Here is a 56,069-nt window from a genome sequence, read left to right as displayed (position 1 = left end):
CGGTGGTCGTCTTCGCGCCGGACTGGGAGGAGTACCGGCGCGAGCGCGGCGTGTACTTCGACCTGTTCGAGGAGCCGCCCGGCGCGGTCACGGTGGACGTGGAAGGGCTGGCGAGGGCGCTGCGGGCGGGCGATCCGGAGCCGGCGGCGCGGGCGCGGTTCCGGACCAAGTTCTGCGTCTGGGACGACGGCGGCGCGGCGGAGCGGGTGGTGCGCCGGGTGTTCCCGGTCAAGGACTGACCGGTGGGGAGCCGGCCCGTCAGGGGCTTACCTGCGGGGAGCCGGCCCGTCATAGGCTGATCCGGGCTGCTCCCCGAGGAGCCGGCCCGGCAAGGCCGGCGGAGCTCCGGGCGGGGCCGGTGCCGCCGGTACGACGACCGGCCCCGCCGGTGCGACTTCAGCGCCGGCGGGCGGCCAGGAACTCCTCGAAGTCCAGGTAGCCCTGGTGCCGGGTGTCCATCGCGTGGACCAGCGCCTCCGCCATCGAGAGCGTGACGCTGTGGTCGCCCATCTCGTTGGCGGCCAGCGCGTACTCGGCCGGGGTGATCTTGCCGTCGCCGTTCTGGTCGATACGGTCGAACATCTCCTTGATGGCCTCGATGCTCTCCATCGTTTCCTCCTGGGTACTGCGGGGTTGTGCTCGGTTCGGACGGCCGTACACTACCCGGCCGTGGTGGCCGCCACGGTGGCCGGGAGTGGACGCGCGCGGGGGTGGGTGTCGTAGTCTGCGGGTCTGATTGCTGGCCCGGGCTCCTCCCGGGCGGTCGTTCGTCCAGGGAGGGAACATGCTCGATCTCGTCACCAGGCTGGTGCTGAAACCCGTGTCACGGGGGATCTGGCGCCCGGTCATCGAGGGTGCCGAGAACGTGCCGCGCAAGGGCGGGGTGATCCTGGCCAGCAACCACCTGTCCTTCATCGACAGCGTGGTGATCCCGCTGACCGCCCCGCGCCGGGTGCACTTCCTCGCCAAGGCCGAGTACTGGAACGCACCGGGACTCAAGGGCCGCATCTCCAAGGGCTTCTTCGAGTCGATCGGCGCGGTGCCGGTCGAGCGCGGCACCTACCGCTCCGCTCAGGCCTCGCTGGAGTCGGCGCTGGAGATCCTGGAGGACGGCAAGGCCTTCGGCATCTACCCCGAGGGCACCCGGTCGCTGGACGGCCGGCTCTACCGGGGCAAGACGGGCGTCGCCTGGCTCGCGCTGACCGCGGGCGTGCCGGTCGTGCCGGTGGCCCTGGAGGGCCCGGAGCAGATCCTGCCGGTGGGCAAGCGGGTCCCGCGGATCAAGAAGGTGACGGTCCGCTTCGGCGAGCCGCTGCACTTCGACGAGTTGCACGGGCAGGCCCGCTCGCTGAAGGCCCGTCGGCAGGTGACCGACGAGGTGATGGCGGCGATCCAGCGGCTGTCCGGCCAGGAGGTCGTGGAGAGCTACAACGAGGTACCGAAGGCGGCCTGACCGCCACCTACTCGCCTCACGCGTGCCCGAGGGCGGCGTCCGACAGGGCCGCCGCCTCCGGCGCCTCCCGGCGCAGCAGCGCCGCGTACCGGCCGTCCAGTTCCACCAGCTCCTCGTGGCTGCCGAGTTCGACCACCTCGCCGTGGTCGAGCACGGCGATCTGGTCGGCGGAGCGGACGGTGGAGAGCCGGTGCGCGATGGTGATGGTGGTGCGACCGGCGGCCAGGGTGTCGACGGCCTGCTGGACGGCGCGTTCGGTGCGGTTGTCGAGCGCGCTGGTGGCCTCGTCCAGGATCAGCACCGGCGGGTTGCGCAGGATGGTGCGGGCGAGCGCGAGGCGCTGCTTCTCCCCGCCGGAGAAGCGGTAGCCGCGCTCGCCGACCAGGGTGTCGTAGCCGTCCGGGAGGGCGGCGATGGTCTCGTGGATCTGCGCGGCCCGGGCGGCCTCGACCAGTTCGGCGTCGCTGGCCCCGGGCTTGGCGAAGCGCAGGTTCTCGGCGACCGAGGCGTGGAAGAGGTAGGTCTCCTGGGAGACCACGCCGACCGCGCGGGCCAGGGTGTCAAAGGACAGCTCGCGCACGTCCACGCCGTCCAGGGTGACCCGGCCGCCGGTGACGTCGTAGAGCCGCGGCACGAGGTAGCTGAGGGTGGTCTTGCCCGAGCCGGTCTCACCGACCACGGCCAATGAGCTTCCGGCCGGGACCTTGAGCTCGACGCCGGCCAGGGTCGGGCGTTCCTGCCCGGGGTCGTAGCGGAAGTCGACGGCCTCGAAGCGGACCTCGCCGCGGATGTCGGTCAGGGTGACCGGGTGCGCCGGATCGTCGATCTCCACCGGCAGGTCGAGGTACTCGAAGATGCGCTGGAAGAGCGCGAGCGAGGTCTGCACGTCCACGCCGGTGGAGAGCAGGCTGACGGTCGGGCGGAACAGGCCCTGCTGGAGGGTGACGAAGGCGACCAGGGTGCCGACCGAGACGATCGGCGCACCGGCGGCGGAGGTCAGTCCGGCCGCCCAGTAGATCAGCGCGGGCATCGCGGCCATCACGATCTGGATGGTGTTCATCCGCCAGCGCCCGGCCATGCTGGCCCGCACCTCCAGGTCGGCGAGCTGGTCGGACTGCCCGGTGAACTCCCGGGCGAGCGAGTCGGAGCGGCCCATGGTGCGGCCGAGCAGGATGCCGCTGACCGACAGCGACTCCTGGACCGCCGAGCTCATCGCGGCCAGCTGCTTCTGCCGCTCGGTGGTGATCTTCTTGCGCTCCTGGCCGACCCGTCGGCTGATCCAGACGAACAGCGGGAGCAGCAGCAGCGAGACGACGGTCAGCCGCCAGTCCAGGGCGACCATGGCGGCGATCGAGGCGATCACCGCGGTGAGGTTGGAGACCAGGCTGGTCGCGGTGGAGGTCACCGTGGACTGCATGCCGCCGATGTCGTTGGCGATCCGGGACTGCACCTCGCCGGTGCGGGTGCGGGTGAAGAAGGCGAGCGACTGCCGCTGCAGGTGGCCGTAGACGGAGGTGCGCAGGTCGTGCATGACGCGTTGGCCGACGGTGGTGGAGATCAGGGTCTGCAGCACGTTGAAGACGCTGTTCACCACGGCCGTGAGGATCATCCCGAGCGCGAGCAGGCTGAGCAGCCCGGTGCGGCCCTGCGGGATGGCGGTGTCCAGGACGGCCCTGAGCAGGAACGGCGAGACGACGGAGACCACGGCGGAGGCGGCCACCAGCAGCCCGACGGCGGCGAGGCGGCCGCGGTACGGGCGGAACAGCGCGAGGATCCGCCGCCACTCGGCGGGCGGGCGGGACTCGCCCTCGGCGCGCTCGGGCGGGGTCCAGTCGATGGCGGCGGGCCTCAAGGACGGGTCTCCCTGGGTCGGACGCGCGGCGGGCGCGGCGGCGGGCATGGCTGCGGGCATGGCGGTCGGGTGGATGCCAGCATAGCGAGAGTAGCTCATAGTTAGGCAAGCTAATAGTGAGCGTAACTCTATTCCCGGCCCGCCGACCCGCTGGCCCGCCGCCGTACCCCGCCCGACCGCCGCGCGCCTCAGTTCGTCCGGTAGGTGCGCGCCGCCTTCGAGGACAGGCCGCCGAGCTTGCCGGAGGGCAGCATCCGGGCGATGGCCACCGCCACCTTGTAGCGCTTGCCCGGCACGGACAACGACTTGCCGCGCGCCAGGTCGCGCATCGCCTCCGCCACCACCCGCTCGGCCGAGAGCCAGGACCAGGACGGGATGTTGCCGGTGCCCATGCCGGCCCGCTCGTGGAACTCCGTCCGGGTGAAGCCCGGGCACAGCGCCATCATCCGCACGCCCGTACCGCCGAGGTCGCGCAGCACGCCCTGGGTGAAGCTCACCACCCACGCCTTGCTCGCCCCGTACGTGCCGCGCGGCAGGAAGGCCGCCACCGAGGCGACGTTGACGATCGCGCCCCGGCCGCGCTCGCGCATCCCCGGCAGGGCCGCCGTGGTCAGCCGCAGGATCGCCTCGATGTGCACCTTCACCATGTCCAGCTCGGCCTGGAGCGGGACGGCCCCGAAGGCGCCCTTGTTGCCGAATCCGGCGTTGTTGATCAGCAGGTCCACCGGACGCTCGGCATCGCCGAGCCGGGCCTCGACGGCGGCGATGCCCTCGTCGGTCGCGAGGTCGGCGCGCAGCACCTCCGCCTCGATGCCGTACTCGGCGTGCAGGTCGGAGCTCGCGCGCTCCAGGCGCTCGGCGTCCCGGGCCACCAGGACGAGCCGGTAGCCGCTGCGGGCGAGCCGGCGGGCGAAGGCGGCTCCGATGCCGGCGGTAGCGCCGGTGATCAAGGCTGTTGTCATACCCCCGACCGTACCGACTCGCCGCAGCCGCGCCCACACCCAGGGCAACGGCCCTGCTCGACGGGCCGCGGCTGCAGGCGGGAGGCCCTCCCCCTCAACGGTCGGGACGTGCCCACGTTCCTCACCCTGATCCGCAACACGTCCCCCGCCGCCACCGCGGGCCTGCCGTCGGTGACGCTCCCCCTCCCGGTCACCGGGTCGGCGCCCGTCGGCGTCCAGCTCATCGGAGCGCGGATGGCCGACCGGGACCTGCTGGCCGTGGCCGTGCGGGTCGACGCCCTGCTGCGCCCAGAGGAGGTGGGTCAGGCCGCGACGGCCTTGGCACGGTCGGCGGCGATGTGGACGGCGAGGCCGCCGAGGACGGTGCCCATGGCGTAGCGCTGGACCCGCAGCCAGGTCGGACGGCGGTTGAGGAAGTTGGCGATGCTGCCCGCGCTCATCGCGATCAGGCCGTTGACGGTGATGGCGATCGCGATCTGGATCAGGCCCAGCACCAGGCTCTGCAGCGCCACGTGGCCGCGCTCGGGCACCACGAACTGGGGCAGCAGCGAGATGTACACGATGGCGATCTTGGGGTTGAGCAGGCAGGTCAGGAAGCCCATCGCGAACAGGCGGCGCGGCGGGTCCGGGGGCAGCTGCTGCGGGGCGAAGACCGCCGTGCCACCCGGCTTGACCGCCTTCCAGGCCAGCCAGAGCAGGTAGCCGGCGCCGGCCAGCTTGATCGCGGTGTACAGCGCGGGCACCACCGAGAAGACGGCGGCCACCCCGGCCGTCACCGCGACCAGGTAGACCAGGAAGCCGGTCGCGACGCCGGCCAGCGACACCAGCCCGGCGCGGCGGCCCTGCGCGATCGAGCGCGAGACCAGGTAGATCATGTTCGGCCCCGGCGACAGCACCATGCCCAGTGCCACGGCGGCGATCCCGAGCACGGCGTGGCCGTCCACGGCGGATATCAACGCGTCCAACTCGCTCATGGGGGGAGGCTAAAACGTGGAGCGACCTCGATGCAATGATGTCTTTGCGCTCGGTGCAATGTGCCGCGCCCCGGGACGAAGGGCTGGACGCCGATGGACGACTACCGCCTGATCGCGGACGGGATCGCCGCCGAGATCGCGGACGGACGGCTGCGGCCCGGCCAGCAACTGCCCACCCAGCGCGCCTTCGCCCGCGCCCACGGCATCGCCAACTCGACGGCGACCCGGGTCTACCGCGAGCTGGTCCGGCGCGGGCTGACCGTCGGGGAGGTCGGCCGGGGCACCTTCGTACGGGCCGGACGGGGTGCGGACGACGGACGGGTCGCGCTCGCCGAACCCGCCGCCGCGCCCGTCGACCTGGAACTCAACTACCCCACCGCGCCCGGGCATGCCGAGCTGCTGGCCGAGGGGCTGGCACCGCTGCTGCGGGTGGACGCGCTGGGCGAGGCGCTGCGGCCGGTCGGCGCGGCCGGGACGGGCGCGGCGCGGCGGGCCTTCGCGGGGCTGCTGACGTCGGGCACCTGGGAGGTCGACCCGGAGCAGCTGCTGTTCGCGGGCAACGGGCGGCAGGTCATGGCGGGGGCACTGTCCGCCCTGGTGCCGCCGGGGCAGCGGCTGGGCGTGGAGGCGCTGACCTATCCGGTGGTCAAGGCGGTGGCGGAGCGGCTGGGCATCCGGCTGGTGCCGCTGGCGGTGGACGAGCACGGGCTGCTGCCCGACGCCGTGGCAGCCGCCCACCGTACGACGCCGCTTCGCGCGGTGTACGTCCAGCCGCGGCTGCAGAACCCGACCGGGGCGAGCCTGCCGCACGAGCGGGCGGTCACGCTGGCCGGGGAGCTGCGCCGGCTGGACCTGCCGGTGGTGGAGGACTCGATCTGGTCCTTCCTGCGGCCCGAGCTGGCGCCGCTCGCCGCGCTGGCTCCGGAGCGGACCGTCCTGGTCGACAGCCTGTCGAAGCGGCTCGCCCCGGGACTGACCAGCGGGTTCGCGGTCGTCCCGGACGGGCTGCGCGAGCGGGTGGCGGGCGCGTTGCGGGCGGGCGGTTGGGCACCGAGCGGCTTCGCGCTGGAGGCGGCCGTGCGGTGGATCGGGGACGGGACGCTGGCGGCGGTCGAGGCGGCGAAGCGCGCGGACGCGGCCGCGCGGCAGGAGCGTGCGCGGGAGGTGCTCGCGGGGCAGCGGCTGCGGGCGGACCCGTGCTCGTACTACCTGTGGTGGGAGCTACCCGGGGCCTGGCGGGCGGAGACCTTCGTCGCGGCGGCGGCGCGGGCGGGGATCTCGGTGACGCCCGCGGCCGCGTTCGCGGTCGACCCGCGGAGCACGCCGTCGGCGGTCCGGGTCGGGCTGGCCTCGCCGCCGCTGCCGGTGCTGGCGCGGGCGTTGGGGGTGCTGGCGGGGATTGCGGCCGACGGATGACAGATGACGGATAGCAGGTAACAACTAACAGATGACGGATTTTGAAATCTGTCATCTGTTAGTTGTCAGCAGTCGCCTGTCAGCCGCCGGCCGCCACCGGTCAGCCGTTCGCCCCCGCCCGGTCCCCTCGCGCCGCCGTGTCCGCGGCGCCGCCGGCCCCGACGGCGCGCAGGCGGGAGGCGGCGGTGGCGGCGAGCTGCGGGGCGAGCTTGGCCACGTCGCGGGAGCCGACCACCGCGATCAGGCTCGGCAGCAGCCAGCGCACCGGCTGCATGCCGCGCAGCCAGGCCTGGGCGTAGACGTGGGCGGAGCGGCGGGCGATCCCGGCGACGATCCGGTCCACCGCGGGCTCCAGCGGGTACGTCTTGTTGGCCGGCCACGGCAGTTGGCCGCGCATCTGCTTCAGCACGGCGTCCTGGTCGGCGCCGCGCACCATGTCGGTGTCGGTCCAACTCAGGTACCCCACGCCGACCTTGACGCCACGATGGGCGACCTCGGCGCGGAGCGAGTGGGCGAAGGCCTCCACCCCGGACTTGCTGGCACAGTACGCACTCATCAGTGGCGCGGGCGTCAGCGCGGCGAGCGAGGCGATCTGCAGCAGGTAGCCGCGGCTCTCGGTCAGCGCCGGCAGGAAGGCCCGCGCGGTGGCGACGCTGCCGAGCAGGTTGACCTCGATGACCCGGCTGAAGGCCCGGTGGTCGCTGTCGGCCAGCGGTCCGCCGATGGCGATGCCGGCGTTGGCCACCACGGTGTCGATCCGCCCGTAGTGCTCCTTGATCCGGCGGGCGGTGTCGTTGAGCGCCTCCAGGTCGGTGACGTCCACCTCCCACGAGGTGGCGGCCGCGCCGCACTGCGCCGCGACGGCCTTCAGCTCCTCCGGCTCCAGCCCGAGCAGCGCGACCTTGGCGCCGCGCCGGGCGAGCTTGCGGGCCAGCGAGGCGCCGACCCCGCGGGCGGCCCCGGTGACCACCACGACCTGCGCGGACAACGGCGGGATGGCGTTCATGCGACGGTGGTCCTCTCGGCAGTGGAAGCAGCCGAAGCGTCGGTGGCAACGGCAGCGGGGGCCTCGGCGGCCAGGTGTGTGGCGGCCATCCGGTGGATCTCGGCAGCGACCTCCACCGGCCGCTCCAGCGGCGACATGTGCCCGACCCCGGGAAGCAGCAACAGCCCCTGTGGGTCGGCGAGTTCGGCGACCATCCGGTGGGCGTGCACCGGCGGGGTCAGTCGGTCCGCGGTGCCGACCACCACGGCGGTGGGCGCGGTGATCCGGCCGAGTCCGGCTCGCACGTCCAGCCGGCCGAGCACCCCGGCCCAGTTGGCGCGGACCGCGGTCGGGCAGGCGTGCACGATCCGGGCCGTCGCCTCGACCTGCCCCGCCGGCGAACCCGGCCCCATGGTGGCGTACTTGAGCGCGGCGCGGCTGACCGGCGTGACCGGCCCGAGCGGCATCCGGGAGAGCAGCAGCCGCCGGTGCAGGATGCGCCGCAGGCCCGGGGAACGTACGGCCCCCGGCAGGACGGTGAGTTCGGCGACCAGTTCGGCCGGGCCGGTGGAGATCAGCACGTTGGCGGCGGTGCGCTCGGCGACGTCGGGCCGACCGCCGGCGGCCATGATGGTCATCCCGCCCATGCTGTGCCCTGCCACCACCGCCCGCTCCCCCGCCGGAACGGTCCGCGCGAGCACGGCGGCGAGGTCCTCGGCGAGCGCCCGGGTCGAGTAGCGGACCCGGCTCGGCGGGATCTCGCTGTGCCCGTGGCCACGCTGGTCGTAGGCCACCACCCGGTAGCGGTCGGAGAGTTCGCGGATCACCGGGGCCCAGAAGGCGGTCGAGCAGGTCCAGCCGTGGGAGAGCACCACGGTGGGCGCGCCCGGCTGGCCGTGCACCTCGACGTGCAGCCGGATGCCGTCGGCCGAGCGGACACTCAGCTCCTCGACGGGCACGGGCGGCACGTACTCGGCGGGCAACTCGACGGAACTCATGCGCCCACCTCGCATCGCTCGACAGGTGCTTCGCACAACGCGCACCTCTTCATGATTCTCCCCCAGCCTTCGGCCGGGGGGACCCCCATGCTTCGCTCGCTCATGCGGAAACCTCCTGGGCGGTGGCGGTACGGGCGTTGGCTGGCGCGGCGCGCATGATCAGCTCGTACTCGCCGAGGTCGACCTTGCGGGTGGCCCGACGGAAGGACGTCGTGGAGCCGGGCCAGAGCACAGTGTTCTTGCCGCTCGGGTCCAGGTACCAGCTGCGGCAGCCGCCGGTGGTCCAGACCGTGCGGTCCATCCGGTGCTGCAGTTCGAGGTTCCACTGTCGCTGGGCCCGGACGGTGGGCTGCATCGCGGTGGCACCGACCGACTTGAGCGTGGTCAACGCATCGATCAGGTAGTTCAGTTGGGACTCGATCATGAGGATCATCGAGCTGTTGCCGAGACCGGTGTTGGGGCCGATCACGAAGAACAGGTTGGGGAAGCCGCGCACGGTGGAGCCGCGCAGCGCCTCCATGCCGCCCTTCCACTCCTCCGCGAGGCTGGTCCCGTTCACGCCGAACACCCGGGAGCCGATGGGCATGTCGGTGACGTGGAAGCCGGTACCGAAGACGATCGCGTCCACCTCGTGCTCGCTGCCGTCGGCGGCCACCAGGGTGGAGCCGCGCACTTCGCGCAGGCCGGAGGAGACGACCTCGGTGTTGGCGGCGGCGAGCGCCGGGTAGTAGGTGTTGCTCAGCAGGATGCGCTTGCAGCCGATCCGGTAGTCCGGGGTGAGCTTGGCGCGCAGTGCCGGGTCGGCGACGCCCTGGGCGATGTGGCGTTCGGCGAGCCGCTGGACCGCGCGCAGCAGTCCGGGGCGGCGCACGAAGGCGTCCACCTGGAGCTCGCGCAGGGCGAAGAGCGCGCCCCGGCGGATCTTGGCGGTGACCGGAAGGCGGCCGTGCAGCCACTTCTCCAGTTGGCTGATCTCCCGGTCGCGGCGCGGCAGCACCCAGGCCGGGGTGCGCTGGAAGACGGTGAGTTTGCCGACCTCGGGCTGGATCGACGGGATGATCTGGGCGGCCGAGGCGCCGGTGCCGACCACCGCGACGCGCTTGCCGGTCAGGTCGTAGTCGTGGTCCCAGCGGGAGGAGTGGAACACCTTGCCGGGGAAGCCGCTGAGGCCGGGCAGGTCGGGGATCTGCGGGTCGGCGAGTGGTCCGGCGGCGGAGACGACGGCGTCGGCGGTCCACTGGCCGGCCGAGGTGGTGATCCGCCAGCGGGTCTGCTCGCTCTCCCAACGCGCCTCCAGCACCTCGGTGTTGAAGCGCAGGTGCGGGCGGAGACCGAAGACGGTGGCGACCTTCTCCAGGTAGGCGCGGATGTCCGGCTGGCCGGAGAAGCTGCGCGGCCATTCGGGGTTGGGCGCGAAGGAGAAGGAGTAGAGGTGCGAGGGCACGTCGCAGGCGCAGCCGGGGTAGCTGTTGTCGCGCCAGGTACCACCGACGGAGTCCGCGCGCTCCAGGACGACGAAGTCGGTGATCCCGGCGCGGCGCAGCCGGACCGCGGCGCCCAGGCCGCCGAATCCGGAGCCGATCACCGCCACCTGGACGTGCGGGACGGTCTCCCGCGCAGCAGTGGTGTCGGTCGATGCGGACGCGCCGGAGCGGGGGCGCTTGCTGCTGGATGCCATGCGGCAACCTCCTGGGGGTGGGGCGGTGATCGTCGCGCTTTCCCGGGGCCGTCCGCCCCGGAACCTCCCGGGGGCTCACCTCCGGGATCCTGCCAATAACGCCAGTAATCACTGGCATGATTGGCAGGGTAATCCCTGCTGACACCGGATGGAAGAAGCACGACGGCCCCGATTCACCGGAAGTTCCCGAAGGCACCCCAGCCGACGTCACGGACCTATGCTGATCGCCGTGGACAAGGTCAGAGCTGCTGCGGACGACAAAAAGCGCGAGTACCGGGTGGAGGAACTGGCCGAGGCGGCCGGGATCACCACCCGCACCCTGCGCTTCTACCGCGAGCGCAAACTGCTCCAACCGCCCCGCAAGGAGGGCCGGATCGCCTGGTACGGCGAGGAGCACCTGGCCCGGCTGCGGATGATCGGCGAACTGCTCGACCGCGGCCACACCCTGGGCGGGATCGCCGAACTGATCGGCGCCGGGGAGAGCGGGCAGGACGTCGCGGAGCTGATCGGGCTGGAGGCGGCGATCGTCGCGCCCTGGTCGGACGAGACCCCGGTGCGACTGGACTGGGACGAGCTGAAGACCGCCTTCGGGGACCAGCTCACCGAGGAGAACACCGCCGAGTCCATCGCCCAGGGCTACATCACGGTCGAGGAGGACGGGATCACCCACGTCAGCCGTCGCCTGATGGACGCCACCACCGAACTGGTCGCCGAGGGCGTGCCGCTCTCGGCGGTACTGGACGCCAGCCGGCGCACCCAGGAGCACATCGACGCCATCGCCGAGATCTTCATCGAGGTGGTCAGCGACCACCTGCTCAGCGCGCTCTCCGACGAGACGCCGCTGGCGCCCGGCGAGGCGGCCCGGCTCACCGAGCGCATCCTGCGGGTCCGGCCGCTCGCCCGCACCGTCGCCGACGCGCAGTTCACGCTCGCGATGGACCGCCGGGTGCGGGCCGAGTACGCCGAACTACTGCGCCAGCGACGGGAGTACGGCTCTGAGGCGTAGCGGGCCTGCCGGGCGGGCAGGGATTCCCGCGCTTCGTCCGCCCGTCGGCCGGGGCGCAGTGGAGCAGCCCGTCCGTCGGAGGAGCCGCCGATGACCCGTCCCCTCAGCCGCCGCGCCGCACTCGGCCTCGCCGTCGGACTCGCCCCGGGCCTGGCGCTCGTCGCCTGCGGGTCCGGCTCCCCCGCGCCGGGCGGCGGCTCGTCCGCCTCGGGCGGCACCCGGACCGTCAAGCACGCACGCGGGGAGAGCACCGTACCGGCCCGGGCGAGCCGGGTGGTGGCGCTGGACACCGACGCGCTGGACTCGCTGGTCACCCTCGGACTCAGCCCGGTCGGCGCCACCACGGTCAGCGAGGGCGCGCCGTTCCCGGCTTACCTGCCCACCGAACGGCTGGCCGGCACAAAGGCGGTCGGCACGATCGGCCAGCCCAACCTGGAGGCGATCGCCGCGCTGCGGCCGGACCTCATCCTCAGCAACCAGGTCCGCGACGACAAGCGGTACGAGCAACTGTCCAAGATCGCGCCGACCGTACTGACCAAGACCACCGGGCCGACCTGGAAGGAGAACGCCAGGCTGCACGCCGAAGCGACGGGCCGGCAAACGGAGGCCGAGGCGGCGGACGTCGCCTACCGGACCAAGCTGCGAGACCTGGTCACCGCGCTCGGCGGACCGGCCAAGGCGGCGGCCATCCGGGTCGAGATGGCCCGCTTCCTGGCCGGTGCACCCACCCGGCTCTACCTCAACGACACCTTCGTCGGCTCACTGTTCAAGGATCTCGGGCTGGGCCGCCCGGCCAACCAGGACAAGTCCGGCTTCTCCCTGGAGATCAGCCCCGAGCAGGTGGACCAGGCGGCGGCCGACGTCATCTTCTACTCGGTGTACGGGGACGCGGCCAGGTCCGACCAGGCCAAGATCACCGAGGGGGCGCTGTGGAAGAACCTGGACGCCGTGCGCAACGGCCGGGTGCTCCGGGTGGACGACAACCTGTGGATGCTCGGAATCGGGTACACGGGGGCGGGGCTGATCCTGGACCAGATGCGGGGGGATCTGGCGTGACCGCGGACAGATGACAGCTGACAGCTGACAGCTGATGAAATCTGTCATCCGTTAGCTGTTCGCTGTCATCTGTTAGCCGTTAGCTGTCGATTGCTCGCCGCCAACCGCGAGCTGCCGCCCGCCTGCCCGCCCCTACTCGACATCGTCCTGCGCCCCCGGCGCCAGGGCCGGCGACGGGAAGACGTGCCGCGCCTCGCCGCCGGACCACCAGACGCCGACCGCGAACACGGCCGCCGCCTCCAGCAGTCCGGCCCGGTCCAACCCGCCGCAGTCCACCGGCGTACACCCCATCGAGGCCACCAGCCCGGCCACCACCGCACCGGCCTCCGGACCGTCCGCGCAGTACGGAACGCCGAGCGGCGCACCCTCGAAGTCCGGCCGCGGCATCGACCAGATGCTCTCGTGACAGATCCCGAACACCTTGGCCACCCGGGCGTCCGGCGCCACCGCGGCCAGCCGCCGGGCCACCGAGTCGCCGGCCCCCGCCGTGGTCAGCACCGGCCCGTGCGCTCCGGGGGCCATCGGCACCGTGCAGTCCAGCAGGGTCCGTCCGGCCAGTTCGCCCGCCAGCGGCGCGACCAACGACAGCGCCGCCTCCGCCGGCACCGCGACCAGTACGGCCTGCCCGAACCGCGCCGCCCCCGTCGGCCCGCCACCGCCCGACGCCCCGATCGACGCGGCGACCTGCCGAGCCGCGGCCTCGTCCCGCCCGCCCACCAGAACCTCGTGTCCGGCCCGCACAAAGGCCCCGCCGAGCGCCGTCGCCATGGCGCCCGTACCGAGAATGCCGATCCGCATGGTCCACTCCTCGCGTCGTCCTGCCCGTCACCGGCGGCCGCCCTCCGCGTACCGCCGTGCCCCGGACGCTAGCCGGGCCGATGCACACCGCCCGGTACGCAACGGGTCGGGCAGGATGAGCACATGAGGAGCGAAGGGGACACCGGGGGCGAGACGGTCGACGACCTCGGCGGCGGCGTGTTCGCCGCGGACTGCCGAGCCCGGCTGGCCTTCGAGGTGATCGCCAATCGCTGGGACAGCGTGGTGGTGTACGTCCTCGGTGAGCGCGGGCCGATGCGCCCCCGGGCCCTGCTCGACCGGATCGGCGGAATCAGCCCCAAGGTGCTCAACGAGACGCTGCGCCGCTTGGAGTACAACGGGCTGGTGGAGCACTGCCGTTACGCGGAGGCCCCACCCCGAGTCGACTACTCGCTCACCGAGGCGGGCGTCGCCCTGATCGGCCCGATCCGCGCCCTCGGCGCCTGGGCCGCCGACCATGGCGACGCCGTCCTCGCCGCCCAGGAGCGGCACACCAGCCCAACGAGCCGGCGCACTGACTGACTGTCAGCCACGCGTGCCACCCTCGTCGCACGCGCACGACGATCCGGAGGGTGGCCATGGACACGGAACTGGACCAACTGGAAGTCATCACGCTCTTCGTGACGGACGTCCCCGCCGCGAAGGCCTTCTACCGGGAGGTCTTCGGCCTCCCGGTGGTCTACGAGGACGACGCCTCGGCGGTCGTCCGGCTGCGGAACCTGCTGGTGAACCTGCTGGCGGCGGAGCAGGCGCCGGAGCTGGTCAAGCCCGCGCCGGTGGCGGCGCCCGCCACGGGGGTGCGGGCGCTGCTCACCGTCCGGGTCCCGGACGTGGACGCGGTCTGCGCCCAACTGGCCGAGCGTGGCGTCGCGTTGCTGAACGGTCCGGTGGACCGGCCGTGGGGCCGACGGACGGCGGCCTTCGCCGACCCGGCCGGCCACGTGTGGGAGGCGGCCCAGGACCTCGCCTGAGCCGTGCGAACCGGAGCACCACGACACGGACCACCTGCAGACGCGACGACGGGGACGACGCTGGTCCGCACACCGTCGTCCCCGTCGTCAACCCGGTCGGCGGGCACCCACCCGCGGCCGGGCCACTCGGACGTGCCCCGGGCCGGTCCTGCCCAACTCAGGCCCGACCCGGCTCAAGCCCGAGCTAGTTGACGTTGACCGCGGTCCAGGTGGCCGCGACCGCGTTGTACTCCGTGCTGTTCGCGCCGTACAGGTCCGAGGCCGCGCTGAGGGTCGCCGCACGCGCGCCCGCGTAGTCCGTGGTGGACGTGAAGTACGTGGTCAGTGCGCGGTACCAGATCTGCGCGGCCTTGTCCCGGCCGATGCCCGCGAGCGTCGAACCGTCCGCCGTCGGGCTGTTGTAGTTGAACCCGTTGATCGTCTTCGCGCCGCTGCCCTCGGACAGCAGGTAGAAGAAGTGGTTCGCCACACCGGACGAGTAGTGCACGTCCAGGTTGCCGACGTTCGGGTCCCAGCTGTCGGCGGACTGGCCGTCCTTGCTCGGCTGGTCCATGTAGCGCAGCGGGCTGCCGTCGCCGCGCAGGTTGATCAGCTCGCCGATCCAGTAGTTCGGCGGGTTCGAGGGCAGGTTGGCGTACCACTCGACCATGGTGCCCATGATGTCCGAGGTGGCCTCGTTGAGGCCGCCGGACTCACCCGAGTAGTTGAGCGCGGCCGTGGCGGCGGTGACGCCGTGGGTCATCTCGTGGCCGGCCACGTCGATCTCGGTCAGCGGGGCGGCGTCGCCGTTGCCGTCACCGTACGACATGCAGAAGCAGTCGTCGCTCCAGAACGCGTTCACGTAGTTGGAGCCGTAGTGCACCCGGCTGAGGGCGCCGACGCCGTCGTTGCGGATGCCGTTGCGGCTGAAGGTGTTCTTGTAGAAGTCCCAAGTGGTGGCGGCACCGAACTGGGCGTCCACGGCGGCGGATTCACGGTTGGCCGCGGTGCCGTCACCGAAGCTGTTGCTGGTGTTGGCGAACAACGAACCGCTGCCCGTGGTCCCGTTGCTCATGTCGGTGGTGGACTGGCCGCCGCGGCCGGCGTCCTTGAGCTCGAACTGCGAGCCGTTCTGGTTGGTGTTGAGCTGGACCTGGCCGACGAAGACGCCGTTGCCGGTGCCGGCCGCGGTCTCGATCTTCTCGTGCGTGGAGAGGACCTGACCGCTGGCGGCGTCGGTGATCAGGATCTGGCTGCTCGGGGTGCCGTCGGAGCGCATGCCCTCGACCGTGGTCCGGTACGCCAGGCGCGGGTTGCCGTCGGTGGCCCAGACGACCAGCTCGGGCTTGCCGGTCTGGTGGACGTCGGAGATCGGGGCCTCGTCGGAGTCGACGGTGACGCCGACGGTGGCCTTGACCGCGCCGGTCGCCTGGTCGGCGGCCTTGTCCGCGGGGATCTGCGGGGTCAGGCTCGGCAGCGCGATCTGGGCGGAGACCGCCTTGTTCACCGACTTCACGGCGCCGTCGGCCTTCTGGTGGACGACCAGGTCGCCGCCGATCACCGGCAGGCCGGCGTAGGTGCGCTCGAAGCGCAGGTGCCGGGTGCCGTCCTTGTCGACGATGGCGTCCTTCGCGACCAGCTTCTCCTGGTCGCCGAGCGCGAGCGCCTTGGCGATCGGGCCGGACTGGCCGTTCGCCACCGCGAGGACGGCGGCGTGCTGCTGGGCAGCCTGGGCCTGGAGCGACGGGGCGGCCGGCGACGCCTCGGCGACGGAGGTGCTCACCTGGATCACACCGGTCAACATGGCCGTGGCCGACAGAACGGCGACAGCTGCGAGCTTTCGCTTCACGTACGAGTCCTTCCGGGAAACCGCGTGTGGGCGCGGTCGCACCGCGTCCCGGGGGCCGGGGTCGGCACCTGTGGGGCGGAACGGGCGCTGACGTGCTGAAACCCCGTGCGGTCGAGCGGCTCGCCACCGAGGGGTGGGGGTGGGGGCTACCGCTGGGGGATGACCAGAAGCATGACAATCCAGCAGGTGAAATGACAGGTCTGCCTCAGTTATTGGCCAGGTCCCGCCAGTTGGTAAAGCAGATCAAGTGGCGGTCATACCGGGGCAATCCACCGATCCTTGCAGGGGGTTCTCACCCGAACGACAAGCGACAGCCTGCGTTGACACCCAAGTGGTCGTCAGACCGAAACATGGCGATCACTTTGGATCATCAATCGATCGACTTTTACAAGTGTGTAGAGGTTTCCATACATATCCTTGACACTCGGGTGGCGAGGTCCCGCCACCACTTCCCCTTGTCCCCTGAGCGGGCGCCTGCTAGTGCACCGGCAACATCAGGGCGTGCCCTGCACACCCTGAGCCTGCGTCACTGGAGCCGCCACTCCTGCGCCGTGTTGCCGGGCGTGCAGGTGACCATGGTGATCTCGTTGCCCGGGCCGTTGTTGGTCATGCAGGACTGGTTCATGTAGTCGCCCAGGGTGTACGAGCCCGCTGAACTGCCGTTGCGGACCGTCCACCTGGTGAGGAAGCTGTACCCGTTGTTCAGCACCACCTTGCCGTCCATGGTCTGGACGAGCATCGGGCCACCGTTGTTGCAGGCGTTGAACAGGATCCAGGCGCCGGGGTCGGTGGAGCGCACCCAGCCGTACTGCGCGGCGCCGCCGAGCACGACCGGGTTGTCGCCGCTCAGGTTGTCGTTGCGCAGCCCGATCGTGCGGCCGTCCTTGGCGCTGACGATGGTGCTCCAGTCACTGCCGCCGCAGGACGCGGGCCGGGTCGGGGCCTGCGGGGCCGGCGGATTGCCGCCGCTGGTGGTCTGGCTCGGCGGTTGCGGCTTGGGATCGACGGGCGGGTTGGCCGGGCCTCCCCCGCTGCCTCCTCCACTGCCGGAGCCGGCGGGCGGGTTGGCCTGGCCGCCCGAGGAGCCGCCGGACGTCGAACCGCCGCCGGAACCGGAGTTGGAGCCGCCGGCAGCGGAGTTGACGCCCCCGCCACCGCTCCGGCCCGACTGGACGCCCCCTCCCCCGCTCGCCGCGCCGCCGTTCCCGCCCTGGGCCTGGGCCGGGACGGGAACGTTCGGCTGTCCGCCGGGCGGCGGCTGGTCGGCGGCCGGGGCGGCCGACGGGGTGTCGGTCGGCTGCGGGGTGGCGGGCGCGGTGGTGGCGGCCGCGGGAGACGTGGTGGTGGTCTCGGCCGCCGGGACGGTCACCACCACGGTCGGCTGGGCGGCGGGTGGCACGGCCGTGTCGGAGGCGCCGGGGCTGCGGTCGATCAGCAGCGCGGTCGCCGTACCCATCGAGATGACGATCGGGATGATGATCGGCACCAGCAGGGTGCGCCGCGAGCGGCGCTTGCCCGGTTCGGTCTCCGCCTGCGGATCGACCTTCACCACCTGGTCCGCCCCGACGGCCCCGGCCACCGCAGCCCCGGCCCGCGCCGCCCGCAGGTCGATCGTCCCGCTGTCCGCCGCCTTCCACGGCGCCTCGGGCGCTCCGATCGCCGCCCGGGCCGCGGCCGCCATCTCGGCGGCGCTCGCGTACCGGCCCTCGGGGTTCTTGGCCAGCGCGGTGGCGACCAGCTCCCGCACGGCCGGCAGGAAGGTCTCCGGCAGCTCGGGCACCGGCTGGTTGACGTGCTTGAGCGCGACCTGCAGCGGCCCCTCGCCCAGGTAGGGCACCTGACCGACCAGCAGCTCGTAGCAGACCACGCCGATCGAGTAGAGGTCCGAGGCCGGCCCGGTGCTGGCCGACGCCGCCTGTTCGGGGGACATGTAGGCCGCCGTGCCGATGATCGCGTACGGGGCGGTGAGCTTGGTGCTGGCGATCGCGCGGGCGATGCCGAAGTCGGTGATCACCACCCGGTCGTCGTCGCGCAGCATCAGGTTGGAGGGCTTGATGTCCCGGTGCACGATCCCCCGCCGGTGGGCGGCGTGCAACGCGTCCAGGGCGTCGGCGAGCAGGCCGAGGGTGCGCTCGGCGCTCATCGGCCCGCTCTCCGCGAGCGCCTGGTTGAGCGGACGGCCCTCGATCAGGTCCATCACGATGTAGGCGCAGCGCTCGTCGCCGTCCCCGTCGCTCTCCCCGTAGTCGTGGACGTCCACGATGCCCGGGTGGTCGATCGCGGCGACCAGCTGGGCCTCCCGGCGGAAGCGTTGGACGGCGGTGCCGTCCTCGAACAGCTCGGCGCGCAGGATCTTGATCGCGACCTGCCGTGCGAGTACCTGGTCGTCGGCCCGCCAGACCGCGCCCATGCCCCCGCCGCCGAGCTTTTCGACCAGCGTGTACCGACCGCCGAGCACGGTGCCCGCGCTAATCATCGGCCCTGTCCCCCCAGGTGTCGTGACCCGCCCCGACGGGTCGTCGGCACACAGTGTGCCAGAGTGTGCCGCGAGCCCAGCAGGCGCTGCACGTACGAAGATTGGGCACTTCCCTCAGGCGTACCGGACGTTTCGGGCGTGGTCGGACACCTCCAGGACGGCCGCGGTGACGGCATGCGGCTTGTCGGCGTGGACGGCGTGCCCGGCGCCGCGCACCACGATGTGGTTGCCCCGGACGGCATCGGCCGCGATCCGGGACTGCATGGCGGTCCAGCGGGCGCGCAGGGCGCGCGGCAGTCCCTCGGTCGCACTCAGCACGGCCACCGGCACCTCCGGCAGCCGTCCGGCGGAGCGCCGTCGGCGCAGCTCGGGGACGGCGACGCCGGTCAGCCGGTTCTCGGCGAGGACGGTGCGCCGCTGGTGCGGGTGGGCGACGACGGCCGCCTCGGCCCGGGCGAGCGCGTCCTCGCCACCCGGGCCGGCGGGGGTGAGCGCCGCCCGGAGCAGCCAGAGCCGGTTCAGCACCGCTTCGGCGGCGCAGATGGCCGGCGGCCGGAACTCCTCGTGGGCCGGATCCACCAGCACCAGGCCCGCCACCAGCTCCGGCCGCTGCCAGGCGAGGAGTTGGGCCAGCTGACCGCCCCAGCTGTGCCCGACCAGCACGGCCGGCCCGGCGTCCAGGTGCCGCACCAGGGCGGCCAGGTCCCCGGTCTGCGCCTCCAGGGTCAGGCCGTGGGCGCGGTCGGGCTCGCTGGCGCCGAGCCCGGGCCGGTCGTACGCCACGACCCGGACGTGCTCGGCGAGTTCGGGCAGCACCGGGGCCCAGGTGAGCGAGGAGGTGCCGCAGCCGGCGATCAGTACCACCGGCGCGCCGGCGCCCGTTCCGACCTCCACCCAGCGCAACGCCCTCCCGTCGCGGTCGAGTTCGCCCGGCCGCAGCTCGACCGGGGTGCGCTCGGCCATGGCCCGGACGATGGCTTCCTGGACGTCCCGCAGGCCCCCCGGCCCGGCTGGCGCTTGCCACTTGGTCTGCACGTTCGGTCCCCCCTGGATCCGTCGGTGTCGCTCCCGCCGTCGCATGGCGGGAACCCGACGCTGGTTGCCCGACGGTACCGGCGCTCAAACCTCGTCTGGACGTCGGGCGAACGGAGGACCAACAAACCGGCGGACGTCAGGCGGGCAGGGTGCGCTTCAGCAGGGCGAGCAACGCCTTCCAGTGCCGGGCGTCGGCGGCCGCGTCGTAGCGGGTGGTGTCGGCCTGGGTGTAGCCGTGCGGGGCGCCCGCGTAGACCTCCGTCGTGTGGCGCACCCCGGCCGCGGTGAGGGCCTGGTCGAGCCGGGAGATCTGCTCGGGCGGCAGCGACTCGTCCTGGTCGGCGTGGCCGAAGTACAGCTCGGCCGTGATCCGGTGGGCGCCCAGGTGGGGGCTGTCCGGGCGCTCGGTGGCGAGGTTGCCGCCGTGGAAGCCGGCCGCGACGGCGATCCGGTCCGGGTGGCTGGCGGCCGTGCGCAGCGCCAGCAGGGCGCCCCGGCAGTAGCCGGTGAGGCCGATCGGGCCGTCCTGGACCAGCGGGGACTCGGCGAACCAGCGCAGGAAGGCGTCGGCGTCGCGGGCGGTCGCCTCCGGGGTGAGGGTGCCCAGCAGCGGGACGATCTGGTCGAAGATCTCGTCGCACTTCTCGATGTCGATCAGCTCCGGCAGCTCGACCAGTGGCGCGCGGCCGTTGCGGTAGAAGGCGTTGGGGACGAGCACGGTGTACCCGGCCGCGGCGAGCCGGTCGGCCATGCCCTTCAGGTGCGGGCGGAGCCCGAAGGCATCCATGTAGAGCAGGACTCCGGGGTGGGGCCGGTCGTCGTCGGGGTGGGCGAGGTAGGCGTCGGCGGTGCCGTCCGCCGTCGGGATGTCCACGAGGGTTCCGCGCACGGTCATGGTGAGGGCTCTCTCTCCTGAGGTTTCGCGGGCAGCGTATCCGGTGCGCCCTTCGGGAGGCCGACGTCGCCCGGCCGGCCGCCCGGGAACGCCCGTACGGCGGTGCGGCGTTGACCGGGCATGGGGTGGATCGTGAGCGTGGCGTGCGTGGTGGCCGTGGCGGTCGGGCTGGTGGTGCTCTCGGCCTGTCAGATGCGGGGCGAGTCCTCGCGACGCCGTCGGCCGCGCGCGCCCGGGGTGGGAGTGGGCGGCGGCGGTGGCCTGGAGGAGCTGCACGCGCTGTTCAGCCCGGGCAAGCGGATACAGATCGAGCAGCGGCGGGAGCAGCTGGCACTCCGGGACGACGCGGAGGCGGGGGCGCCGCCGCACTTCGGGGTGGACCTGGAGCGGGGTGTGGCGGTGCTGCCTCGCGCCAAGGGCGACGAAGGGGACGGGCGGTAGGACCGCACACCTGGCGGCGGGCCCGCGGACGGGCCGTCAGAGTCGGCGCAGCCGCTCCTCGTCGCTGGTGCGCGGGCAGGTCAGGCAGGCGACGGCCTCGGGCTTGACCGCGTAGTAGAGGCAGCAGCCGAGCCGGGTGCGGGTGTGGTGTTCGCGGCCGTCGGGGGTGCGCAGCCGACGGAAGTCGGCGGCGCCCGGGAGCGGCAGGGTGCCGCCGGGCAGCAGGGCCCCGGCGGCGGCGACGGCGTCGTCCTCCGCGGTCGCGTACGGGGCGGTCGCATTGCGGGCGATGGCGTCCCGGGCGGTCGCATCGCCGGTGGCGTCCCGGGCGGTCGCGTCGCGGGCGCCGAGCATCCGGCCGAGGTACCAGACCGCCGAGGCGAGGTCGTCGGTGACCATGCCCCAGAGGGCGCGGTCGCGGCGCCGGGTCGGTCGGGCGAAGGCGGCGAGCACCGGTTCGAGGTGGGCGACCACGGCGGCCCGCAGTTCGGCGCGCAGTTCATCGTCGCCGGGGAGGTCTCCGCGGAGGTCTCCGCGGAGGTCTCCGTGGACGTCGCCGGGGAGGTCTCCGACGAGGCCTCCGGCGAGGGCGACATGTCCGCCCGGGCGCAGTGCGAGCCGGCCGGTGGGGGCGTGCAGCCAGAGGTCGGCGGGGTCGACAGCGGGGACCCGCCGGGCGAGGTGCCAGGGGCCGGCGATGAGCAGGCAGACCGACCAGACGTAGTGGTGGAGCAGCCGGGAGGCGGTGACGTGCGGGCGGGGGGCGCGGCCGTGCTCGGCGGCGATGCGGTCCTCCGCTCCGGCCAGGACGGCGGCCAGCGCCCTTTCGTCGATGCCGAGCTGGGCCCCGGAGTACCAGCCGTCGGCGGCCGAGGGGTCGGGCTCGACGGGGTCGAGCAGGCGCAGCTCCAGCACCGGGCAGAGCTCGCGCAGCCGCTCGTAGTCGCCGACCAGGGCGGACGGCCGCGCCTGGGCGAGTACGGGCAGGGGTGTTCCGGGGACCATCGGCACTCCCGAGATCGACTTCGAAAGATCGATTAAGGTGAGCCTCACCTTACAATGCCTCAGTGGACCCACCCGACCACCTCACGTCACGGTCGAGCGGTCCACCTGAGCGGGCGACTCGACCTTGACGAAGCTAGGTAAACCTAACCTAAGATGTCGACTCGTGTTGAGAACCGACCCGCCGGCCACCCCGGCCCCGGCGACGCCACGTTCCTCGGCGGCACAGCGACCGTTGCTGCTGCTCGTCGGCGTGTGCGCGCTCGTGCTGTGCACGGCCCTGAGCCTCGCGCTGGGCTCCCGATCCATCCCGCTGTCGACCGTCGTCGATGCCCTCACCGGCGCCGCCCACGGCGGTGACGCCGATGTGGTGACGGGCCTTCGCGTCCCGCGCACGCTCATCGGGCTGGCCGTGGGGGCCGCGCTCGGCGTCGCCGGGGCGGTCGCCCAAGGCGTCACCCGCAACCCGCTGGCCTCGCCGATCACCCTCGGCATCAACGCCGGCGCGAGCCTCGCCGTGGTCGCCGCGATCTACACGCTGGACCTCTCCCGCCCGGTCGAGTACGTCTGGTTCGCCTTCGCGGGGGCGGCGGTCGCCGCCGTCGCCGCGTACACGATGTCCCGGCGCGGCGGGGACCTCGACCCGGTTCGGCTCGCACTCGGCGGCACCGTGCTCACCGTGGTGCTCACCTCCTGGACCTCCGCGCTGATGCTGGCCAGTCACCGCACCCTGGACGAAGCCCGGTTCTGGCTGGCCGGCTCGATCGCCGGGCGGCACCTGGACACCCTCACCCCCGTGCTGCCGTTCCTGGCACTCGGACTGCTGGGCGCCTTCGCCGTCTCGCCCGCGCTCAACGCGCTGGCCCTGGGCGACGAGACCGCGCAGTCGCTGGGCGTGCCGGTGGCCCGGATCCGAGTGGTGGGCGGACTGGCCGTCGTGCTGCTCGCGGGCAGCGCGGTCGCCGTCGCCGGGCCGGTGGCGTTCATCGGACTGGCCGCGCCGCACCTGGTTCGCCCGCTCCTCGGCAACGACCACCGCTGGCTGCTGCCCGGCTGTCTGATCGCCGGTCCGCTGCTGCTGCTCAGCGCCGATGTGCTCGGCCGGCTCGTGGTGCGGCCCTCCGAGATCGAGGTCGGCATCGTGACCGCCTTCCTCGGCGCTCCGCTGCTCGCGGTGCTGGCCCGGAAGGTGGCCAAGTGACGACGCTCGCCGTTCCGATGGGCGCCATCGCGCGCCGTCGGGCCCGCACCGCCGCCTGGTCGCTGGTGGCCGTCGCCCTGCTGGTGCTGCTCACCGGCATCGCGCTCGGCACCGGTCAGGTGAGCATCTCCGTCTGGGACGCGCTGCGCGCCCTGGTCGGGCAGGGCGAGCCCGGGAACGTCCTGGTGGTGCAGCAGTTCCGGGCGCCACGCGTGGTGTCCGCGCTGATCGCGGGCGCCGGCCTGGCGATGGCCGGCTCGATGCTGCAGCGGCTGTTCCGCAACCCGCTGGCCGCCCCCGACACCATCGGCATCACCGGCGGCGCCTCCTTCGGCGCGGTGCTGATGCTCGCCACTGGCGCCTCGCAGCAGCTGATCCCGCTGGCCGCCGTCGGCGGCGGACTGCTCGCCGCGCTGCTGCTCGGCGGCTTCGCCTGGCGCTCGAAGATGGCCGTCACCCGGCTGGTGCTGGTCGGCCTGGCGGTCCAGCAGGGCCTGGCCGCCGCCGTGAACCTGATGATCGTACGGTTCCCGGCCGAGCTGGCCTCCTCCGCGATGCAGTGGACCACCGGCTCGCTGTACGGACGCAACTGGACCGAGGTGTGGATCGGCGGCACCGCCATCGCGCTGACCGCCGGAGCCGTCCTGCTCTGCCAGCGGCGGGTCTCCGTCCTCGACCTCGGCGACGACTCGGCCGGCGGTCTCGGCCTCAACCCTGCCCGGGACCGGCTCTGGCTGCTGCTGCTCACCATCACGCTCGCCTCGCTGGCCGCCGCCCTCACCGGACCGGTCGCCTTCGTCGCACTCGCCGTCCCGCACCTGGTGCGGCTGCTCGCCGGACCGCCCACCCTCGGCACGCTCGGCCTCACCGCGCTCACCGGCGCCGTGCTGCTGCTCTCGGCCGACCTCCTCGTGCTGCACGTGATCCCCGTCCACGGCCTGCCGGTCGGTGCCGTCACCGCCACCCTCGGCGCGCCCTGGCTCCTGGTGCTGATGATCCGCCAGAGCCGGCTTCCCCAGAGGAGCAGCTGATGACCAGCTCGGCCACCGACCAGGCCGCCACCGACCAGGCCGCCACCACCAGCCAGGTCAGCGCCACCCGGGTCAGCGCCAACCGGCTCGCCGCCCACGGCCTCGGGCTGCGCTACGGCGATCGGACCATCGTCGACGGGCTCGACCTCGAACTGCCCGGCGGCGCCGTCACCGCGATCGTCGGACCGAACGCCTGCGGCAAGTCCACCCTGCTGCGCGGACTGGTCCGGCTGCTCGACCCGGCCGCCGGCACCGTCACCCTGGACGGCGCCGACATCCACCGCATGCCCGCACGGACCCTCGCCAAGCGGATGGGCATGCTGCCGCAGCAGCCGGTCACACCCGAGGCGGTCACCGTCGAGGCGCTGGTGCGGCTCGGGCGCTACCCGCACCAGCGGATGCTCAGCCCGTGGTCCACGGCCGACCAGGCGGCGGTCGAGGACGCACTGGAGCGCACCGGCACCGCCGAACTGCGCGACCGGCAGGTCGACCGGCTCTCCGGCGGGCAGCGCCAGCGGGTGTGGATCGCGCTGGCGCTCGCCCAGGAGACCGACCTGCTGCTGCTCGACGAGCCGACCACCTTCCTCGACCTGCGGCACCAGCTCGACGTGCTCGACCTGGTCGCCGACCTCCACGCCGAGGCCGGGCGCACCGTGGTCATGGTGCTGCACGACCTCGGGCAGGCCGCCCGGTACGCCGACCACCTGGTGGTGCTCAAGGACGGGCGGCTCGCCGCCGCCGGTCCGCCCGCCGAGGTGCTGACGGCCGAGCTGGTGGAGGCGGTGTTCGGGGTGCCGTGCCTGGTCGTGCCCGACCCGGAGACCGGCACTCCGCTGGTCGTGCCACGGGCCCGGAGGCGGGCCGTCGCCGCCTCCGCCTGAACTTCCCGCCCCTGAACTTCCCGCCCCTGCACTTCCCACTCCCGAACTCCCAGCCCCGAACTCCCGTCCCCGTCCCCCTGCTCGACCCGATCCAAGGAATCCCCGATGAACCGCCGACTCCCCGTCGCCGTCCTCGCCGTCACGCTGTCCGCCACGCTCCTCGCCGCCTGCGGCAGCAACGGGGACGCCACCAAGTCCGGCGACTCCGCGTCCTCCGCCTCGGCCGGCACCGCCGCCGGGTTCCCGCGTAGCGTCAAGCACGCCGCCGGGACCGCCGAGATCAAGTCGCAGCCCAAGCGCGTCGTGGTGCTGGACAGTGGCGAGCTGGACGACGTCACGCTGCTCGGCATCACGCCGGTCGGCGCGGTGTCCCCGCACATGAAGACCGAGGGCGGGTTCCCGAACTACCTCAAGGACAAGATCAAGGACACCAAGGACGTCGGCCCGATGAACGAGCCGAACCTCGAACTGATCGCCTCCCTCAAGCCCGACCTGATCCTGTCCTCCAAGGTCCGCCACGCCAAGGTGTACGACCAGCTGAACGCGATCGCGCCGACCGTGCTGGCCGAGACCACCGGGTTCCCGTGGAAGGAGAACCTGGCGCTGTACGCCCAGGCGCTCGGCAAGGAGGACGAGGCGAAGAAGGCGCTGGCCGACTACGAGGAGCGGGCGCACAAGCTGGGCGAGGCGATCAAGGCGAAGTACAACGGGACGATGCCGACCGCCTCGGTGGTCCGCTTCGTGGCCGGCCCGACCCGCCTGTACGCCAAGGCCTCGTACAGCGGTGTGGTGCTCAAGGACGTGGGCCTGGCCCGCCCGGCCTCGCAGGACGTGGACAAGAACATCATCGAGGTCAGCGCCGAGCAGATCAGCCAGGCCGACGCCGACCTGGTGTTCGTCACCACCGCGGACGACCCGACCAAGACCAAGGAGAGCGAGGTCCAGCAGACCCCGGTCTGGCAGGGCCTGAACGCCGTCAAGAACGGCAAGGTCTTCAACGTTCCGGACGAGACCTGGATGTCCGGCATCGGTGTCCAGGCCGCGGACGCGATGCTCGTGGACATCGCCAAGGCGGCGGGCGTGGACGCACCCAAGTAACCGCCGACAGATCACTGATGACAGATGACAGATGACGGCGAACAGATAACAGATTTCAACATCTGTCATCCGTTACCCGTTCGCCGTCCTCCGTCCTCCGTCCGTCACCACGCCCCCAAGGACAACCCCATGCGGCTCTACCTGCTCGCCCTCAACCCCACCGACTCGGTCACCCACGGCTTCCTGCCCGCCGCCGCCCGGCTCGGCCTCGACGTCACCGTCCTCACCGACCACGTCGAGGACCACCAACGCGCCTACGCCGACGCCGGGTTCCCGTGCGAGTTGCTGGAGTGCGACGTCCAGGACTTCCGCGAGGTGATCGGGGCGATATCCCAACACCACGCGCCCGATGTGGTGTTCAGCAACAGCGACCACCTGCAGACCCAGACCGCCCTGGTCGCCGACTACTTCGGCCTGCCCGCCAAGGACTGGAAGGCCGCGCTGCGGGCCAAGAACAAGGGCGAGCTGCGCCGCCACCTCGCCGAGACCGGCCTGGACCGGGTCTGGTCCGCCGAGCTGGCGCCCGGCCAGGACCCGGCCGGGCTCACCCCGCCGTTCCCCTGCATCCTCAAGCCCCGCGAGGGCGTCGCCAGCGAGGACGTCACGCTGGTCGCCGACACCGACGAACTCGCCCTGCGGGTCAAGGAGATCCAGCGGCGCCGCCCGGGCGCCACGCTGGTGGTCGAGGAGTTCCTGGCCGGCGAGCTGTGCACCCTGGAGACCCTCGGCGACGGCCGCGCCCGCCACGTCCTCGGCGGCTTCCGCACCCGGCTCTCCCCGCCGCCGGACTTCATCGAGGAGGTGCTGACCTTCACCCCGGCGCACCCCCGAGCCGTGGTCGATCAGGTGCTCGCCCAGCTCGACGCCCTCGGCGTCGGACTCGGCGCCTGCCATACCGAGTTCGTCCTCCAGCCGGACGGCCGCGCCCGCCTCGTCGAGGTCAACTACCGTGCCATCGGCGACCAGTGCGACCTGATGCTCGCCGAGATCCTCGACCTCCCGTACTTCGAGCTGGTGCTGCGCGCCCACCTCGGCGAGGACCTGCCCACCGACCTCGGCGCGCGCACCGGCCGGCGGGCCCGCCACGAACGTGTCTGCGCGGACCGGGCCGGCACCCTGACCGTCGCCCCGGAGCCGCTGTTCGAGCGGCGGGCCGACGGGGTCACACTCTCCTACCGCCCGGTGCGCGAGCTCGGTGCCCGGCACGAGCTCTACCGCACCAACCGCGACTACCTGGGGATCGTCTGGGCGGTCGGTCCGGACCAGGACGCGGTGGACACCGCCGTGGCGGAGTTCATCACCGCCAACCGCTGGGAGATCGCCTCATGACTCCAGCCGACAGGACGCCCGCCCGCCCAGCGCCCGCCCACAGCACGCCCGCCCACACCGCACCCGCCCACACCGCGCCCGCCGGCCGCACACCCGCCGACACCAGCACGCCCCTCGGCGGGACCTCCGCCGACCGGCTGACCCTGCGCGTGCTGTCCGCCCTGCTGCGCGAGGACGTGCTCGGCCTGCGCTCGGACGGCGTCCTGGAACAGCGGGCCGACGGGCCCTGGCTGCGCAACGCGACGCTCGCCCTGCCGGTCGCCCCCGAGGGCTTCCAGGGCGACCACGCGGCCCGGCTGCCGGAGTTGGAGGCGGACGGCGTCCGGCTCACCGAGCTGCCCGCCATCCTCGCCCACCTGGCCGACCGCGCCGATCCGCTGGACCGGCCCGGCCACCTGGCCTTCGCCGAGGAGTGCCGCCAGACCCTGGCCACCATGCGGCTGCACGACCGGGTCCACCCCGGGGTGCACGCCGCACTCGCCGAGCGCTACGGCAAGGACACGGCCGACTGGACGGGCCCGCGCGCCTCGCTCGGCTTCGAGGCCCTCGCCGCCTTCCTCGACCACCCGGTCTACCCGACCGCCCGCGGCCGCTCCGGTCTGACCGAGTCGCAACTGCGCTCCTACGCACCGGAGTTCCACCCGAGCTTCGAACTTCGCTGGCTCGCCGTCCCGGCCGAGCGGCTGACCGTACGCGGCGACGGGCCGCTGCCCGCCTGGTGGCCGAGCGCCGAACAGCTGGGCGTCCCGGGCAAGTTCCTCACCGTACCGGTCCACCCGCTCACCGCGGGCGAGGACTTCGAGCGGATCGCGCCTGGCGCGGTGCTCGCCCCGGACCCGTACCTCACCGTGCTGCCGACGCTGTCCATGCGCACCGTCGCTGTCGCCCAGGACCCGACCTGCCACCTCAAACTCCCGCTGGCCACGGCGACCCTGGGCCTGCGCAACCGGCGCACCATCAAGCCGGTCACCCTCGTCAACGGGGCGGTCGGACAGCGCCTGGTGGAGGCCGTGATCGCCCGCGAGCCGCGCTTCGCCGGGCGGGTGCTGCACGTCGACGAGCAGTGCTACGCGCACGCCGACGACGAACTGCTGGCCGTACTGCTGCGCCGCTACCCGGGCGGCCTCGACGACGCCGTCACCGTGCCGCTGGCCGCCCTGCTCGCCGAGGCCCCCGACGGACGGCTGGTCGTCGACCACCTGGCCGACCGCTTCCACGGCGGCTCCGTCCCCGCCCTGTACGAGGAGCTGCTGCGGCTGCTGGTCGACTGGCAGACCGCCCTGTTCGGCCACGGCATCGCCCTGGAGTCGCACCAGCAGAACACCTCGCTCGTCCTGGACGACACCGGCCTGCGACTGCTCTACAAGGACAACGACGGGCCCCGGATCAACACCGCCAGGATCGGCGAACTCGCTCCGCTGGCCACCGAGTTCCGTGACCCGAGGATCATCGGCGAGCAGGACCGCGCGCTCACCGACCTGTTCACCACGATCACCGGCCACCTGTGCGCCGCCTCGCTCGCGTTCGGCCTCGCCGCGCACGACCGGGTACCGCTGGAGCTGAGCCTGCAGCTCCTGCGCGACCTCCTCGGCGAGGCGGTCGACCGCCTCGGCCCCGCCGGGCGACCGCTGCGCACCGAGCTGCTGGACGCCGAACGGCTGCCCGTCAAGGCCATGGTGAGCGCCGGCACCCTGCTCAGCAAGGAGCGCAGCGGCGCCGCCGACATCAACAAGCACTACACGGACGGCCCCAACTACCTGCTGCCGAGGGACGGTTCACGATGACCGTCGAACCGCTGGCACGGCCGGCCGGGGCGGTCGGACTGGACCGGCGCCAGGTTCACGCCGTCGCGGCCTGCTACTTCGTCGCCTCCTTCGCCGCCCTCGGCCTGCCGCCCTTCCTCGCCGAGATCCTCCCGGGCCTCGGCGACCAGGACGGCCGGTGGGCGGGCCTGCTCTACATCGTGCCGACCGTCTTCACCGCCCTCGGCGCGCCGCTGTGGGGCCGACTGGCCGACCGCTTCGGCCAGAAGCGGCTGCTGCTGCGCGCCCAACTCGGCCTCACCGTCTCCTTCCTGCTCGCGGGGGCGGCCGACAGTCTGCCCGCGTTCACCATCGCGCTGGTGCTCCAGGGATTCCTCGGCGGCACCTTCTCCGCCACCAACGGCTACCTCGCCTCGGCCCTGGACGGTTCCCAGCTGTCCAAGGCGCTGACCCTGATGCAGGGCAGCGCCCGGGCCGCCCTGGTCGCGGCGCCGATCCTGGTCGGCGCGCTCTCGCCGTGGATCGACCCGCACCGGCAGTACCTGCTGATGGCACTGCTGCCGATGACCGCCGCCGTCCTGCTCGGCTTCCTGCCCGAGCCGGCCCGCCCCCGCGCCGTCCGGGCGGTCGGGGACGCGACCCAGGCCGCCCCGCCGGGCTCGCTCAAGCTGCTCTACACCTTCGAGTTCGCCTTCGTCTTCGCCACCATCATCTCCTTCCCCTACCTGATCACCCTGGTGCAGCAGCGGCTGCCGGGCGTCAACGGCACGGTCGCGGGCTTCCTGTTCGCGCTGCCGCACCTGGTCTACCTGGTCGCCGCCCGACGGGTGCACGCCGCCGTCGAGGCGCGACCCCGTACCGGGCTGGCGGTGGGCTTCGCCCTGGTCGCCCTCGGGCTGGCCGGACACGCCCCGGCCCACTCGCTGCTCACCTTCGCCCTGACCCGGGCGGTGCTCGGGCTCGGCATGACCTTCGGCCTGGTCTGCCTCGCCGTCCTCGCCGCCGAAGCCGCCCGGGGCCGCGCACCGGGCCGGATGTTCGGCACCCGCGAGACCGTCTCCAAGTGCGGTGCCGTCGCCGCCGGACTCGCCGCCGCGCTGGCCAACGGCAGCGGCGGACCGGCCGCCCCCGTCGTCACCGGCACCGCCGCCGCACTGGCCGCCGCCCTGCTCGCCCTCCTGACCCGTAGGAGCCCCCGATGACCGCCCGTACGGCCCACCCGCAGTCGGCCGCCGCCACGACCGGCCTGCCCACCGCCCGACCGGCCACTCCGCCCACCGCGCCTCCCACCATGCTTCCCACCGCCGAGGAGGCGGTGGTCCACACTCTGCTCAACTGCCTGCTGCGCGAGGTCTCCGCACCCGAGCACCAGACCGCCGTCGACAAGGGACACCTGCTGCTGCGCCTGCCCCGCCGCGGCACCCTGCTGCGAGTCGCCCTGCGCCGCACCTCGTTGCTCGGCGCGCACCGCTTCGCCGGGCCGGTCTTCGAGGAAGCCGCGGACAGCTGGCGGGAGTTGGGCTGGCGCGAGCTGGCCGAGTACGCCCAGGACGAGCTGGAGCTGCGCACCGGCACGGTGAACGAGGAGTTCCTCGACCAGGTGGCGTCCAGCCACCACGGCGTGCGCCAGGGCCTGGACGGGCGCCCGGCCGCCGGGGACGACCGCTACCTGGAGTCCGAGCAGGCCCTGCTCTTCGGCCACCGCTTCCACCCGGCCCCCAAGTCCCGCTCCGCCGCCCGGGGCGACTGGAACCGGTACGCACCCGAGTCCCGCGCGGCGTTCCAGCTGCGCCATCTCGCCGTCCGCGCCGAGCTGCTCGCCGAGGAGTCCCTGGACGAGGACGCGAGCGCCCGGCTGGACGGCCTCGGTGACGTCCCGAACGGCTACCAACTGCTGCCCGCCCACCCCTGGCAGTACCAACTCATAGGTGACCACCCGCTGTTGCGCGCGGCCATGGCCCGCGGCGACGTCCTGGACCTCGGCCCGCGCGGCGAGCGCTTCGCCGCCACCGCCTCGGTGCGCACCCTGCACGGCGCGGACGCCTTCCTCAAGTTCAGCCTCAACGTCCGCATCACCAACTGCCTGCGCAAGAACGCCGCTTACGAGCTCACCGGCGCCGTCGCGCTCACCCGACTGCTGGCCCCCGCGCTCACCGACCTCGCCCGGCGCTTCCCCGACGCGGCGATGCTGCGCGAGCCCGCCTTCCGCACCCTCGCCCTGCCGGGCGCCGACGGCCGCCCCGACCGGGCACTGTACGAGGGCTTCGGCCTGATCCTGCGCGAGGGCTTCGGCGGCCTGCTGCGGCCCGGCGTCACCCCGCTGCTCGCCGCCGCCGTCGCGGACGAGCACCCGACCGGCTCGGCGCACATCTCCCGGCTGCTGGGCGACGGTTCGGACGGCGCGGCCGCCCTCGACTGGTGGCGCGCCTACCTGCGACTGCTCCTCCCCCCGGTGCTGGCCGCCTACTTCGACCACGGCGTGGTGCTGGAGCCGCACCTGCAGAACGTGCTGATCGGCGTCGACGCCGACGGCCGCCCGGCCCAGGTGCTCTTCCGCGACCTGGAGGGGACGAAGCTGGTGCCCGAGCAGAACGCCGACATCCTGGCCGCCCTCCCGCCCGAGGTGGCCGGCCCGATGACGTACGACGCCGAGCGCGGCTGGGACCGGGTGGTCTACTGCCTGCTGGTCAACCACGTCGCCGAACTGCTCGCCGCCCTCGCCGACCGGCACCCCGAGCTGGAGGGCGCGCTCTGGCAGGCCGTCCGGGACACCCTGGAGGAGTACGCCGCCGCGCACGGCCGCCCGCCCCGGCTGCGGGCCCTGCTGGCCGGCGTCCCGCTGCCCGCCAAGGCCAACCTGCTGACCCGCTGGGAGCGCAAGGCCGACCGCGAGGCCGGGTACGTCCGGCTGCCCTCCCCGCTGGCCGGCTCGGTGCTCGCCGAGGCCGCCCGCATGACCGCCCACCTTCCCGCCGGGAGCACCCTCCGATGAGCAGCACCGTCCACGGCCACGTCGCCTCCCTCGCGGCCGACCGACTGCCCGCCTACGTCTACGACCTGGCCGCGCTGCGCGCGCACGCCGCCGTCGTCCGGGCCGCGCTGCCCGCGCGGGTCGAGCTGTACTACGCGGCCAAGGCCAATCCGGAGGCGCCGCTGCTGACCGCGCTGCGCGACGCCGTCGACGGCTACGAGGTCTCCAGCGGCGGGGAGTTGGCGCACGTGCGGGCCGCCGTGCCGGACGCGCCGCTGGCCTTCGGCGGGCCCGGCAAGACCCCGGACGAGATCGCCGCCGCCGTCGACGCCGGGGTGCACCGCTGGCACGTCGAGAGCGAGCAGGAGCTGCACCGGCTCGCCGCCGTGCTCGCCGACCGGCCGGAGACGGTCGTGGACGTGCTGCTCCGGGTCAACCTGCCGGTGGTCACCGACGCCCTGGATGCGGTGCCGCTCGCGATGGGCGGACGCCCGACGCCGTTCGGGCTCGACCCGGACCGGGCGGAGGAGTGCGTCCGGCTGCTCACCGGCGGCGGACCGCTCGGACGTCGGCTGCGCCTGCGCGGGGTGCACGCCCATCTGGCCAGCGGGCTGGCGGCGGCGGAGCAGCTGTCGGTCGCCGAGCAGATCGTCGCCTGGTCGGCCGAACTCGCCGAGCGGCACGGCTTCCCGCTGACCGAGGTCAACATCGGCGGCGGCATGGCGGTGGACTACGACGACCCGACGCAGCGCTTCGACTGGACGGCCTTCGGCGAGGGCCTGTCCAAGCTGCTCGACGCCCACCCCGGGCTCACCCTGCGGATCGAGCCGGGCCGGGCGCTGACCGCCTACTGCGGTTGGTACGCGACCGAGGTGCTGGACGTGAAGCAGAGCCACGGCGAGGACTTCGCGGTGGTCCGCGGCGGCACCCACCACCTGCGCACCCCCGCCACCCGCGGACACTCCCAGCCCTTCGAGGTGCTCCCGGTGGACGGCTGGCCGCACTCCTGGCCGCGCCCCGCCGTCACCACCGGGCGGGCGACCCTGGCCGGGCAGCTCTGCACTCCGAAGGACGTCCTCGCCCGGGCGGCGAGCGGCGCGGACGGCCTGCGGGCGGCGGACCGGGTGCTGTTCGCGATGGCGGGCGCGTACGCGTGGAACATCTCGCACCACGAGTTCCTGATGCACCCGTGCCCGGGGTTCCACTACCTTGGCGCGTGACGGCGCGCGGGCGACCGCCGACCGCCGACCGCCGAGAGTGACGTCTGACAGCTGACGGCCGGCAGCTGACAGCTGACAGAGTTCAGACGACAGATTTCAACATCTGTCATCCGTCAGCTGTCAGCTGTTCGCCGCCCCCGTCCGCCGCAATCCCCTCCGCGCACTCGTGCGACAGTGGTAGACAGCGAAGGGAGCGCGAACGTGCTGATGGACAAGGTGGCGGAGATACTCGCCGAGGCGTCGGCCGAGGCGGTGGAGCCGCGCTTCCGGGCACTGGCCGCCGGCGAGGTGATGGAGAAGGCGCCCGGCGAGGTCGTCACGATCGCCGACCGCGAGGCCGAGGCGATCATCGCCCGCCGCCTGACCGAGCTGCTCCCCGTCCCGGTCGTCGGCGAGGAGGCGGTCGCCGCCGACCCCTCGCTCGCCCAGGCCATCCACGACGAGCCCGCCGTCTGGCTGGTGGACCCGGTGGACGGCACCTCCAACTTCGTCGCCGGCCGCCCCGACTACGCCGTGATGTGCTCCCTCGTCCGCTCCGGCCGGACCGTCGCCTCCTGGATCTGGCAGCCCGCCACCGCCACCGCCTACCGCGCCGAACTCGGCGCCGGCGCCTGGCGCGACGGCGAACGCCTGACCCGCACACCGGCACCGGCCGACGCCGCCGAGCTGACCGGTGTCCTGAAGAGCCGCTTCCTCGCTCCGGAACAGCGCCGCCACCTGGAAGCCAACTGCTCGGCCTTCGGCGAGATCTCCCCCGGCCGGAGCGCCGCCGGGGTCGAGTACCCGGACGTCGCCGAGGGCCGGTTCGACTTCATCTTCTACTGGCGCACCCTCCCCTGGGACCACGCCCCCGGCTCCCTGCTGCTCACCGAGGCCGGCGGCGTCGCCGCCCGCCTGGACGGCAGCCCCTACCGCCCCGAGGCCCCCGGCTGCGAGGACGGCCTCCTGGTCGCCGCCGATCCCCACACCTGGGAACTCACCCGCGGCATCCTGCTGAGCGACTGACCCCACCCGGACGAGCCCGCTACCCCGCCCGTTCCCCCGCGACCTTGCGCCCCGCGCCGACCACCTCCCGCAGCAGCGCGCCCACCTCCCCCGCCGTCGTGTGCGGGTTGAGCAGGGTGAGCTTCAGCCGCAGCCGCCCCGGCCCCTCGCCCGGCAGCTCGGTGCGCCCGACCACCGCCCGCCCGGTGCGCAGCAGCAGCCGGCGCAGCTGCCCGTTCAGCTCGTCGACGGCCGCCTCGTCCGTCATCCCCGGCGGCCGGTAGCGGAACAGCAGCACGGTGAGCACCGGCTCGGCGTGGAGTTCGAGCGAGGGCTCGGCGCGGACCGCCGAGGCGGCGGCGAGCGCCAGTTCGTGGCAGGCGTCCACCAGTCGGCCGAGCCCCTCGCGGCCGAGGGCGCGCAGGGTGACGGCCAGTTTGAAGGCGTCGGCCCGGCGGGTGGTGCGCAGCGAGCGGCCGAGCAGGCTGGGGTAGCCGGCCTGCTCGTCGTCCACCGGGTTGAGGTACTCGGCGCGCCGGGCGAGCGACACGTAGGTCTCCGCCCGGCGGACCAGGAAGGTCCCGGCGGCGGCCGGCTGCCAGCCGAGCTTGTGCCAGTCGAGGGAGACCGAGTCGGCGCGGGCGATACCGTCCAGCAGTGGGGCGAGCCGGTCGGAGAGCAGCGCGCCGCCGCCGTACGCGGCGTCGACGTGCAGCCAGGCGCCGTAGCGGCCGGCCAGGTCGGCGGCGGCGGCCAGCGGGTCGATCGCGCCGGTGTCGGTGGTGCCTGCGGTGGCGACGACGGCGATCGGGGTCCGTCCGGCCCAGCTGACCTCGGCCAGGGCGCGTTCCAACTCCTCCGGCCGCATCCGGAGTTGGCGGTCGACCGGGACGCCGACCACGGCCCGTTCACCGAGTCCGAGCAGGGCGGCGGAGCGCTGGACGGAGAAGTGCGCGGCCTCGGAGGCGAGGATGCAGGGTCGTACGCCGGCCGGGATCCCGTCCAACTCGACGATGCCGTCGAGCTTCTGGTCGCGCGCCAGCATGAGCCCCATCAGGTTGGACTCGGTGCCGCCCGAGGTGAGGACGCCCGCCGAGCGCGCCGGGTCGTAGCCGACCAGCGCGGCGAGTTCGGCGAGCAGCGCGGTTTCGAGGGCCGTCGCGGCGGGGGCCTGGTCCCAGGAGTCCTGCGAGGGGTTGAGCGCACTGACGGCGAGGTCGGCGGCGGTGGCCACGGCGAGCGGCGGGCAGTGCAGGTGGGCGGCGCAGGCGGGGTCGGCGGGGTCGGCGGCGCCGTAGGCGAGCAGTTCGGTGAGCCGGGCCAGCGCGCCGCGCCCGCCGGCCCCGGCCAGACCGTCGGCGACCAGGGCGGCGATCTCGGCGGGGCTGCCCGCGGGCAGCGGGCCGGAGCGCAGCGCGGTGCCGGTGTCGAGCGCGTCGAGGACGGTGGCCAGCAGCGGCCCGAGCGCGCCGGGCCCGCCGGGCCCACCCGCGAGCGCGTCCAACGGGACGTCCTCGCCCGGGAGTTCGGGTACCGCGCCGGGCTCGGCGGTCACGCGCCACCTCGGGGGGACGCGGCGGCCGTGATCGCCTCCGCCAGCCGATCGAGCACCGCGGCCACCTGCTCGTCGGTGATGGTGAGCGGGGGCAGCAGCCGCAGCACCGCGTCGTGCCGTCCGCCGAGTTCCACGATCAGGCCCCGCGCCAGGCACGCCTCCCGCACCCGCACGGCGAGCGCCGGATCCGCCGGATGCGCCCCGCAGGCGTCGGCCTCGGCCGCCGGGTCGACCAGCTCGACGCCGAGCATCAGCCCGCGCCCGCGCACGTCGCCGATCACCGGCAGTTCGGCGGCGAGCTCCCGCAGCCGGGAGACCATCCGGGCGCCGACCACGGCGGCCCGCTCGGCCAGCCCGTGCGCGGCGACGTACCGCAGGGTGGCGGCCCCGGCGGCCATGGCGAGGGTGTTGCCGCGGAAGGTGCCGGTGTGGGCGCCCGGCCGCCAGCCGTCGTAGTCCTCGCGGTAGACGACGACGGCGAGCGGCAGGCTGCCACCGATGGCCTTGGAGAGCACCATGGCGTCCGGGACGATGCCGCTGTGCTCGACCGCCCACATCGCGCCGGTGCGCCCGACGCCGGTCTGCACCTCGTCGACGATCAGCGGGATGCCGCGTTCGGCGGTGATCCGGCGCATCTCGCGCAGCCAGCCGTCGGGCGCGGGGACGACCCCGCCCTCGCCCTGGACGGCCTCCAGGATCATCGCGGCGGGCGGCACGACCCCGCCCGAGGGGTCGTCCAGCAACCGTTCCACATAGGTCGCGGCGAGCTCGGTGCCCGTGTCCCCGCCGACCCCGAACGGGCAGCGGTAGCCGTACGGGTAGGGCAGCCGGACCACTTCGCCGCCGCTCGGCAGCGGTTCCTTGACGGCGACGTTGCCGGTGAGCGCGAGGGCCCCGGCGGTCATGCCGTGGTAGGCGCCGGTGAAGGCGAGGGCGCCGGGGCGACCGGTGGCGGTCTGCATCAGTTTGAGCGCGGCCTCGACGGCGTCCGTCCCGGCCGGTCCGCAGAAGTGGACCCGGGCGCGGGCGGCGAACTCGGTGGGCAGGCTCTCGAACAGCGCGCTGGTGAAGTCGTCCTTCTCTGCAGTGGCGAGGTCGAGCAGGTGCAGCGGGGCGCCGCTGTCGAGGGTGCGGCGGATCGCCTCCAGCACCACGGGGTGGTTGTGACCGAGGGCGAGCGTGCCGGCGCCGGAGAGGCAGTCCAGGTAGCGCCGCCCGTCGGCGCCCTCGACGGTCATGCCGTTGGCCCGGACCGGGACGATGGGGAAGGAGCGGGCGTACGTCCGGGCGGCGGACTCGCGGACGCGCTGGCGGCGCAGGATGGCCTCACCGGAGGGCGGGGCCCCGGCGGCGGTGGCCCCGGAGGCGGCCTGGGCGGATACGGCGGCAAGCGACAAGGCGAACCCCCAGAAGAAGTTAGGTAAGCCTAACTTTACCGCCCATGACCTGGCGGAATGCCCCGGGGCACCCCAGAACCACCCGAGCGGGTGAACCTCCCCCGGTATGACTGGCGCCACCCCCGACCAGCGCAACGAGCGCCGCGCCGAAAGGTCACGCCCGACCCTTCCACCGGTAGCACAGTTCCGGTCGCCCGACGTTCCCGTACTGCGGCTCCCGCACCGCCCGCCCGGTGTCCACCAGGTGTTCGAGATAGCGCCGCGCGGTGATCCGGGAGACCCCGGCGGCCGCGCCCGCGGCGGCCGCCGACAGCCCGGTCGCGGCCTCGCGCAGGACGGACGCGACGGAGTCCAGGGTGGGCGCGCTCAGCCCCTTGGGCAGGGTGCTGCGCTCGGGCGTGCGGAGCAGCGCGAACGCCTGGTCGACCTCGTCCTGCCCGGTCGCGTCGCCGGCTCGCCCGAGGCTGTCCCGGTAGCGGGCGTAGCGCTCCAGCCGGTCGTGCAGGGCGGCCGCACTGAACGGCTTCAGCAGGTACTGCACGACCCCCGCCGAGACCGCCTGCCGCACCATGGCGAGGTCGCGAGCCGAGGTGACGGCGATGACGTCGGTGCCGTGCCCGGCGGCGCGCAGCGTGCGGCAGAGCTGGAGGCCGTGGCCGTCCGGCAGATAGAGGTCGAGCAGGATGAGGTCGACGGGCGTCCCGGCGGCGCGCGCCTTCTCCAGGAAACGCAGCGCTTCGGCGCAGCTGTGCACCGTCCCGGCGGCGTGGAAGCCGGGCTCGCGCTCCACGTAGAGGGTGTGCGCGGCGGCGGCCACCGGGTCGTCCTCGACCACCAGCGCGGAGATCCCCGCCCGGGCGCCTTCGGTCGCCGTCACGCCAGGGCCCCTTCCCGCTCCCGGGCCCGGCCGACCAGCGGCAGCCGTACGGTGAGCACCGCGCCGCGCTCCCGCCCGACCTCGACGGTACCGCCGTTGCGCCGGGCGGCCTGGGCGACCAGCGCCAGCCCGAGGCCGTGCCCGTGGCCGTCCTGCTTGGTGCTCCAGCCGCGCCGGAAGACGTCCTGGACGGCGGACGGGTCGATGCCCGCCCCGGTGTCGGCGACCCGCAGCAGCAGACAGGCGTCCGGGGAGTCCTCGCCGTCGATCCGGGCGGTGACGGTGACCTCCGGCGGGGCCGGGCTCTGCGCGGCCCCGGCGATCGCGGCGTCCACGGCGTTGTCGATCAGGTTACCGAGCACGGTGATCAGGTCCCGGGCGGAGAGGCCGGGCGGGAGCACCCCGTCGTCGATCCGGCTGTCCTCGGTGAGGGTCAACTCCACGCCCCGTTCCGCGGCTTGGGCCGCCTTGCCGAGCAGCAGCGCGGCCAGTACCGGCTCGCTGACCGCCGCGACCACCCGGTCGGTGAGCTGCTGGGCGAGTTCGAGTTCGGCGGTGGCGAACTCCACCGCCTGTTCGTGGCGGCCGAGTTCGATCAGCGAGACGACCGCGTGCAGCCGGTTGGCGGCCTCGTGCGCCTGCGCCCCGAGCGCCTCGCTGAAGCCGCGCACGGAGTCCAACTCACCGCTGAGTGACTGCAGTTCGGTGTGGTCACGAAGGGTCACCACCCGGCCGAGGCCGGTCCCGATGACAGAGGTGTTGAGCACCACGACCCGCTCGGCGGTCAGGTGCACCTCGTCCCGCACCGGCGCCTCGCCGAGCACGGCCGCCACCAGCGCCTCGGGCAGGCCCAGCCCCGCCACCGGCCGTCCGTCCACCTCGCCCGCCAGGCCGAGCAGTTCGCGAGCGGCGTCGTTGCAGAGCACCACCCGGTGCGAGCGGTCGAGCAGGATCAGCCCCTCCCGCACCGAGCGCAGGGTGGCCTGGTGGTACTCGTAGAGGTGGCTGAGCTCGTCCGGCCCCATGCCGTGGGTGTGCCGCCGCAGCCGGGAGTTGGCGAGGTAGGTGCCCACTGCGCCGAGCGCGAGCGCGGCCACCGCGACCCCGACCAGGGCCAGCAGCGGGCCGCCCAGCTGGGCGGAGATCGACTCCAGCGTCAGGCCGACGCTGACCAGCGCGACCACCCGGTGCCGGTCGTCCCACACCGGGGTGACCACCCGCACGGACGGGCCGAGCGTGCCGGTGTAGGTCTCGCTGCGGGTCTGGCCGGCGAGCGCCCAGTCGATGTGCCCGAGGTAGCGCTTGCCGATCTGCTCGGGCAGCGGGTGGGTCCAGCGCACCCCGTCGGTGTCCATGACGGTGATGAAGGAGACCCCGGTGTCCTGGCGCACCTGCTCGACGTACGGCTGGAGCACCACGGTCGGGTCGGACCCGGCGACGGCGGACCGGACGGACGGCGAGTCGGCGACGGCATGGGCGACCGAGGTGACCTCACGGCGGGCCGCGTCCTCGGTTCGCTCGGCGGTGAACAGGTACGCGAGCACCGCGCCGCCCGCGACCACGGCGGCCACGATGACCACCTGGACGACGAACAGCTGCCCGGCCAGGCTGCGGACCAGCCGGCGCGGCAGCGGGAGCCACCGGCGGCGCGGGCGGGCGGAGGCGGTGCGCACGGACATGCCTGCCAGTGTGCACCACGCCCTCCGGGGCGCCCCAGGGGTCGGATCACCCGCCTCGGCGGGGGACGCCGGGAACCCCGCGACCGCGCGACCGTGAACTCTATGAACGCAAACGTGACCTCCGTCACGCCCGAGCCCATAGTCGGATCGGCCCACCACCTGGGGCCGCCAGGACTGCAGGGCGAAGGAGCCGCAGATGTCGATCGCTGGAGCCGCAACGGCGGGGGGACCCAGACGCAAGGACCGGACCCACTACCTCTACCTCGCGGTGATCGCCGCCGTGGTCGCGGGTGTGGTGGTCGGGCTGGTCGCCCCCGGCTTCGCCGTGGAGCTGAAGCCGGTCGGCACCGGTTTCGTCAACCTGATCAAGATGATGATCAGCCCGGTGATCTTCTGCACCATCGTGCTGGGCATCGGCTCGGTCACCAAGGCCGCCAAGGTCGGCAAGGTCGGCGGCCTGGCCATCGGCTACTTCCTCGCCATGTCGACCGTCGCGCTCGCCATCGGCATGGCCGTCGGCAACCTGCTGGAGCCCGGTGACGGCCTGCACCTGACCGCCGCGCTCGCCAAGTCCGGCCACGCCCAGGCGGCCGCCGGCGGCGCCCAGTCGACCACCGACTTCCTGCTCGGGATGATCCCCGACACCCTGTTCTCGGCCCTCACCCAGGGCAAGGTCCTGCAGACCCTGCTGGTCGCCCTGCTGGCCGGCTTCGCGCTGCAGGCGATGGGCCCGGTCGGCGCCCCGGTGCTGCGCGGGATCGAGCACCTGCAGCGCCTGGTCTTCCGGATCATGTCGATGATCATGTGGGTCGCGCCGATCGGCGCCTTCGGCGCCATGGCCGCGGTGGTGGGGGCCACCGGCACCGCCGCGCTGAAGAGCCTCGCCGTGATCATGATCGGCTTCTACGTGACCTGCGTGCTGTTCGTCGTCGTGGTGCTCGGCGCACTGCTGCGCCTGATCGCCGGAATCAACGTGTTCGCGCTGCTCAAGTACCTCGGCCGCGAGTTCCTGCTGATCCTGTCGACCTCCTCCTCGGAGAGCGCGCTGCCCCGGCTGATCGCCAAGATGGAGCACCTGGGCGTCAGCCGCCCGGTCGTCGGCATCACCGTGCCGACCGGCTACAGCTTCAACCTGGACGGCACCGCCATCTACCTCACCATGGCCTCGATCTTCATCTCCGAGGCGATGGACAAGCCGATGTCGATCGGCGAGCAGCTCTCGCTGCTGGTGTTCATGGTGATCGCCAGCAAGGGCGCGGCCGGGGTCACCGGCGCCGGGCTGGCCACCCTCGCGGGCGGGCTGCAGTCGCACAAGCCGGCGCTGGTGGACGGGGTCGGCCTGATCGTCGGCATCGACCGCTTCATGTCCGAGGCCCGGGCGCTCACCAACTTCGCGGGCAACGCCGTCGCGACCGTACTGATCGGGCACTGGACCGGCGAGCTGGACGCCGAGCGCGCCCGCCGGGTGCTGGGCGGCGAGCTGCCGTTCGACGAGCTGACCCTGGTCGACGCCCACGACGTCCACGGCGCCCCGGGCGCAGCCGAGCCCGAGCCCGAGACCCTGGCCGCCCAGGGCGCGGCAGCAACCGCAGCCGCCGCCGTCTGAGCGGCCGTTCTTCGACTCCCCGGTCCGGCGCCCCCACCAACCCCCGGAAACGGCGCCGGGCCGGGGTTCTCCATGTCCGCCGCCGCGGTCAGAACTCCTGCGAGCCGCTGACCGCCCAGGCCACCCCGCTCGCCGGGTCCTCCAGCGCGAGGTGCAGGTGGCGCAGCCCGGCAGCCGGCTCCTGCCAGGTGAAGCAGCGCATCCGGGCCACCAGGGCGTTCACCTCGGTCCGGTCCGGCCCCTCCGCACCGGCCATCGCGCCCAGCGCCCGCCAGAGGCCCAGCCGCCCGTGCGCTCCGCCGTGGGTGCGGCCCACGGCGGCCGCCTGCACCAGCGCCGGGCAGGCGAGCGCGAACGGCAGGTACCCGCCGACCACCCGACGGCGCCGGGCCAGCACGGCGGCTGCCAACTGGGCCTGGCCGCGGACGCAGACCACCTCCACCCAGGGCGCGAGCGCGGACAGTTCGGCCAGCGCCCGGGTGACCCGCTGGCCGCCCAGCCGCCCGCCCGGTTCCGGCAGCTCGACCTCGACCAGGCCCTCCCGGCTGGCGGGCAGGGTCAGCACCGCGCTGCGCGCTCCTCCACCGGGCAGGTACTCGCGCACCCGCGAGGCCTCGTCCCAGCCCGCCGCCTCCCACGGCTCCAACCGCAGCGGCACGCCGTCCGGGTCGGGCTCGGCACCGTACGAGAGGTCCTCGCCGAGCAGGACCCGGGTGTGCGCGACCAGTCGGCGCACCGGGGCCGGGCCGAGCAACGGGGCCAGCCGCAGCCAGGAGTGCCGGGTCGCCAGGACCTCCCAGAGCGGGCCGGCGTCGTGGTCGGCCACCCCGGCGACCGTCCCCTCGCCACCGTCCGCGTCGAACAGCCGGACGGCCAGTTCGGGCGGCGCCGAGTAGGCGATCAGGTGGCCGAGCGGCGCGGTCAGGTCCACGGCGGCCCGCTCCCCGGCCTGCACGACGGCGGCCGCCCGGCCCTGCCGGTAGGCGGCGAGCAGCTCGGGCCATCGGCCGTCCTCGGCCAGGGCTCGCAGGCGGTGGTCCTCGTCCGTGATCACGATTTGAGCGTACGGGCCGGGGGCGCGCATCAGCCGACTTACCGTCAGTTCGGTGCGTCGGTGGCCCGGTCGGAGCCTTGTCCGGAGCCCTCGGATGCCGTCCGGGCAGCACCCGGGCACCACCCCGGGCACCACCCTGGGCGCCGCGCTCAGGCCCCGTGCCGACGCTCCTGCTCCAGGACCGCGCGCAGCCGGCCGTGGGCGCGGCGCCGGGTGACGGCCAGGGTGCTGCGGTGCAGACCGAGCAGTTCGGCGGCCTCGTCGACGGAGTAGCCGTCGAGGTCCACCAGCACCACGACCCTGGCCTGCTTGGCGGTCAGGACGCCGAGCAGCCGAACCACCTCCCAGCGGGCCTGCAGCTCGGCCATCCCGCCGGACGGCGGGTCGAGCGCGGACCGGCCGCGCTCCACCGCCTCGGCCAGCCCGGACACCTCGGGCAGCGCCACCCGGCGGCGCTCCCGGCGCCACTGGTCACGCAGGATGTTGGTCATCGTGGTGAAGGCGTAGGCGTACGGCTGAGGATGGCTGAGGAACCGCTCCGGGCGGCGGGCGATCCGCAGGTAGGCGTCGTGGACGACGTCACCGGCAGCGAGCGGGTTTCCGGTGAGCATCGCGGCCGCCTGGTGGAGTCTGGGCAGAAGGTCGGTGAACACCCGGTTGAAATCGGCGGATTGGCGCTCGGCAGGACCCGAACCGAAGCCCTTCCCGTACCCGCCCGCATGCCGTCCGCTGCAATCCGCCATGCCGCCCTCCCCGGAAATCGGCATCCTGAACGCCCAGTTGGGGCCGACCTCGGGCCGGCCAACCGGGCGAGTTGTGACACGAGTCACATCATAGGTCGTCGTCTCACGCTGCGCAGTCATTCGTGTGCAATTCGTCATCGACCGGGCGGGAGACGGGAATTCACCTCACCCGCCGTTCCGCCTGCCAGGGCGCTCCGCCCGATGGCAACCGTTGAACGAGGAGAAGTGCCATGCGAGGCTGCATCGCCAGGAAGATCGCCACCTTCGGGATGGTCGCCGTGGCCGCCCTGGGCGTGCTCGGTTCCGCCACCCTGCCGGCCGCTGCGGCTCCGGCCGCCGACCAGACCATCACCCCCGGGGCCGCGGCGGCCTCGCCGCACGTCGTCGCCGCCCCCTACCACTGCGTGATCACCGCCAACTACGGCTGGCGCTGGGAGGGGTACTGCAACATCTACTCCGGCCAGCTGCGCACCATCACCTACTGCGCCAACGGCAGCTACACGGTCGGCCTGTGGATCGGCGCCCGGCCGCAGGCCTGGGCGGTGTGGGGCAACTGCCCGGGGTCCACCTGGACGAAGATCGTGTTCCAGTGGCACAGCTGAGCGGGTAGGCGATGACAGCTGACGGATGACAGATTTCAAAATCTGTCATCCGTCAGCTGAACTCTGTTCGCTGAACCCTGTTCGCCGACATCCGTTCGCTGAGATCCGCCAGCCGTCGTCCCACCCGACCGGTCACCGCGCCGAGCCGGTCACCGGATCGGCGAGACCTCCTCAAGCAGCCGCGCGGTGTGCACCCGTCCCGCGTGCTCGACCAGGTTGATCAGCACCTCCTTCCCCGAGGCCCGCTGACGCGCGTCGCACAGCACCACCGGCGTCCCGGCGTCCAGGTCCAGCGCGCGGGCGACCTCCTCCGGACCGAACTCACGCGTCCCGGCGAAACGGTTCACCGCGACCACGAACGGAATGCCCCGGTGCTCGAAGAAGTCCACGGCCGGGAAGCAGTCGGTCAGCCGCCGGGTGTCGGCCAGCACCACCGCACCGAGCGCGCCCTGCGCCAGCTCGTCCCAGAGGAACCAGAACCGGTCCTGCCCCGGAGTGCCGAACAGGTAGACCGACAGGCCCTCGCGAATGGTGATCCGGCCGAAGTCCATCGCCACCGTGGTGGTGGTCTTGCGCTCGACACCGTCGAGGTCGTCCACCTCGCGCCCGGCTTCGGTCAGCCGCTCCTCGGTGCGCAGCGGCCGGATCTCGCTGACGGCGCCGACCAGCGTCGTCTTGCCGACCCCGAAGCCGCCCGCCACCAGGATCTTGAGCGCGAGCACGGAGTCGGCCGGGTCCACCGGGTCGGACAGTCGGCGGTCGGACGGCCCGCGGTCGGACGGGTGGTCAGAGTGCACGGAGTCCATGGATGACCTCCTGGAGGATGCGCTCGTCGGGGAGCAGGGCGGGCGGGACGGGGCGGCTGACCCGGACGAGCCCGGCGGCCAGCAGGTCGCCGAGCAGCACCCGCACGACGCCCACCGGCAGGTCGAGGTCGGCGGCCAGCTCGGCCACGGACAGCGGCGTGCCCCGGCACAGGCCGAGGATGCGCGCCTGCTCCGGGCCGACCGGCGGCTCGGGCGTGTCCGGGGCGAGCGCCGGGTCGGGCAGGTCGGACACGACCACGGCGATCAGGTCGAACTGCCGCTCGCCCGCGCCGGTCCGACCCCTGGTCATCGTGTACGGCCGGACCAGCGGCCCGGCCTCGTCGTCGTACCAGCGGGCCCGGTGGGCGGCGGCGAGCGGGTTTCGGGGGCGTTCGCCGGGCTCGGCCCGCGGATGCTCCGGATGTCGCTGATGGTACGGATGGAACGCCGGCGCCGACTCGTACGAACGGTCCGGTTCGTACGGACGATCCGACGCGGACGGCTGGTCGGACCCGTACGGACGGTCCGGTCGGTAGGGGCGGTCCGCCGGGTACGGCCGGTCCGGTCGGGGCACCGGGCTCACCCGCCGTACACCACGCGGGGCGCGGCGCTCAGGTGCTCCCCGACCCGGCGGACCAGTCTGGCCATCTCGTAGGCGATCAGCCCGAGGTCGGCCCGGGCGCTCGCGAACACGGCCAGGCAGGTGCCCTCCCCGGCCGCCGCGACGAGCAGGTAGCCGCCCTCCAACTCGACCATGGTCTGACGGACTTCGCCCGCGCCGAAGTGCCGGCCGGCGCCCTTGGCCAGACTGTGGAAGCCGGAGGCGACAGCGGCGAGGTGCTCGCCGTCCTCTCTGTCCAGTCCGGTCGAGGTGCCCATGGCCAGGCCGTCGGCGGAGAGCATCACGGCGAACCGGACCTCGGGGGCGCGCTGGACCAACTCGTCCAGGAGCCAGTTCAGTTCCCCCGCGCGGTGGGTGGTGCCGATCACGGACGGTCTCCTTCGGGTCGGGGCGAGGACGGATGGTGGCGCGGCGGCCGGGGCCGGGCTGGGTCGGCCGGCGGGTCCTCGGGCCGCCGGTCGGGGCGCAGTCCGCGTGCCCAGCCGCTCTGGAAGGCGGACATCGCCGCGCGCGCCGCCTCCGGGCTGCGACCCGCGGGCGCCGGACCGGCAACCCCGGAAGCCCCGGCGGCGGCGGTCCGGCGGGTGCGCGGGGCCGGTCCGGCCGGAGCCTCACGCAGTTGGGGCACCAGGCTCGCCTGCCGCACTCGACGCGGCAACTCCTCTGGCCCGCTGCCCGGTTGGGATTCTCCGGCCGCCGGCTCGGCCGCCGTGCGGTACGGCTGCGGCGGACCGGACTGCGGACGGGCGGCGGCACCCGGGCCCCCGTCCACAGCCGGTCCGACCGTCCGGGCGCCGGAGGCCCGGAAGGGGGTGCGGCGCACCGGCCCGGGGTCGCCGCCCCGGACGCCGAAGGCCAGCAGTGCCCCGCCCTCCGGCAGCGGCCCACCCGCCGCCGGAAGCTCGATCTCCGTCACCCCGCCACCCGGGAAGGCCAGGCCATCGGCCGGGAGGGGTGCGGGCTCCGGCCGCGTCTCGGCGGTCGGCGACTCCGGGAAGGCCCGGCCCTCCGGCACGGCCATCCATTCCGGAGCGGCCGGACCGGCCGGAGCGGTGACGACGTCCAACTCCGCCACCGGATCGAAGGATTGCGCCCCGCCGTGCCGCTCGTCGGCCAGCACCCCGGTGGGCAGCAGGACCACGGCGGTGGTGCCGCCGTACGCGGAGGTCACCAGCGAGACCCTGACGTCGTGCCGCCGGGCGAGCCGGCTGACCACGAACAGGCCGAGCCGGTCGCTGTCGAACAGGTCGGTCTGCTCGGCGGCGGCGATCCGGCGGTTGGCGGCGGCCAGCGGGGCCGGTCCCATGCCGAGGCCGCGGTCCTCGATCTCCAACGCGTAGCCGTTGCCGACCTGTTCGCCCCGGATGTGCACCCGGGTGTGCGGCGGGGAGAACCCGGTGGCGTTCTCGACCAGTTCGGCCACCAGGTGGGTGAGGTCGGCGACGGCGTGGCCGACCACGGCGGCCCGCGGCAGCGGGTGCACCTCGACCCTGGCGTACTCCTCGACCTCCGAGACGGCCGCGCGCACCACGTCCACGAGGGGGACGGGCCGGCGCCAGGCCCGGCCGGGGACGGCCCCGGAGAGGATGATCAGCCCCTCCGCGTGGCGGCGCATCCGAGTGGTGAGGTGGTCGAGACGGAACAGGTCGGCCAGCTCGGACGGATCCTCGGTGCGCCGCTCCATGGCGTCCAGCAGGGTGAGTTGGCGGTGCACCAGGACCTGGCTGCGGCGAGCGAGGTTGACGAACACCCCGGAGACCCCGGACAGCACCTCGGCCCGTTCCACCGCCGCCGTGACGGCCGCCCGCTGGACGGTGCCGAGCGCCCGGTGCACCTGGCCGATCTCGTCGTCGCGACCCTCCGGGCGGGGCGCCTCGGCCTCGATGTCCACCTCCTCCCCCGCGCGCAACCTCCGGATCGTGGCGGGCAGTTTGCGGCCGGCCAGGTCAAGTGCCGAGTTCCGCAGGCCGATCAGCTCGGTGACCAGACCGCGGCCGATCTGCACCGAGATCACCAGCGAGGCGACCACCCCGAGCAGACCGAGCAGCACGGCGATCCCGGCCGGCGTGAACAGGCCCAGGGCGTAGGGGTTCTGGCGCTCGGCGGCGAGCCGTCCGGCCCGGTCCTCGACGGCGCGCAGGCCACCGGTCACGTTCCCGGCCACCATCGCCCACCGGTCGGCGGGCACGGCGGCGACGGCGGCCCGGCCGTCGACGGCGGTACGGATCCTGTCCTCGTAGCCGACCAGCTCCCGGTGGTCCTGGCCGTCGGTGACGGCGAGCAGCGCGTCCCGGTCGGCGGGGCGCAGGTCGGCGGCCGTGCCCTGCTCGAACTCGCGCCGGGCGAAGACCGCGCCGGAGAACTCGCGCAGCTGGTCGTCGCCGAGCGTGCCGGAGAGCTGGGCTGTGCGCAGCAACGCGTCCTCGCGGGCGAGGAGTTCGCGGGAACGGGCGAGGTCCAGCAGCACCCGGGTGTCGGCGGCCGAGCTGCCGTCCTGCTGCGGGGCGACGGCGCCGGACACGGCGAGCGCCCGGTCCACGGCCGCGCCGTACGCGGCGTACGCCTCGGGCCAACCGACGGTCCGGGCCAGCACCCGGGCGCGCAGCTCGGGCAGGGCGGCGAGGGAGGTGCCGAGGGCGTCCAGGCGGGCGGCGGCGTCGGCGCCCAGGCCCTGGGCGTCCGCGCGGTTGTAGCCCTGGCCCGGGCGACGGGGGTCGGGGAACAGCGGGGTGAGCGCCCGGTCGGTGGTGTCGGCGGCCTCGCGCAGGGCGCTCTCCCGAGCGGCGGACGGGGCGGAGGGCGCGGAAGGCCCGGAGGGGGCGGCGCCCGGGGTGGCCAACAGCTGGCCGGCGGCGGCGCGTTCGGCCTGCAGGCCGGCGACCGTCCCGGCGACGGGCGCGAGCAGGGTGCGCTGGGCGTCGCGCAGGCGCAGCAGGTCCCAGACGCCCTGGGCGGTGGTGACGGTCGCGAAGCCCCAGAGGGCGATGACGGAGACGACCGGGACCATCAGCAGGGCGATGATCCGGGCCCGGACGGTCCGGGGACGCAGCCCGCGCAGCCAGGGCCCGGGGCGCGGTGGACGGGCGGGCGGCCCGGCGTGGGCACCCCGGCGCGCCCCGGAGGCGGTACCGCGGTCTTCTCGCATGGGTGAGGGGCCTTTCGGGCGGGGACTGGCGTCGGACGGGAACGGACTTCGACCGCAACGGACGTCGGCGGGTACCGGCGCCGGCCGGGGTCCGCCTCGGGCGCGGCCGCTCAGGCGGCTCGGTCGTGCTGCTCGGAGCCGTGGCGGTACGGGTCGGGGAGTCCCGCGCCCGGGAGCTCGACATCGGGGTGGGCGGGTGGCGCCGGGAACTCCTCAATGGTCAGCTCGCCCGCCGCCAGGTAGCCGGCCCGCTCCTGGGCGGTCGGGGAGAGCGCGACGAAGGCCGAGGCGAGGAAGAGGAAGGAGCCGAGGCCGACGGCGAGCGGGAAGACGAACTCCATCGGGCTGACCCCGCCGAGGCCGGTGCGGGCGGGGTCCAGCTGGACGTGCACGGCAGCCATGCCGGTGTAGTGCATGCAGCTGACGGCGAGCCCCATGGCCAGCGAGGCGGCGACCGCCGCGTACACGTTGCGGATGGTGACGGCGGCCCAGAGCGCGGCGGTGGCGGCGCCGACCGCGACCAGCACGGACAGCGCGACCGTTCCCGCGTCGTAGCGCAGCCCGCCGTGCATCCGGACGGCGGCCATCCCGAGGTAGTGCATCGCGGCGACGCCGACCCCGGTGGTGAAGCCGCCGCCGAGCAGGGCGAGGCCCCGGTGTCTGCCGTAGGTGACGACGGTCAGGCCGAGGCCGGTGACCAGCACCGCGACGACCAGGCTGAGCACGGTCAGCGGCACGTTGTAGCGCAGCTCGGTGCCGTCCACGGTGAAGCCGAACATGGCGACGAAGTGCATGGTCCAGATACCGGAGCCGATCGCTGCGGCGGCGGTGACCAGCCAGTTCCGGCGGACAGTGCCGCTCGCGGCGAGGCCGCGCAGGGTGCAGCGCAGCCCGAGGGCGGCGCCGGCGCAGGCCATCAGGTACGAGAGGACGGGGGTCAGCCAGCCGAAGCTGAAGTGGTTCAGGGTGCCCATGGGACCTCCGGTCGACCGGTCGGGCCCGGACCGGAACGCGGTGCGCCCGGGCTTCCCCGGCCGGGCGGACTGCACACGGGGCATATGCCAGTCGCATGTGCGCTTTCGACCTGGGGTGCGTGGGACGCTACCGAGGGGCCTGAATCGACCACCCGAAGATCTGAAAAGCTGCCCGCACGGCAGGGGTGATGTGTTCGAATGGCCCGGTCGTGTGTCCGGAGCCTGTCGTGGAACCCGGCATGGAACCCGGCGAACGACCAACGACGGGCAGCGAACAGCGGACAACAGGCAGCGAACAGCGGACAGATAACAGATTTCGAAATCTGTTATCTGTCCGCTGAAAGTTGAACGCTGAACCCTGAACGCCGAAACCCGACAGCTGTCGGCCGTCAGGCGTCAGCCCACCGCCGTCACCCGCACCCGCATCGCACTCGCCGCCCGCAGTGTGATGCCCTGCTCGAGCGCCACCCGCTGGTCCACCACCTCCATCTCGAAGTCCCGCAGTAGCACCCCGAGGGTCAGCACCGCCTCCAGCATCGAGAAGTGCTGCCCGATGCACGCCCGCGGCCCCCCGCCGAACGGGAACCAGGCGTACCGGTGCCGGGCCTTCTCCTCCTCCGGCAGGAACCGGTCCGGGTCGAAGCGCTCCGGCTCCACCCAGTGGTCCGGGTGCCGCTGGGTGACCAGCGGCGCGACCACGACCTGGGCGCCCGCCGGGATGACGTACCCGTCGATGACCGTCTCCTCGACCGCCCGCCGCCCGACCAGCGCCGCCGCCGGGAAGAGCCGCATCGCCTCCTTCAGCACCCGGGTGATGTACGGCAGCCGCTCCAGGTCCGCCGCCGTCGGCGCCCGTCCGGCCAGGACGGTCCGCGCCTCCTCCTGCGCGAGCTTGCGCTGCTCCGGGTGCTTGGCCAGCAGATGCAGCGCGAAGGCCAGCGAGGTGGCCGTGGTCTCGTGCCCGGCGAGCAGGAACACCAGGACCTGGTCCCGGAGTTCGGCCGGGTCCAGCTGCTCCCCGTCCTCGCCGCGGGCCCTTCCGAGCAGCGTCAGCAGGTCGTCCGCGTCCTCGTCGCCACCCCCGCGCGCGGCCCGCTCGGCGATGATCCGGTCACAGATCTCGTACAGCGCCCGCTGCGCCTCGGCGCCGCGCCGATTTCCGGGCGTCGGCCAGTTGCGCGGGAACCGGACCGGTGCGAAGCCGCGTTCCTTGATGTACTCGCCGAGCGCCGGGAAGCTGCGGTCCACCACCTCCACCGCCTCCTCCACGTCGGCACCGAATAGGATCCGCGCCACCGCGCGCAGCGCGAACCGCGACATCTCCTCCGCCGCGTCCACCACCCCGTCCGGCACGGCCCGCCACCGCTCGGCGAGCGCCTGCGCCTCCCGGGCGAGCGCGTCGGCGTAGCCGTCCACCCGGCGCCGGGTGAACAGCGGCTGGACCAGCCGACGCTGGCGCTGGTAGTCGCCGTCCTGGCTGGTGAGCAGCCCGTTGCCGACGCTGGTCCGCAGCTCGTCGTAGAAGCTGTTCTCCTTGCGGAAGTTGGCCGCCTCGGTGCCCAGCACCTGGTGGACGCCCTCGGGCGAGAACACCCCGTAGAACTCGACGCGCAGGCCGGGCGGCCCGGCCTGGAAGCGCACCACGTCCCCGTAGTCGCGACGGGCCGCGAGGTAGGTGCGCAGCGGACGGCGGGTGAGGTCGAAGAGCGACCCGACCAGGGGGTTCCCGGCCGGTCCGGGTACGGCGGCTGCGGTGGTCATCGGCACTCCTTCTGCGCTGGCGACCCTTCAACCTTACTGACGGGTATTCAGCCACGGAAGCGTCGGGCGCAAACGCGCGGGCGGGCGCGCATCGTGCGCACCCGCCCCAACCGGGCCCCCCAACCACACACCCGACCAGACCCGACCGCGCACCCGACCCGACCCGACCGCGAGCGCCGAGCGCCCGGCTCACTCGTACTCGGCGCCGCCCTTGCGCGTCAGATAGGCGTCGCTGACCACCTTGGCGATCGCCCGCCCGCCCAGCACCGGGCTCCAGCGCTCGGCGACCGGCCGGACCACCACGCCCTCGCGCAGGTGGAGTTCGCGCCCGGAGTGGGCCTCCCTGCCCTGCGCGTACGCCAGCACCGTCCCGGCGTCGAACGGCCCGCGCCACAGCTCGGGCACCAACGGCAGTTCGCCGTCCAGCAGTTCGGCGGCGGGCAGCCAGGTCAGCTGCCCGTCGACCACGGCCGACACGTCGAACGCGGCGTAGCCGGGCCGTTCGGTGCGCGCGGAGGCCCCGTACGTCAGGTCCTGGACGCCCTCGCCGAACACCTCGCCGAAGATGCCGACCCGCTCGGCGCCCAGCCGCTCGGCCAGTCGGGCCGCCACCTCCGCGATGCCGTACCCGCGCACCGCCCGCCAGTACAGGTTGCGCGCGTCCTCGACCAGCGCCAGCCCCTGCGCGCCGATCCCCTTGGAGGAGACCTGCACCCCACCGGTGGCGGCGGTGTAGGTGACCAGGCAGCAACTGCCGTGCAGCTTCTCGGTCAGCACCACCGGCTCGCCCGGCTCGAAGACGTCCGGGTAGCGCTTGAGGTTCTCGACGTCCACCCAGGGCAGCAGGTCCGGCGCGCTGACCACCTCTCCGCTCATCGAAGTCGGCACCGGAGGCTGCCACTTGACGATCCCGAGCAGCTCGGCGAAGTCCTCGCCCCGGTCCGCGGCCCCGGCCAGGTCGGTGTCGGCGAGCGCGGCGGGCCGGCAGACGATGCCCTGGGAGAGCTCTCCGCGCAGCCGTACCGCCTTCACCCGGTTCGCCCGCGCACCGGCCAGCTTTCCGGTCAGACCGATCTCCTCGATCAACTCATCCGGGAGCACGGCCTGTTCGGGGATGTAGAGGGCGACGTCGCCGGTCCGGTAGGCACCCTTCGCGACCACCGCACGGTAGAGGCCGACCTGCGCCAACTCCAGGGCATCGGCGTTCGGGTGCTCAAGAATGACCAGCCTCTCGGCGGTGACTCGAAGTGTGGACATGGGTGGACTCCTCCCCTGGGCTCGGCTGTTGGGCCCGGCGCGACCGCTCCTCGGTCGTACGGCCGGACTGCGAACACTCTGGCCGTTCGACCGGCCTCGGTGCGACGCATTTTCCACGCCGGGACCACCTGCCACCCCGCCGAGCGGTCCGCCCCGCCGGACCATTCGCGAACACGAACCGTCCGTGCACGTTTGACCCTTCCCACAGTGGGCCCGAGCCCCTCCCCCCAGCCTGTCTGTGCGAAGCGACAGAGGATTTATCGCTCGCATCTGCGGCACTATGATCGCCATCATGGCCGCATCTGCGATCACACCTCCGCGCCCCTTCCGGCGCGAACCCTGGAGGGGAAGCTACTGATGAGCACCCGCACCACCGCCAGCCGCAGACTCGCCGTCGCCGCCGCGGCGGTCCTCGCCCTCAGCCTCGGGGTCACCGCCTGCGGCAGCGACGGCGGTTCCACCTCCTCGGCCGCGAGCAGCAGCGCGAGCACCACGGGCGGCGCGACCGGCAACAGCAGCGCCCCGAAGGCCCACGGCGACATCACCGTGTTCGCCGCCGCCTCGCTCAAGGAGACCTTCACCGGCCTCGGCAAGAAGTTCGAGGCCGCCAACCCGGGCACCAAGGTCACGTTCAACTTCGGTGGCAGCTCCGCCCTCGCCACCAGCATCAACTCGGGTGCCCCGGCGGACGTGTTCGCCGCCGCCAGCCCGGCCACCATGAAGACCGTCACCGACGCGGGCGGCGCCGGCGGTGAGCCGAAGACCTTCGTGAAGAACACCCTCACCATCGCCGTGCCCAAGGGCAACCCCAAGCACGTCGCGGGCCTGAAGGACCTCACCGCCCCCGGCGTGAAGGTAGCGCTGTGCGCAAAGGAGGTGCCCTGCGGCGCCGCCGCCCAGACCGCGCTGAAGGCCGCGGGCCTCAACCTCACCCCGGTCACCCTGGAGCAGGACGTCAAGGGCGCGCTCACCAAGGTCGAGCTCGGCGAGGTCGACGCCTCGCTGGTGTACAAGACCGATGTGCAGTCCGATGCTGCGAAGATCGACGGTGTGGAATTCCCCGAGGCCGACAAGGCCGTGAACGACTACCCGATCGCCCCGCTCGCCAAGGCGCCGAACAAGGACGGCGCCGCCGCCTTCGTCGCCTACATCCAGTCGCCCGAGGCCAAGCAGGTGCTGACCGCGGCGGGCTTCCAGGCGCCGTGAACAAGCGCACCACCGGCCGCGACGGCAGCCGTGCCGACGGCCGCGACGGCTCCGGGGACCAGGGCGCCCCGGCGACGGCAGGACCCGCGAGGGCCCTGCCGCGCCGCCGCCCGGGCACGCAGCGCGTCCCGGTCACGCTGCTGCTCCCGGCACTGCTCGGGCTGGCGTTCCTGGTCCTCCCGCTGGTGGGCCTGCTGGTCCGGGCGCCGTGGAGCGGCCTGTCCGAGCAGCTCACCAGCACGGCCGTCTGGGACGCCCTGCGGCTGTCGCTGTTCTGCGCGACGGCCGCCACCGCGGTCTCGCTGGTCCTCGGCGTCCCGCTGGCCTGGCTGCTCGCCCGCACCGAACTGCCCGGCCGGCGGGTGGTCCGGGCGCTGGTCACCCTGCCGCTGGTGCTGCCGCCGGTGGTCGGCGGTGTGGCGCTGCTGCTGGTGCTGGGGCGGCGCGGGATCGTCGGCTCCTGGCTGGACTCCGCCTTCGGCATCACGCTGCCCTTCACCACCACCGGGGTCGTGATCGCCGAGGCCTTCGTGGCGATGCCCTTCCTGGTGATCAGCGTCGAGGGCGCGCTGCGGGCAGCCGACCCCCGCTACGAGGAGGCCGCCGCGACCCTGGGCGCCTCCCGGCTGACCGCGTTCCGCCGGGTCACCCTGCCGATGATCGCCCCGGGGATCGCCGCCGGCGCCGTCCTGGCCTGGGCCCGGGCGCTCGGCGAGTTCGGCGCGACGATCACCTTCGCGGGCAACTTCCCGGGCCGCACCCAGACCATGCCGCTGGCCGTGTACCTGGCCATGGAGTCCGATCCGGAGGCCGCGATCGCGCTGTCGCTGGTCCTGCTGGCGGTCTCCGTCGCCGTCCTGGTCGGCCTGCGCGACCGCTGGATGTCGACCCCTTGACCCGACCCACGCCCTGAACCGCCCCCAAGCCCGAACCGGCCCCGAACCGAACGAACCACCCCGAACCGGCCCAGAACCGAACGAACCGGCCCCTGAACCGAGATGCAGAGCCGAAATGCAGAGCCGATGAGCACCCCGAGCCCCGCCCTGGACGCCCGCCTCCGGGTGGACCGCGCCGCGTTCACCCTCGACCTCGCGCTCGCCGCCGCCCCCGGCGAGGTGGTCGCGCTGCTCGGCCCGAACGGCGCCGGCAAGTCCACCGCCCTGCGCGCACTGGCCGGCCTGCTCCCGCTCACCGGCGGCCACCTGCGCCTGGACGGCCGCGTCCTGGAGGACCCGGCGCAGCGCCTGCACACCCCCGCCGAGGCGCGGCCGGTCGGCGTGGTGTTCCAGGACTACCTGCTGTTCCCGCACCTCAGCGCGCTCGACAACGTCGCCTTCGGCCCGCGCTGCCAGGGCCGTCCGAAACGCGAGGCCCGGGCCGAGGCCGCGGCCTGGCTGGACCGGATGGGCCTGGCCGAGCACGCCGCGGTACGTCCGGGCCGGCTCTCCGGCGGCCAGGCGCAGCGGGTGGCGCTCGCCCGGGCGCTGGCCGTCCGGCCCCGGCTGCTCCTGCTGGACGAGCCGCTGGCCGCCCTGGACGCCCGCACCCGGCTCGACGTGCGGGCTCAACTACGGCGCCATCTGGCGGAGTTCGAGGCGGTGGCGGTGCTGGTGACGCACGACCCGCTGGACGCCATGGTGCTGGCCGATCGGCTGGTGGTGATCGAGGACGGCCGGGAGGTGCAGTCCGGCAGCCCGGCGGAGGTCGCCCGGCGGCCGCGCACCGACTACATCGCCCGCCTGGTCGGACTGAACCTGTACCAGGGCCGGGCCGAGGGCCCCCAGGTCACCCTCCTGGACGGCACGGTCGTGGCCACCGCCGAGGAGCTGACCGGTCCGGCCTTCGTGGCCTTCCCGCCCTCCGCGGTGACCCTGTACCGGGAGCGGCCGCAGTCCAGTGCCCGCAACCTGTGGAAGGCCGAGGTCACCGGCCTGGACCTGCACGGAGACCAGGTGCGCGCCGAGCTGTCCGGGGAGCTGTCGATGGCCGCCGACCTCACCCCGGCCGCGGTCGCGGAGTTGGGGCTGGCGCCGGGGGCGGCGGTCTGGGCCTCGGTCAAGGCCGCCCAGACCCACGCCTACCCGGCCTGACCACGCAGCCGGCCTGACCGCGCAGCAGGCCTGACCGCGCAGCAGGCCGGGCCCGCCGGGGTCATTCCGACGGCTCGACGAACCCCGACTCGTACGCCGCGATCACCGCCTGGGTGCGGTCCCGCGCGCCGAGCTTCGCCAGCACGCTGCTGACGTGCGTCTTGACCGTCTGCACCCCGAGGAACAGTTGCTCGGCGATCTCCCCGTTGCTGAGCCCGCGCGCCATCAGCCGCAGCACTTCCGCCTCGCGCTCGGTCAGCGAGGCCCGGGTCATGGCGGCGCGGGCGGTGGGGTTGCCGTGCCCGGCCGCCAGGCGGCGGATCGCGGCCGGGAACAGCAGCGACTCGCCCGCCGCCACCAGCCGTACCGCGTG

50 protein-coding genes (2 of these 50 cut by a window edge) are annotated in these 56,069 nt (G+C 73.6%); 23 read left to right on the top strand and 27 right to left on the bottom strand.

Translation table 11 applies throughout. The features are described 5' to 3' along the window. Positions 1-239: the final stretch of a CDP-glycerol glycerophosphotransferase family protein gene (locus ACGF12_RS02505; RefSeq protein WP_393024323.1), read on the top strand. The gene continues 1,960 nt to the left of window position 1, outside the view; the window shows 239 of its 2,199 coding nt (coding positions 1,961-2,199); the start codon falls outside the window, past its left edge; it ends in the stop codon at positions 237-239. A 157-nt stretch (positions 240-396) separates the two neighbouring features. On the opposite strand, the gene ACGF12_RS02500 is transcribed toward ACGF12_RS02505, so the two are convergent. Then, a complete protein-coding gene (locus ACGF12_RS02500) occupies positions 397-609 on the bottom strand; it encodes an EF-hand domain-containing protein (protein WP_393024320.1) in 213 nt (70 codons plus the stop codon). Between the two features lie 175 nt (positions 610-784). On the opposite strand from ACGF12_RS02500, the gene ACGF12_RS02495 reads away from it, so the two are divergent. Further along, positions 785-1,453 (top strand): lysophospholipid acyltransferase family protein, encoded by a 669-nt coding sequence (locus ACGF12_RS02495; protein ID WP_393024317.1) that lies wholly within the window; start codon positions 785-787, stop codon positions 1,451-1,453. 16 nt (positions 1,454-1,469) lie between these two features. Here ACGF12_RS02495 and ACGF12_RS02490 read toward each other — a convergent pair whose 3' ends face one another. From ACGF12_RS02490 to ACGF12_RS02480, 3 genes are all read right to left on the bottom strand, one after another. Continuing rightward, positions 1,470-3,353, bottom strand: a complete 1,884-nt coding sequence (locus ACGF12_RS02490) for an ABC transporter ATP-binding protein (protein WP_393024643.1) — start codon at positions 3,351-3,353, stop codon at positions 1,470-1,472. A gap of 140 nt (positions 3,354-3,493) precedes the next feature. Continuing rightward, positions 3,494-4,267, bottom strand: a complete 774-nt coding sequence (locus tag ACGF12_RS02485; protein WP_393024314.1) for an SDR family NAD(P)-dependent oxidoreductase — start codon at positions 4,265-4,267, stop codon at positions 3,494-3,496. A 302-nt stretch (positions 4,268-4,569) separates the two neighbouring features. After that, positions 4,570-5,241, bottom strand: coding sequence for a LysE family translocator (locus tag ACGF12_RS02480; RefSeq protein ID WP_393024311.1), 672 nt, complete (start codon positions 5,239-5,241; stop codon positions 4,570-4,572). A 93-nt stretch (positions 5,242-5,334) separates the two neighbouring features. On the opposite strand from ACGF12_RS02480, the gene ACGF12_RS02475 reads away from it, so the two are divergent. Beyond that, complete coding sequence (locus tag ACGF12_RS02475) at positions 5,335-6,657, top strand: PLP-dependent aminotransferase family protein (protein WP_393024308.1); 1,323 nt, start codon at positions 5,335-5,337, stop codon at positions 6,655-6,657. Between the two features lie 100 nt (positions 6,658-6,757). On the opposite strand, the gene ACGF12_RS02470 is transcribed toward ACGF12_RS02475, so the two are convergent. The 3 genes from ACGF12_RS02470 to ACGF12_RS02460 all read right to left on the bottom strand — a co-directional run bounded on the left by ACGF12_RS02470 (position 6,758) and on the right by ACGF12_RS02460 (position 10,318). Continuing rightward, positions 6,758-7,663 carry an SDR family oxidoreductase gene (locus tag ACGF12_RS02470; RefSeq protein WP_393024305.1) on the bottom strand — a complete coding sequence of 302 codons (906 nt, stop codon included), beginning with the start codon at positions 7,661-7,663 and terminating at the stop codon, positions 6,758-6,760. Further along, complete coding sequence (locus ACGF12_RS02465) at positions 7,660-8,640, bottom strand: alpha/beta fold hydrolase (protein WP_393024302.1); 981 nt, start codon at positions 8,638-8,640, stop codon at positions 7,660-7,662. Before ACGF12_RS02465 ends, ACGF12_RS02470 begins: the two co-directional genes overlap by 4 nt. Before the next feature lie 100 nt (positions 8,641-8,740). Continuing rightward, positions 8,741-10,318: a flavin-containing monooxygenase gene (locus tag ACGF12_RS02460; RefSeq protein ID WP_393024300.1), complete on the bottom strand. Its 1,578-nt coding sequence runs from the start codon at positions 10,316-10,318 to the stop codon at positions 8,741-8,743. Positions 10,319-10,547: 229 nt separating this feature from the next. Here ACGF12_RS02460 and ACGF12_RS02455 point away from each other — a divergent pair, with 229 nt between their 5' ends. Both ACGF12_RS02455 and ACGF12_RS02450 read left to right on the top strand, forming a co-directional pair. Then, the gene (locus ACGF12_RS02455) at positions 10,548-11,324 is read left to right on the top strand and encodes a MerR family transcriptional regulator (protein ID WP_393024298.1); all 777 of its coding nucleotides are present in this window, start codon (positions 10,548-10,550) and stop codon (positions 11,322-11,324) included. A 90-nt stretch (positions 11,325-11,414) separates the two neighbouring features. Beyond that, the gene (locus ACGF12_RS02450; RefSeq protein WP_393024295.1) at positions 11,415-12,380 is read left to right on the top strand and encodes an ABC transporter substrate-binding protein; all 966 of its coding nucleotides are present in this window, start codon (positions 11,415-11,417) and stop codon (positions 12,378-12,380) included. A gap of 132 nt (positions 12,381-12,512) precedes the next feature. Here ACGF12_RS02450 and ACGF12_RS02445 read toward each other — a convergent pair whose 3' ends face one another. Continuing rightward, a complete protein-coding gene (locus tag ACGF12_RS02445; RefSeq protein ID WP_393024292.1) occupies positions 12,513-13,178 on the bottom strand; it encodes an NADPH-dependent F420 reductase in 666 nt (221 codons plus the stop codon). A 123-nt stretch (positions 13,179-13,301) separates the two neighbouring features. Here ACGF12_RS02445 and ACGF12_RS02440 point away from each other — a divergent pair, with 123 nt between their 5' ends. Both ACGF12_RS02440 and ACGF12_RS02435 read left to right on the top strand, forming a co-directional pair. After that, positions 13,302-13,718, top strand: a complete 417-nt coding sequence (locus tag ACGF12_RS02440; RefSeq protein WP_393024289.1) for a winged helix-turn-helix transcriptional regulator — start codon at positions 13,302-13,304, stop codon at positions 13,716-13,718. Positions 13,719-13,774: 56 nt separating this feature from the next. Next, entirely contained in the window at positions 13,775-14,167 is a 393-nt protein-coding gene (locus tag ACGF12_RS02435; RefSeq protein WP_393024286.1) for a VOC family protein, read from the top strand. Between the two features lie 184 nt (positions 14,168-14,351). Here ACGF12_RS02435 and ACGF12_RS02430 read toward each other — a convergent pair whose 3' ends face one another. From ACGF12_RS02430 to ACGF12_RS02415, 4 genes are all read right to left on the bottom strand, one after another. Then, positions 14,352-15,950 (bottom strand): M4 family metallopeptidase, encoded by a 1,599-nt coding sequence (locus ACGF12_RS02430; protein ID WP_393024640.1) that lies wholly within the window; start codon positions 15,948-15,950, stop codon positions 14,352-14,354. Positions 15,951-16,521: 571 nt separating this feature from the next. Beyond that, positions 16,522-18,471: a serine/threonine-protein kinase gene (locus tag ACGF12_RS02425; protein WP_393024283.1), complete on the bottom strand. Its 1,950-nt coding sequence runs from the start codon at positions 18,469-18,471 to the stop codon at positions 16,522-16,524. 114 nt (positions 18,472-18,585) lie between these two features. Further along, a complete protein-coding gene (locus ACGF12_RS02420) occupies positions 18,586-19,434 on the bottom strand; it encodes an alpha/beta fold hydrolase (RefSeq protein ID WP_393024280.1) in 849 nt (282 codons plus the stop codon). Positions 19,435-19,642: 208 nt separating this feature from the next. Further along, the gene (locus ACGF12_RS02415) at positions 19,643-20,401 is read right to left on the bottom strand and encodes a dienelactone hydrolase family protein (RefSeq protein WP_393024277.1); all 759 of its coding nucleotides are present in this window, start codon (positions 20,399-20,401) and stop codon (positions 19,643-19,645) included. Positions 20,402-20,533: 132 nt separating this feature from the next. Here ACGF12_RS02415 and ACGF12_RS02410 point away from each other — a divergent pair, with 132 nt between their 5' ends. After that, on the top strand, positions 20,534-20,842 hold the full coding sequence (locus ACGF12_RS02410) for a DUF6191 domain-containing protein (protein ID WP_393024274.1): 309 nt from the start codon (positions 20,534-20,536) through the stop codon (positions 20,840-20,842). Positions 20,843-20,878: 36 nt separating this feature from the next. Here the strand turns inward: ACGF12_RS02410 and ACGF12_RS02405 are convergent, their stop codons facing one another. After that, positions 20,879-21,847: a (2Fe-2S)-binding protein gene (locus tag ACGF12_RS02405; RefSeq protein WP_393024271.1), complete on the bottom strand. Its 969-nt coding sequence runs from the start codon at positions 21,845-21,847 to the stop codon at positions 20,879-20,881. A 232-nt stretch (positions 21,848-22,079) separates the two neighbouring features. Here ACGF12_RS02405 and ACGF12_RS02400 point away from each other — a divergent pair, with 232 nt between their 5' ends. The 10 genes from ACGF12_RS02400 (at position 22,080) to ACGF12_RS02355 (ending at position 34,343) form a co-directional block, all read left to right on the top strand. Continuing rightward, positions 22,080-23,045 (top strand): FecCD family ABC transporter permease, encoded by a 966-nt coding sequence (locus tag ACGF12_RS02400; RefSeq protein ID WP_393024637.1) that lies wholly within the window; start codon positions 22,080-22,082, stop codon positions 23,043-23,045. A 17-nt stretch (positions 23,046-23,062) separates the two neighbouring features. After that, positions 23,063-24,076 carry a FecCD family ABC transporter permease gene (locus tag ACGF12_RS02395; RefSeq protein ID WP_393024634.1) on the top strand — a complete coding sequence of 338 codons (1,014 nt, stop codon included), beginning with the start codon at positions 23,063-23,065 and terminating at the stop codon, positions 24,074-24,076. After that, positions 24,076-24,957 carry an ABC transporter ATP-binding protein gene (locus ACGF12_RS02390; RefSeq protein ID WP_393024268.1) on the top strand — a complete coding sequence of 294 codons (882 nt, stop codon included), beginning with the start codon at positions 24,076-24,078 and terminating at the stop codon, positions 24,955-24,957. The genes ACGF12_RS02395 and ACGF12_RS02390 overlap by 1 nt, the downstream gene beginning before the upstream one ends. A gap of 105 nt (positions 24,958-25,062) precedes the next feature. Continuing rightward, positions 25,063-26,055 carry an ABC transporter substrate-binding protein gene (locus tag ACGF12_RS02385; protein WP_393024266.1) on the top strand — a complete coding sequence of 331 codons (993 nt, stop codon included), beginning with the start codon at positions 25,063-25,065 and terminating at the stop codon, positions 26,053-26,055. A 129-nt stretch (positions 26,056-26,184) separates the two neighbouring features. Next, on the top strand, positions 26,185-27,384 hold the full coding sequence (locus tag ACGF12_RS02380; RefSeq protein ID WP_393024263.1) for an acetyl-CoA carboxylase biotin carboxylase subunit family protein: 1,200 nt from the start codon (positions 26,185-26,187) through the stop codon (positions 27,382-27,384). Beyond that, positions 27,381-29,168 carry an IucA/IucC family protein gene (locus tag ACGF12_RS02375; RefSeq protein ID WP_393024260.1) on the top strand — a complete coding sequence of 596 codons (1,788 nt, stop codon included), beginning with the start codon at positions 27,381-27,383 and terminating at the stop codon, positions 29,166-29,168. The genes ACGF12_RS02380 and ACGF12_RS02375 overlap by 4 nt, the downstream gene beginning before the upstream one ends. Then, a complete protein-coding gene (locus ACGF12_RS02370; RefSeq protein ID WP_393024257.1) occupies positions 29,165-30,349 on the top strand; it encodes an MFS transporter in 1,185 nt (394 codons plus the stop codon). Before ACGF12_RS02375 ends, ACGF12_RS02370 begins: the two co-directional genes overlap by 4 nt. Then, positions 30,346-32,139, top strand: coding sequence for an IucA/IucC family protein (locus ACGF12_RS02365; protein WP_393024254.1), 1,794 nt, complete (start codon positions 30,346-30,348; stop codon positions 32,137-32,139). Before ACGF12_RS02370 ends, ACGF12_RS02365 begins: the two co-directional genes overlap by 4 nt. Beyond that, positions 32,136-33,338: a type III PLP-dependent enzyme gene (locus ACGF12_RS02360; RefSeq protein ID WP_393024252.1), complete on the top strand. Its 1,203-nt coding sequence runs from the start codon at positions 32,136-32,138 to the stop codon at positions 33,336-33,338. Before ACGF12_RS02365 ends, ACGF12_RS02360 begins: the two co-directional genes overlap by 4 nt. Positions 33,339-33,545: 207 nt before the next feature. Further along, positions 33,546-34,343 carry an inositol monophosphatase family protein gene (locus tag ACGF12_RS02355; RefSeq protein WP_393024631.1) on the top strand — a complete coding sequence of 266 codons (798 nt, stop codon included), beginning with the start codon at positions 33,546-33,548 and terminating at the stop codon, positions 34,341-34,343. Between the two features lie 19 nt (positions 34,344-34,362). Here the strand turns inward: ACGF12_RS02355 and ACGF12_RS02350 are convergent, their stop codons facing one another. From ACGF12_RS02350 to ACGF12_RS02335, 4 genes are all read right to left on the bottom strand, one after another. Further along, a complete protein-coding gene (locus tag ACGF12_RS02350) occupies positions 34,363-35,877 on the bottom strand; it encodes a pyridoxal phosphate-dependent decarboxylase family protein (protein WP_393024249.1) in 1,515 nt (504 codons plus the stop codon). Then, the gene (locus tag ACGF12_RS02345) at positions 35,874-37,274 is read right to left on the bottom strand and encodes a diaminobutyrate--2-oxoglutarate transaminase (RefSeq protein WP_393024247.1); all 1,401 of its coding nucleotides are present in this window, start codon (positions 37,272-37,274) and stop codon (positions 35,874-35,876) included. The genes ACGF12_RS02350 and ACGF12_RS02345 overlap by 4 nt, the downstream gene beginning before the upstream one ends. Before the next feature lie 154 nt (positions 37,275-37,428). After that, entirely contained in the window at positions 37,429-38,151 is a 723-nt protein-coding gene (locus ACGF12_RS02340) for a response regulator (RefSeq protein WP_393024244.1), read from the bottom strand. Continuing rightward, positions 38,148-39,830, bottom strand: coding sequence for an ATP-binding protein (locus tag ACGF12_RS02335; RefSeq protein WP_393024241.1), 1,683 nt, complete (start codon positions 39,828-39,830; stop codon positions 38,148-38,150). Before ACGF12_RS02335 ends, ACGF12_RS02340 begins: the two co-directional genes overlap by 4 nt. A 196-nt stretch (positions 39,831-40,026) precedes the next feature. Between ACGF12_RS02335 and ACGF12_RS02330 the strand changes: the two genes are divergently transcribed. Further along, positions 40,027-41,436, top strand: a complete 1,410-nt coding sequence (locus ACGF12_RS02330; protein ID WP_393024238.1) for a cation:dicarboxylate symporter family transporter — start codon at positions 40,027-40,029, stop codon at positions 41,434-41,436. Between the two features lie 88 nt (positions 41,437-41,524). Here the strand turns inward: ACGF12_RS02330 and ACGF12_RS02325 are convergent, their stop codons facing one another. Beyond that, a complete protein-coding gene (locus ACGF12_RS02325; RefSeq protein WP_393024235.1) occupies positions 41,525-42,490 on the bottom strand; it encodes a hypothetical protein in 966 nt (321 codons plus the stop codon). A gap of 149 nt (positions 42,491-42,639) precedes the next feature. After that, the gene (locus ACGF12_RS02320) at positions 42,640-43,233 is read right to left on the bottom strand and encodes an RNA polymerase sigma factor (protein ID WP_393024232.1); all 594 of its coding nucleotides are present in this window, start codon (positions 43,231-43,233) and stop codon (positions 42,640-42,642) included. 230 nt (positions 43,234-43,463) lie between these two features. Between ACGF12_RS02320 and ACGF12_RS02315 the strand changes: the two genes are divergently transcribed. Further along, positions 43,464-43,835 carry a hypothetical protein gene (locus ACGF12_RS02315; protein ID WP_393024230.1) on the top strand — a complete coding sequence of 124 codons (372 nt, stop codon included), beginning with the start codon at positions 43,464-43,466 and terminating at the stop codon, positions 43,833-43,835. Positions 43,836-43,984: 149 nt separating this feature from the next. On the opposite strand, the gene ACGF12_RS02310 is transcribed toward ACGF12_RS02315, so the two are convergent. The 7 genes from ACGF12_RS02310 to ACGF12_RS02280 all read right to left on the bottom strand — a co-directional run bounded on the left by ACGF12_RS02310 (position 43,985) and on the right by ACGF12_RS02280 (position 52,400). Continuing rightward, positions 43,985-44,641: an ATP/GTP-binding protein gene (locus ACGF12_RS02310; RefSeq protein ID WP_393024227.1), complete on the bottom strand. Its 657-nt coding sequence runs from the start codon at positions 44,639-44,641 to the stop codon at positions 43,985-43,987. Beyond that, positions 44,622-44,969, bottom strand: a complete 348-nt coding sequence (locus tag ACGF12_RS02305) for a DUF742 domain-containing protein (protein ID WP_393024629.1) — start codon at positions 44,967-44,969, stop codon at positions 44,622-44,624. The genes ACGF12_RS02310 and ACGF12_RS02305 overlap by 20 nt, the downstream gene beginning before the upstream one ends. A 251-nt stretch (positions 44,970-45,220) precedes the next feature. Continuing rightward, on the bottom strand, positions 45,221-45,631 hold the full coding sequence (locus tag ACGF12_RS02300) for a roadblock/LC7 domain-containing protein (RefSeq protein WP_387614128.1): 411 nt from the start codon (positions 45,629-45,631) through the stop codon (positions 45,221-45,223). Next, positions 45,628-48,408, bottom strand: a complete 2,781-nt coding sequence (locus ACGF12_RS02295; RefSeq protein WP_393024224.1) for a nitrate- and nitrite sensing domain-containing protein — start codon at positions 48,406-48,408, stop codon at positions 45,628-45,630. The genes ACGF12_RS02300 and ACGF12_RS02295 overlap by 4 nt, the downstream gene beginning before the upstream one ends. A gap of 110 nt (positions 48,409-48,518) precedes the next feature. Then, the gene (locus ACGF12_RS02290) at positions 48,519-49,382 is read right to left on the bottom strand and encodes an MHYT domain-containing protein (protein WP_393024221.1); all 864 of its coding nucleotides are present in this window, start codon (positions 49,380-49,382) and stop codon (positions 48,519-48,521) included. A 396-nt stretch (positions 49,383-49,778) separates the two neighbouring features. Beyond that, positions 49,779-51,143 carry a cytochrome P450 gene (locus ACGF12_RS02285; RefSeq protein ID WP_393024218.1) on the bottom strand — a complete coding sequence of 455 codons (1,365 nt, stop codon included), beginning with the start codon at positions 51,141-51,143 and terminating at the stop codon, positions 49,779-49,781. A gap of 189 nt (positions 51,144-51,332) precedes the next feature. Further along, on the bottom strand, positions 51,333-52,400 hold the full coding sequence (locus tag ACGF12_RS02280; RefSeq protein WP_393024215.1) for an RNA ligase (ATP): 1,068 nt from the start codon (positions 52,398-52,400) through the stop codon (positions 51,333-51,335). Positions 52,401-52,757: 357 nt separating this feature from the next. Here ACGF12_RS02280 and modA point away from each other — a divergent pair, with 357 nt between their 5' ends. The 3 genes from modA (at position 52,758) to ACGF12_RS02265 (ending at position 55,696) form a co-directional block, all read left to right on the top strand. Then, positions 52,758-53,606 carry a molybdate ABC transporter substrate-binding protein gene (gene modA, locus ACGF12_RS02275; protein ID WP_393024212.1) on the top strand — a complete coding sequence of 283 codons (849 nt, stop codon included), beginning with the start codon at positions 52,758-52,760 and terminating at the stop codon, positions 53,604-53,606. Positions 53,607-53,701: 95 nt separating this feature from the next. Continuing rightward, complete coding sequence (locus ACGF12_RS02270; RefSeq protein WP_393024626.1) at positions 53,702-54,502, top strand: ABC transporter permease; 801 nt, start codon at positions 53,702-53,704, stop codon at positions 54,500-54,502. A 126-nt stretch (positions 54,503-54,628) separates the two neighbouring features. Continuing rightward, a complete protein-coding gene (locus ACGF12_RS02265; protein ID WP_393024209.1) occupies positions 54,629-55,696 on the top strand; it encodes an ABC transporter ATP-binding protein in 1,068 nt (355 codons plus the stop codon). Positions 55,697-55,757: 61 nt separating this feature from the next. On the opposite strand, the gene ACGF12_RS02260 is transcribed toward ACGF12_RS02265, so the two are convergent. After that, on the bottom strand, positions 55,758-56,069 hold the 3' portion of the coding sequence (locus ACGF12_RS02260; RefSeq protein WP_393024623.1) for a response regulator. 300 nt of this gene lie beyond the right edge of the window; only the last 312 of its 612 coding nucleotides appear in the window; its start codon lies beyond the right edge, outside the window — the gene reads right to left on this strand; its stop codon occupies positions 55,758-55,760.

It is taken from the genome of Kitasatospora sp. NPDC048296 (genome assembly GCF_043201815.1).
Lineage (GTDB): Bacteria > Actinomycetota > Actinomycetes > Streptomycetales > Streptomycetaceae > Kitasatospora.
Note: the sequence above shows the minus strand (reverse complement) of the source record. Positions and strands in the feature narration are given on the sequence as shown.

Bases quoted from the DNA above. Each gene is read 5' to 3' on its own strand.
- ACGF12_RS02500 (WP_393024320.1), bottom strand. From the start codon at position 609: ATGGAGAGCATCGAGGCCATCAAGGAGATGTTCGACCGTATCGACCAG.
- ACGF12_RS02495 (WP_393024317.1), top strand. From the start codon at position 785: ATGCTCGATCTCGTCACCAGGCTGGTGCTGAAACCCGTGTCACGGGGG.
- ACGF12_RS02490 (WP_393024643.1), bottom strand. From the start codon at position 3,353: ATGCCCGCCGCCGCGCCCGCCGCGCGTCCGACCCAGGGAGACCCGTCC.
- ACGF12_RS02485 (WP_393024314.1), bottom strand. From the start codon at position 4,267: ATGACAACAGCCTTGATCACCGGCGCTACCGCCGGCATCGGAGCCGCC.
- ACGF12_RS02480 (WP_393024311.1), bottom strand. From the start codon at position 5,241: ATGAGCGAGTTGGACGCGTTGATATCCGCCGTGGACGGCCACGCCGTG.
- ACGF12_RS02475 (WP_393024308.1), top strand. From the start codon at position 5,335: ATGGACGACTACCGCCTGATCGCGGACGGGATCGCCGCCGAGATCGCG.
- ACGF12_RS02470 (WP_393024305.1), bottom strand. From the start codon at position 7,663: ATGAACGCCATCCCGCCGTTGTCCGCGCAGGTCGTGGTGGTCACCGGG.
- ACGF12_RS02465 (WP_393024302.1), bottom strand. From the start codon at position 8,640: ATGAGTTCCGTCGAGTTGCCCGCCGAGTACGTGCCGCCCGTGCCCGTC.
- ACGF12_RS02460 (WP_393024300.1), bottom strand. From the start codon at position 10,318: ATGGCATCCAGCAGCAAGCGCCCCCGCTCCGGCGCGTCCGCATCGACC.
- ACGF12_RS02450 (WP_393024295.1), top strand. From the start codon at position 11,415: ATGACCCGTCCCCTCAGCCGCCGCGCCGCACTCGGCCTCGCCGTCGGA.
- ACGF12_RS02445 (WP_393024292.1), bottom strand. From the start codon at position 13,178: ATGCGGATCGGCATTCTCGGTACGGGCGCCATGGCGACGGCGCTCGGC.
- ACGF12_RS02440 (WP_393024289.1), top strand. From the start codon at position 13,302: ATGAGGAGCGAAGGGGACACCGGGGGCGAGACGGTCGACGACCTCGGC.
- ACGF12_RS02435 (WP_393024286.1), top strand. From the start codon at position 13,775: ATGGACACGGAACTGGACCAACTGGAAGTCATCACGCTCTTCGTGACG.
- ACGF12_RS02430 (WP_393024640.1), bottom strand. From the start codon at position 15,950: ATGTTGACCGGTGTGATCCAGGTGAGCACCTCCGTCGCCGAGGCGTCG.
- ACGF12_RS02425 (WP_393024283.1), bottom strand. From the start codon at position 18,471: ATGATTAGCGCGGGCACCGTGCTCGGCGGTCGGTACACGCTGGTCGAA.
- ACGF12_RS02420 (WP_393024280.1), bottom strand. From the start codon at position 19,434: ATGGCCGAGCGCACCCCGGTCGAGCTGCGGCCGGGCGAACTCGACCGC.
- ACGF12_RS02415 (WP_393024277.1), bottom strand. From the start codon at position 20,401: ATGACCGTGCGCGGAACCCTCGTGGACATCCCGACGGCGGACGGCACC.
- ACGF12_RS02405 (WP_393024271.1), bottom strand. From the start codon at position 21,847: ATGGTCCCCGGAACACCCCTGCCCGTACTCGCCCAGGCGCGGCCGTCC.
- ACGF12_RS02395 (WP_393024634.1), top strand. From the start codon at position 23,063: ATGGGCGCCATCGCGCGCCGTCGGGCCCGCACCGCCGCCTGGTCGCTG.
- ACGF12_RS02390 (WP_393024268.1), top strand. From the start codon at position 24,076: ATGACCAGCTCGGCCACCGACCAGGCCGCCACCGACCAGGCCGCCACC.
- ACGF12_RS02385 (WP_393024266.1), top strand. From the start codon at position 25,063: ATGAACCGCCGACTCCCCGTCGCCGTCCTCGCCGTCACGCTGTCCGCC.
- ACGF12_RS02380 (WP_393024263.1), top strand. From the start codon at position 26,185: ATGCGGCTCTACCTGCTCGCCCTCAACCCCACCGACTCGGTCACCCAC.
- ACGF12_RS02375 (WP_393024260.1), top strand. From the start codon at position 27,381: ATGACTCCAGCCGACAGGACGCCCGCCCGCCCAGCGCCCGCCCACAGC.
- ACGF12_RS02370 (WP_393024257.1), top strand. From the start codon at position 29,165: ATGACCGTCGAACCGCTGGCACGGCCGGCCGGGGCGGTCGGACTGGAC.
- ACGF12_RS02365 (WP_393024254.1), top strand. From the start codon at position 30,346: ATGACCGCCCGTACGGCCCACCCGCAGTCGGCCGCCGCCACGACCGGC.
- ACGF12_RS02360 (WP_393024252.1), top strand. From the start codon at position 32,136: ATGAGCAGCACCGTCCACGGCCACGTCGCCTCCCTCGCGGCCGACCGA.
- ACGF12_RS02355 (WP_393024631.1), top strand. From the start codon at position 33,546: ATGGACAAGGTGGCGGAGATACTCGCCGAGGCGTCGGCCGAGGCGGTG.
- ACGF12_RS02335 (WP_393024241.1), bottom strand. From the start codon at position 39,830: ATGTCCGTGCGCACCGCCTCCGCCCGCCCGCGCCGCCGGTGGCTCCCG.
- ACGF12_RS02330 (WP_393024238.1), top strand. From the start codon at position 40,027: ATGTCGATCGCTGGAGCCGCAACGGCGGGGGGACCCAGACGCAAGGAC.
- ACGF12_RS02320 (WP_393024232.1), bottom strand. From the start codon at position 43,233: ATGGCGGATTGCAGCGGACGGCATGCGGGCGGGTACGGGAAGGGCTTC.
- ACGF12_RS02315 (WP_393024230.1), top strand. From the start codon at position 43,464: ATGCGAGGCTGCATCGCCAGGAAGATCGCCACCTTCGGGATGGTCGCC.
- ACGF12_RS02310 (WP_393024227.1), bottom strand. From the start codon at position 44,641: ATGGACTCCGTGCACTCTGACCACCCGTCCGACCGCGGGCCGTCCGAC.
- ACGF12_RS02295 (WP_393024224.1), bottom strand. From the start codon at position 48,408: ATGCGAGAAGACCGCGGTACCGCCTCCGGGGCGCGCCGGGGTGCCCAC.
- ACGF12_RS02290 (WP_393024221.1), bottom strand. From the start codon at position 49,382: ATGGGCACCCTGAACCACTTCAGCTTCGGCTGGCTGACCCCCGTCCTC.
- ACGF12_RS02285 (WP_393024218.1), bottom strand. From the start codon at position 51,143: ATGACCACCGCAGCCGCCGTACCCGGACCGGCCGGGAACCCCCTGGTC.
- ACGF12_RS02280 (WP_393024215.1), bottom strand. From the start codon at position 52,400: ATGTCCACACTTCGAGTCACCGCCGAGAGGCTGGTCATTCTTGAGCAC.
- modA (WP_393024212.1), top strand. From the start codon at position 52,758: ATGAGCACCCGCACCACCGCCAGCCGCAGACTCGCCGTCGCCGCCGCG.
- ACGF12_RS02265 (WP_393024209.1), top strand. From the start codon at position 54,629: ATGAGCACCCCGAGCCCCGCCCTGGACGCCCGCCTCCGGGTGGACCGC.